General features: G+C 73.4%; 60 protein-coding genes (1 of these 60 running past the window's edge). 22 read left to right on the forward strand and 38 right to left on the reverse strand.

Translation table 11 applies throughout. The features are described 5' to 3' along the window. The first annotated feature begins 323 nt into the window (after positions 1-323). Positions 324-797, forward strand: a complete 474-nt coding sequence (bcp, locus tag ABD126_RS31345) for a thioredoxin-dependent thiol peroxidase (protein WP_343937809.1) — start codon at positions 324-326, stop codon at positions 795-797. Positions 798-1,029: 232 nt separating this feature from the next. Then, positions 1,030-1,356: a DMT family transporter gene (locus tag ABD126_RS31350; RefSeq protein WP_343937811.1), complete on the forward strand. Its 327-nt coding sequence runs from the start codon at positions 1,030-1,032 to the stop codon at positions 1,354-1,356. A gap of 131 nt (positions 1,357-1,487) precedes the next feature. Here the strand turns inward: ABD126_RS31350 and rdgB are convergent, their stop codons facing one another. Then, entirely contained in the window at positions 1,488-2,096 is a 609-nt protein-coding gene (gene rdgB / locus ABD126_RS31355; protein ID WP_343937813.1) for an RdgB/HAM1 family non-canonical purine NTP pyrophosphatase, read from the reverse strand. Further along, positions 2,093-2,857: a ribonuclease PH gene (gene rph / locus ABD126_RS31360; RefSeq protein WP_343937815.1), complete on the reverse strand. Its 765-nt coding sequence runs from the start codon at positions 2,855-2,857 to the stop codon at positions 2,093-2,095. Before rph ends, rdgB begins: the two co-directional genes overlap by 4 nt. Before the next feature lie 54 nt (positions 2,858-2,911). Between rph and ABD126_RS31365 the strand changes: the two genes are divergently transcribed. Next, positions 2,912-3,427 (forward strand): DUF2231 domain-containing protein, encoded by a 516-nt coding sequence (locus tag ABD126_RS31365; RefSeq protein WP_343937817.1) that lies wholly within the window; start codon positions 2,912-2,914, stop codon positions 3,425-3,427. A 1-nt stretch (position 3,428) separates the two neighbouring features. Here the strand turns inward: ABD126_RS31365 and ABD126_RS31370 are convergent, their stop codons facing one another. The 8 genes from ABD126_RS31370 to ABD126_RS31405 are packed head-to-tail and all read right to left on the reverse strand — an operon-like array spanning position 3,429 to position 8,442. After that, a complete protein-coding gene (locus tag ABD126_RS31370) occupies positions 3,429-3,806 on the reverse strand; it encodes an SRPBCC family protein (protein WP_343937819.1) in 378 nt (125 codons plus the stop codon). After that, positions 3,803-4,198 (reverse strand): OsmC family protein, encoded by a 396-nt coding sequence (locus ABD126_RS31375; RefSeq protein ID WP_343937821.1) that lies wholly within the window; start codon positions 4,196-4,198, stop codon positions 3,803-3,805. Before ABD126_RS31375 ends, ABD126_RS31370 begins: the two co-directional genes overlap by 4 nt. Before the next feature lie 10 nt (positions 4,199-4,208). Then, positions 4,209-4,712 (reverse strand): hemerythrin domain-containing protein, encoded by a 504-nt coding sequence (locus ABD126_RS31380; protein ID WP_343937823.1) that lies wholly within the window; start codon positions 4,710-4,712, stop codon positions 4,209-4,211. Then, a complete protein-coding gene (locus ABD126_RS31385) occupies positions 4,702-5,511 on the reverse strand; it encodes an MBL fold metallo-hydrolase (RefSeq protein ID WP_343937825.1) in 810 nt (269 codons plus the stop codon). The genes ABD126_RS31380 and ABD126_RS31385 overlap by 11 nt, the downstream gene beginning before the upstream one ends. A 17-nt stretch (positions 5,512-5,528) precedes the next feature. Continuing rightward, the gene (gene murI / locus ABD126_RS31390) at positions 5,529-6,323 is read right to left on the reverse strand and encodes a glutamate racemase (RefSeq protein ID WP_343937827.1); all 795 of its coding nucleotides are present in this window, start codon (positions 6,321-6,323) and stop codon (positions 5,529-5,531) included. Beyond that, on the reverse strand, positions 6,320-6,931 hold the full coding sequence (locus ABD126_RS31395; RefSeq protein WP_343937829.1) for a rhomboid family intramembrane serine protease: 612 nt from the start codon (positions 6,929-6,931) through the stop codon (positions 6,320-6,322). The genes murI and ABD126_RS31395 overlap by 4 nt, the downstream gene beginning before the upstream one ends. Before the next feature lie 42 nt (positions 6,932-6,973). Continuing rightward, entirely contained in the window at positions 6,974-7,939 is a 966-nt protein-coding gene (locus ABD126_RS31400) for a hypothetical protein (RefSeq protein ID WP_343937831.1), read from the reverse strand. Next, positions 7,936-8,442: a SigE family RNA polymerase sigma factor gene (locus ABD126_RS31405; RefSeq protein WP_343937833.1), complete on the reverse strand. Its 507-nt coding sequence runs from the start codon at positions 8,440-8,442 to the stop codon at positions 7,936-7,938. The genes ABD126_RS31400 and ABD126_RS31405 overlap by 4 nt, the downstream gene beginning before the upstream one ends. Positions 8,443-8,607: 165 nt before the next feature. Between ABD126_RS31405 and ABD126_RS31410 the strand changes: the two genes are divergently transcribed. Beyond that, on the forward strand, positions 8,608-9,453 hold the full coding sequence (locus ABD126_RS31410) for an SMP-30/gluconolactonase/LRE family protein (protein ID WP_343937835.1): 846 nt from the start codon (positions 8,608-8,610) through the stop codon (positions 9,451-9,453). A 97-nt stretch (positions 9,454-9,550) separates the two neighbouring features. Here ABD126_RS31410 and ABD126_RS31415 read toward each other — a convergent pair whose 3' ends face one another. The 8 genes from ABD126_RS31415 to clpS all read right to left on the reverse strand — a co-directional run bounded on the left by ABD126_RS31415 (position 9,551) and on the right by clpS (position 14,284). After that, positions 9,551-10,315: an MBL fold metallo-hydrolase gene (locus tag ABD126_RS31415; protein WP_343937837.1), complete on the reverse strand. Its 765-nt coding sequence runs from the start codon at positions 10,313-10,315 to the stop codon at positions 9,551-9,553. 150 nt (positions 10,316-10,465) lie between these two features. Further along, entirely contained in the window at positions 10,466-11,416 is a 951-nt protein-coding gene (locus tag ABD126_RS31420; RefSeq protein WP_343937839.1) for a PLP-dependent cysteine synthase family protein, read from the reverse strand. A 5-nt stretch (positions 11,417-11,421) separates the two neighbouring features. Further along, on the reverse strand, positions 11,422-11,694 hold the full coding sequence (locus ABD126_RS31425) for a MoaD/ThiS family protein (RefSeq protein WP_343937841.1): 273 nt from the start codon (positions 11,692-11,694) through the stop codon (positions 11,422-11,424). Between the two features lie 57 nt (positions 11,695-11,751). Beyond that, entirely contained in the window at positions 11,752-12,207 is a 456-nt protein-coding gene (locus ABD126_RS31430) for a M67 family metallopeptidase (RefSeq protein ID WP_281276619.1), read from the reverse strand. 51 nt (positions 12,208-12,258) lie between these two features. After that, a complete protein-coding gene (locus ABD126_RS31435) occupies positions 12,259-12,774 on the reverse strand; it encodes a DUF2231 domain-containing protein (protein WP_343937844.1) in 516 nt (171 codons plus the stop codon). Positions 12,775-12,789: 15 nt separating this feature from the next. Beyond that, complete coding sequence (locus ABD126_RS31440) at positions 12,790-13,431, reverse strand: peptidase S58, DmpA (protein ID WP_343937846.1); 642 nt, start codon at positions 13,429-13,431, stop codon at positions 12,790-12,792. Further along, positions 13,431-13,988, reverse strand: a complete 558-nt coding sequence (locus ABD126_RS31445; protein ID WP_343937848.1) for a DUF2017 domain-containing protein — start codon at positions 13,986-13,988, stop codon at positions 13,431-13,433. Before ABD126_RS31445 ends, ABD126_RS31440 begins: the two co-directional genes overlap by 1 nt. Next, entirely contained in the window at positions 13,985-14,284 is a 300-nt protein-coding gene (gene clpS, locus ABD126_RS31450) for an ATP-dependent Clp protease adapter ClpS (RefSeq protein ID WP_121222535.1), read from the reverse strand. The genes ABD126_RS31445 and clpS overlap by 4 nt, the downstream gene beginning before the upstream one ends. A gap of 90 nt (positions 14,285-14,374) precedes the next feature. Here clpS and ABD126_RS31455 point away from each other — a divergent pair, with 90 nt between their 5' ends. Together ABD126_RS31455 and ABD126_RS31460 are read left to right on the forward strand one after the other, a co-directional pair. Next, positions 14,375-15,649 (forward strand): nicotinate phosphoribosyltransferase, encoded by a 1,275-nt coding sequence (locus tag ABD126_RS31455; protein WP_343937850.1) that lies wholly within the window; start codon positions 14,375-14,377, stop codon positions 15,647-15,649. A gap of 10 nt (positions 15,650-15,659) precedes the next feature. Continuing rightward, a complete protein-coding gene (locus ABD126_RS31460) occupies positions 15,660-16,229 on the forward strand; it encodes an isochorismatase family protein (protein ID WP_343937852.1) in 570 nt (189 codons plus the stop codon). Between the two features lie 150 nt (positions 16,230-16,379). On the opposite strand, the gene ABD126_RS31465 is transcribed toward ABD126_RS31460, so the two are convergent. From ABD126_RS31465 to ABD126_RS31480, 4 genes are all read right to left on the reverse strand, one after another. Beyond that, positions 16,380-17,036 (reverse strand): hypothetical protein, encoded by a 657-nt coding sequence (locus ABD126_RS31465; protein WP_343937854.1) that lies wholly within the window; start codon positions 17,034-17,036, stop codon positions 16,380-16,382. 138 nt (positions 17,037-17,174) lie between these two features. Next, complete coding sequence (wecB, locus tag ABD126_RS31470; protein ID WP_343937856.1) at positions 17,175-18,335, reverse strand: non-hydrolyzing UDP-N-acetylglucosamine 2-epimerase; 1,161 nt, start codon at positions 18,333-18,335, stop codon at positions 17,175-17,177. A gap of 432 nt (positions 18,336-18,767) precedes the next feature. After that, complete coding sequence (locus ABD126_RS31475) at positions 18,768-18,941, reverse strand: LPXTG cell wall anchor domain-containing protein (RefSeq protein WP_343937858.1); 174 nt, start codon at positions 18,939-18,941, stop codon at positions 18,768-18,770. 17 nt (positions 18,942-18,958) lie between these two features. Next, positions 18,959-19,717: a choice-of-anchor protein CoaP gene (locus ABD126_RS31480; protein ID WP_343937860.1), complete on the reverse strand. Its 759-nt coding sequence runs from the start codon at positions 19,715-19,717 to the stop codon at positions 18,959-18,961. Positions 19,718-20,055: 338 nt separating this feature from the next. Between ABD126_RS31480 and xrtP the strand changes: the two genes are divergently transcribed. The 8 genes from xrtP to ABD126_RS31520 all read left to right on the forward strand — a co-directional run bounded on the left by xrtP (position 20,056) and on the right by ABD126_RS31520 (position 27,870). Continuing rightward, positions 20,056-20,574, forward strand: a complete 519-nt coding sequence (gene xrtP / locus ABD126_RS31485) for an exosortase P (RefSeq protein WP_343937862.1) — start codon at positions 20,056-20,058, stop codon at positions 20,572-20,574. After that, positions 20,571-21,929: an XrtP-associated glycosyltransferase gene (locus tag ABD126_RS31490; RefSeq protein ID WP_486374854.1), complete on the forward strand. Its 1,359-nt coding sequence runs from the start codon at positions 20,571-20,573 to the stop codon at positions 21,927-21,929. The genes xrtP and ABD126_RS31490 overlap by 4 nt, the downstream gene beginning before the upstream one ends. A gap of 89 nt (positions 21,930-22,018) precedes the next feature. Beyond that, a complete protein-coding gene (locus ABD126_RS31495) occupies positions 22,019-22,591 on the forward strand; it encodes a biotin transporter BioY (RefSeq protein WP_343937865.1) in 573 nt (190 codons plus the stop codon). Beyond that, positions 22,588-23,253, forward strand: a complete 666-nt coding sequence (locus tag ABD126_RS31500; RefSeq protein ID WP_343937867.1) for a nucleotidyltransferase domain-containing protein — start codon at positions 22,588-22,590, stop codon at positions 23,251-23,253. The genes ABD126_RS31495 and ABD126_RS31500 overlap by 4 nt, the downstream gene beginning before the upstream one ends. Before the next feature lie 26 nt (positions 23,254-23,279). Then, complete coding sequence (locus ABD126_RS31505) at positions 23,280-25,307, forward strand: ATP-dependent DNA helicase (RefSeq protein ID WP_486374855.1); 2,028 nt, start codon at positions 23,280-23,282, stop codon at positions 25,305-25,307. An 82-nt stretch (positions 25,308-25,389) separates the two neighbouring features. Then, positions 25,390-26,319 (forward strand): ABC transporter ATP-binding protein, encoded by a 930-nt coding sequence (locus ABD126_RS31510; protein ID WP_343937869.1) that lies wholly within the window; start codon positions 25,390-25,392, stop codon positions 26,317-26,319. Continuing rightward, complete coding sequence (locus tag ABD126_RS31515) at positions 26,319-27,083, forward strand: ABC transporter permease (RefSeq protein WP_343937871.1); 765 nt, start codon at positions 26,319-26,321, stop codon at positions 27,081-27,083. The genes ABD126_RS31510 and ABD126_RS31515 overlap by 1 nt, the downstream gene beginning before the upstream one ends. Next, the gene (locus ABD126_RS31520; RefSeq protein ID WP_343937873.1) at positions 27,076-27,870 is read left to right on the forward strand and encodes an ABC transporter permease; all 795 of its coding nucleotides are present in this window, start codon (positions 27,076-27,078) and stop codon (positions 27,868-27,870) included. Before ABD126_RS31515 ends, ABD126_RS31520 begins: the two co-directional genes overlap by 8 nt. 6 nt (positions 27,871-27,876) lie before the next feature. Here the strand turns inward: ABD126_RS31520 and ABD126_RS31525 are convergent, their stop codons facing one another. The 5 genes from ABD126_RS31525 to ABD126_RS31545 all read right to left on the reverse strand — a co-directional run bounded on the left by ABD126_RS31525 (position 27,877) and on the right by ABD126_RS31545 (position 33,461). Further along, positions 27,877-28,719, reverse strand: a complete 843-nt coding sequence (locus tag ABD126_RS31525; protein WP_343937875.1) for an NmrA family NAD(P)-binding protein — start codon at positions 28,717-28,719, stop codon at positions 27,877-27,879. Positions 28,720-28,750: 31 nt separating this feature from the next. Then, a complete protein-coding gene (locus ABD126_RS31530) occupies positions 28,751-29,461 on the reverse strand; it encodes an aminoacyl-tRNA hydrolase (protein WP_343937877.1) in 711 nt (236 codons plus the stop codon). Continuing rightward, complete coding sequence (gene serB, locus ABD126_RS31535) at positions 29,458-30,684, reverse strand: phosphoserine phosphatase SerB (RefSeq protein ID WP_343937879.1); 1,227 nt, start codon at positions 30,682-30,684, stop codon at positions 29,458-29,460. Before serB ends, ABD126_RS31530 begins: the two co-directional genes overlap by 4 nt. Before the next feature lie 80 nt (positions 30,685-30,764). Continuing rightward, entirely contained in the window at positions 30,765-32,552 is a 1,788-nt protein-coding gene (gene ctaD / locus ABD126_RS31540) for an aa3-type cytochrome oxidase subunit I (RefSeq protein ID WP_343937881.1), read from the reverse strand. Positions 32,553-32,753: 201 nt separating this feature from the next. After that, positions 32,754-33,461 (reverse strand): hypothetical protein, encoded by a 708-nt coding sequence (locus tag ABD126_RS31545; protein WP_343937883.1) that lies wholly within the window; start codon positions 33,459-33,461, stop codon positions 32,754-32,756. 372 nt (positions 33,462-33,833) lie between these two features. On the opposite strand from ABD126_RS31545, the gene ABD126_RS31550 reads away from it, so the two are divergent. The 3 genes from ABD126_RS31550 to ABD126_RS31560 are packed head-to-tail and all read left to right on the forward strand — an operon-like array spanning position 33,834 to position 36,401. Next, on the forward strand, positions 33,834-34,514 hold the full coding sequence (locus ABD126_RS31550) for a response regulator transcription factor (protein WP_343937885.1): 681 nt from the start codon (positions 33,834-33,836) through the stop codon (positions 34,512-34,514). Then, positions 34,511-35,863, forward strand: a complete 1,353-nt coding sequence (locus tag ABD126_RS31555) for a HAMP domain-containing sensor histidine kinase (RefSeq protein ID WP_343937887.1) — start codon at positions 34,511-34,513, stop codon at positions 35,861-35,863. Before ABD126_RS31550 ends, ABD126_RS31555 begins: the two co-directional genes overlap by 4 nt. Beyond that, the gene (locus ABD126_RS31560) at positions 35,799-36,401 is read left to right on the forward strand and encodes an HD domain-containing protein (protein WP_343937889.1); all 603 of its coding nucleotides are present in this window, start codon (positions 35,799-35,801) and stop codon (positions 36,399-36,401) included. Before ABD126_RS31555 ends, ABD126_RS31560 begins: the two co-directional genes overlap by 65 nt. On the opposite strand, the gene ABD126_RS31565 is transcribed toward ABD126_RS31560, so the two are convergent. The 3 genes from ABD126_RS31565 to ABD126_RS31575 are packed head-to-tail and all read right to left on the reverse strand — an operon-like array spanning position 36,398 to position 40,233. Continuing rightward, on the reverse strand, positions 36,398-38,431 hold the full coding sequence (locus ABD126_RS31565) for an iron ABC transporter permease (RefSeq protein ID WP_343937891.1): 2,034 nt from the start codon (positions 38,429-38,431) through the stop codon (positions 36,398-36,400). The genes ABD126_RS31560 and ABD126_RS31565 overlap by 4 nt on opposite strands. 1 nt (position 38,432) lies before the next feature. After that, positions 38,433-39,395, reverse strand: coding sequence for an ABC transporter substrate-binding protein (locus tag ABD126_RS31570; RefSeq protein ID WP_343937893.1), 963 nt, complete (start codon positions 39,393-39,395; stop codon positions 38,433-38,435). A gap of 31 nt (positions 39,396-39,426) precedes the next feature. After that, entirely contained in the window at positions 39,427-40,233 is an 807-nt protein-coding gene (locus ABD126_RS31575; RefSeq protein WP_343937895.1) for an ABC transporter ATP-binding protein, read from the reverse strand. A 323-nt stretch (positions 40,234-40,556) separates the two neighbouring features. Between ABD126_RS31575 and ABD126_RS31580 the strand changes: the two genes are divergently transcribed. Continuing rightward, positions 40,557-43,178, forward strand: a complete 2,622-nt coding sequence (locus tag ABD126_RS31580) for an AfsR/SARP family transcriptional regulator (RefSeq protein ID WP_343937897.1) — start codon at positions 40,557-40,559, stop codon at positions 43,176-43,178. On the opposite strand, the gene ABD126_RS31585 is transcribed toward ABD126_RS31580, so the two are convergent. Then, positions 43,175-43,378: a hypothetical protein gene (locus ABD126_RS31585; protein WP_343937899.1), complete on the reverse strand. Its 204-nt coding sequence runs from the start codon at positions 43,376-43,378 to the stop codon at positions 43,175-43,177. The genes ABD126_RS31580 and ABD126_RS31585 overlap by 4 nt on opposite strands. Positions 43,379-43,470: 92 nt before the next feature. On the opposite strand from ABD126_RS31585, the gene ABD126_RS31590 reads away from it, so the two are divergent. The 4 genes from ABD126_RS31590 to ABD126_RS31605 all read left to right on the forward strand — a co-directional run bounded on the left by ABD126_RS31590 (position 43,471) and on the right by ABD126_RS31605 (position 49,538). Next, entirely contained in the window at positions 43,471-44,040 is a 570-nt protein-coding gene (locus ABD126_RS31590) for an NADPH-dependent FMN reductase (RefSeq protein ID WP_343937901.1), read from the forward strand. 1 nt (position 44,041) lies between these two features. Further along, positions 44,042-45,025, forward strand: coding sequence for a zinc-binding dehydrogenase (locus ABD126_RS31595; RefSeq protein ID WP_343937903.1), 984 nt, complete (start codon positions 44,042-44,044; stop codon positions 45,023-45,025). A gap of 2 nt (positions 45,026-45,027) precedes the next feature. Continuing rightward, complete coding sequence (locus ABD126_RS31600) at positions 45,028-47,682, forward strand: helix-turn-helix transcriptional regulator (protein ID WP_343937905.1); 2,655 nt, start codon at positions 45,028-45,030, stop codon at positions 47,680-47,682. An 86-nt stretch (positions 47,683-47,768) separates the two neighbouring features. Beyond that, a complete protein-coding gene (locus tag ABD126_RS31605) occupies positions 47,769-49,538 on the forward strand; it encodes a family 20 glycosylhydrolase (RefSeq protein ID WP_343937907.1) in 1,770 nt (589 codons plus the stop codon). A 44-nt stretch (positions 49,539-49,582) separates the two neighbouring features. On the opposite strand, the gene ABD126_RS31610 is transcribed toward ABD126_RS31605, so the two are convergent. From ABD126_RS31610 to ABD126_RS31640, 7 genes are all read right to left on the reverse strand, one after another. Next, positions 49,583-50,146 carry a 1,2-dihydroxy-3-keto-5-methylthiopentene dioxygenase gene (locus tag ABD126_RS31610; RefSeq protein WP_343937909.1) on the reverse strand — a complete coding sequence of 188 codons (564 nt, stop codon included), beginning with the start codon at positions 50,144-50,146 and terminating at the stop codon, positions 49,583-49,585. Then, a complete protein-coding gene (gene mtnB / locus ABD126_RS31615) occupies positions 50,143-50,748 on the reverse strand; it encodes a methylthioribulose 1-phosphate dehydratase (protein WP_343937911.1) in 606 nt (201 codons plus the stop codon). Before mtnB ends, ABD126_RS31610 begins: the two co-directional genes overlap by 4 nt. After that, the gene (mtnC, locus tag ABD126_RS31620; RefSeq protein ID WP_343937913.1) at positions 50,745-51,410 is read right to left on the reverse strand and encodes an acireductone synthase; all 666 of its coding nucleotides are present in this window, start codon (positions 51,408-51,410) and stop codon (positions 50,745-50,747) included. Before mtnC ends, mtnB begins: the two co-directional genes overlap by 4 nt. Then, entirely contained in the window at positions 51,403-52,413 is a 1,011-nt protein-coding gene (locus tag ABD126_RS31625; RefSeq protein ID WP_343937915.1) for a s-methyl-5-thioribose-1-phosphate isomerase, read from the reverse strand. Before ABD126_RS31625 ends, mtnC begins: the two co-directional genes overlap by 8 nt. After that, the gene (locus ABD126_RS31630; RefSeq protein ID WP_343937917.1) at positions 52,413-53,537 is read right to left on the reverse strand and encodes an acyl-CoA dehydrogenase family protein; all 1,125 of its coding nucleotides are present in this window, start codon (positions 53,535-53,537) and stop codon (positions 52,413-52,415) included. Before ABD126_RS31630 ends, ABD126_RS31625 begins: the two co-directional genes overlap by 1 nt. A 101-nt stretch (positions 53,538-53,638) precedes the next feature. After that, positions 53,639-54,817, reverse strand: coding sequence for a glycosyltransferase family protein (locus ABD126_RS31635; RefSeq protein ID WP_343937919.1), 1,179 nt, complete (start codon positions 54,815-54,817; stop codon positions 53,639-53,641). Then, on the reverse strand, positions 54,814-55,859 hold the 3' portion of the coding sequence (locus ABD126_RS31640; RefSeq protein ID WP_343937921.1) for an XRE family transcriptional regulator. The gene runs 43 nt beyond the window's last position; the window shows 1,046 of its 1,089 coding nt (coding positions 44-1,089); its start codon lies off the right edge, out of view; its stop codon occupies positions 54,814-54,816. The genes ABD126_RS31635 and ABD126_RS31640 overlap by 4 nt, the downstream gene beginning before the upstream one ends.

Here is a 55,859-nt window from a genome sequence, read left to right on the forward strand (position 1 = left end):
GAAGAGCGAAAAGCGGCGCTCGCCGCGCGGCAGGCCCCCGGGGGTGGAAGGGCGTCGGTTCGTTCCCCGTACGGCCTGCCGGAGGCAACCACCCTTCCGCCTTCTCCGCAACCGGTGAAGCGTGGTTGCGGAGAAGGCGGAAGCGCGGTTGGGCTGCGCCCAGGCCGTACGGGGAACGAACCGAGGCCCTTCCTTTGGGCTTTGGAGCCCATCAAAGAGTGCGCCTGCGGCGCGGAAGGGCCTTGCGCTTCGCGCGGCCGTTCGACGGGGCTGGTGGCGGGTGTCGGGGGAGGCTTGGGTGGGCGCACCTGTAGCGTTGGCGCATGACCGAGCAGAAGCGCCTGTCCGTCGGCGACCAGGCCCCGGCGTTCACCCTGCCCGACAGCGAGGGCAAGCCCGTCTCGCTCTCCGACTACCTCGGCCGGTCCGTGGTCGTCTACTTCTACCCCGCCGCCGGCACGCCCGGGTGCACCAAGCAGGCCTGCGACTTCCGGGACAGCATCGGGGAGCTCGCGTCCGCCGGGTACGACGTCGTCGGCATCTCGCCCGACAAGCCGGAGAAGCTCGCCAAGTTCGCCGCGGCCGAAGGGGTCAACTTCCCCCTGCTCTCCGACCCCGAGCGCAAGGTGCTCGCCGAGTGGGGCGCGTTCGGGGAGAAGCAGAACTACGGCAAGACGGTCATGGGTGTGATCCGCTCGACCTTCCTGATCGACCCCGAGGGCAAGGTCGCCAAGGCCATGTACAACGTGCGCGCCACCGGCCACGTCGCCAAGCTGCTGCGCGAGCTGCCCGCCTGACCAGGCCGTACCCGCCGCCGGAACGCCGCGCGGCGGGTACACTGGGGGTCGAGGACAGGCCACGAGGGCCGCTCAGACCTCTGTAAGGGTGATAACCGTGTGTCGCGCGACGACACCCGACGCCCCCCGTTCCAAGTTCGTCATCCGGGTCCACTTCCCCACTCGCGGCGGTTGACGCGGGCGTTGCACCGACGCCTCCCACAACCGAACACAACCGCTCGGGACACCCGACATGTTGAAGTGGATCCTGCTCACCCTCGCCATCGGCTTCGAGGTCTTCGCCACGCTGTGCCTGAAGGCCTCCGACGGCTTCACCAAGACCCTCCCCACCGTCGGTCTGATCACCGGCTACGCCGCCGCGTTCTACCTGGAGTCCCAGGTGATCCGGCTCGGGCTGCCGGTCGCGATCACCTACGCGGTGTGGGCGGGCGGCGGCATCGCGCTCGTGGCCGTCATGGGGCGCGTGCTGTTCGCCGACCCCATCTCGCCCGCCGTGCTCGTGGGCATGGCGCTGATCGCCGCGGGAGTGGGTGTCGTGTCGGTCGCCGCGACGACGTGAGGCACCGACCCGGGTTACCTTGGACCTGGGGAGGGGCCGTCACCGGGCCGGAAACCGGTGACGCGACAGCGATCCTGGAGCACCCGCGGGAGGGCTGCGGCGTGCCGCGCGAACCGGCCCCGGCGTCAAGATCAGCTGCCGGCGTTGAGCTTGCGCAGCTCGGGCAGCAGCAGGCGCAGCGCCCGGCCCCGGTGGGAGAGCTTGTCCTTCTCCTCCGGGGTCAGCTCGGCCGACGTCACCTCGTGCCCCTCGGGCCGGAAGATCGGGTCGTAGCCGAAGCCGTTGGCGCCGCGCGGTTCCCGGGTGATCTCGCCGCGCCACTCGCCGCGCACCACCACTTCCAGCCCGTCCGGGCCGACCAGGGCCGCCGTGCACACGAACGCCGCGCCGCGCCGCTCGTCGGGCACGTCGCGCAGCTGGCCGAGCACCAGTTCCAGGTTGGCCAGGTCGTCGCCGTGCCGACCCGACCAGCGGGCCGACAGCACGCCGGGCATGCCGTTGAGGGCGTCGATCGCGATGCCCGAGTCGTCGGCGACCGACGGCAGGCCGGTGGCGTTGAAGGCGTCCCGCGCCTTGAGCAGGGCGTTGCCCTCGAACGTCGGCTCGGTCTCCGGCGCCTCCGGGAACTCCGGCACGTCGGACAGGCCCAGCACCTCGATGCCCTCCAGGCCCTCGAAGGCGAGGATGCGGCGCAGTTCGCCCAGCTTCTTGGCATTCCGGGACGCCAGCAGGAGCTTCACTTCTTCTTGCCCTTCGGCTCGGGCAGCACACCGGGGTAGGGCAGGGCCAGCGCCTGCGACTGCAACCGGTTCAGCTCCGCGCAGCCCACCAGCGCCAGGTCCAGCATCTTGTCCAGAGTGGACCGGGCGAAGGTCGCGCCCTCGCCGGTGCCCTGGACCTCGATCAGCGTGCCCGCGTCGGTGGCGACGACGTTCATGTCCACCTCCGCCCGCGAGTCCTCCTCGTAGGGCAGGTCCAGCCGGACCCGGCCGTCCACGACGCCCACCGACACCGCCGACACCGCGCACGACAGCGGCTGCGGGTCGGCCAGGCGGCCGGCGGCGGCCAGCCAGGTGACGGCGTCGGCCAGGGCCACGTACGCGCCGGTGATGGCGGCGGTGCGGGTGCCGCCGTCGGCCTGGATGACGTCGCAGTCGATGACGATGGTGTTCTCGCCCAGCGCCGCCAGGTCGATGCACGCCCGCAGGGACCGGCCGATCAGCCGGGAGATCTCGTGGGTGCGACCGCCGATGCGGCCCTTCACCGACTCGCGGTCGCTGCGGCTGTGGGTCGCGGACGGGAGCATGGCGTACTCGGCCGTCACCCAGCCGAGGCCCGATCCGGACCTCCACCGGGGGACGCCCTCGGTCACGCTCGCCGCGCACAGCACCCGCGTGTTGCCGAACTCGATCAGGACCGAACCCGCGGGCCACTGCTGGTAGCCCCGCGTGATCCGGATGTCGCGCAGCACGTCGTCGTTCCTGCCATCGGTCCTCAGCACGGCACTACCCTAAGGCGCTGAACCCGGGAACGTCCCACTGGCGTAGGGAGAGGCATGGCACTCGCAGACGACCTGGTGACGGTCTTCGGTCTGCCGGCGCACCCGCTGCTGGTCCACGCGGTCGTGGTGCTCCTGCCGCTGGCGGCGGTGGCCGCCGCCGCCCTGGCGGTGGTGCCCCGGTGGCGGCAGCGCTACGCGTGGCCGCTGCTGGGTGTCACGGTGCTCGGCGTGGGCGCGGTCCTGCCCGCGCAGAAGACCGGCGAGCAGTTGGAGGCGCGGCTGGCGGGGCTGGAGAACCCGCTGATCAGGCGGCACGCCGAGCTGGGGAACGACCTGCTGCCGTTCGCGCTCGGGTTCTTCGTGGTGGTCGTGGCGCTGCTGGTGGCCGGGCGGCTGGCGGACCGCGAGCGGACGGCCGCCGCGGACGACACGAACGTGCCCAGGACGTGGCGGCGGATCTCGGTGGTGGTGGCCGTGCTGGTCGTCGCGGCCGGCGCGGCGGCGACGGTGCAGACGGTCCGCATCGGGCACAGCGGTTCGACGGCGGTGTGGACCGGCGTCGGGCAGTAGGTCAGCGCTCGACCCAGGCCTTCAGGTCGCCCAGGTGCGCCCGCCAGCCGTCGCGGTGCGCGGCCACGAGTTCGAGCAGGGGCGTCCACCCGGTGTGGCGCACGCGGACCAGGGTGCCGCCGGGGACCGGGGTCAGCGTCACCTCGACCTCGGTGTGCGTCGGCCAGTCCTCGTCGGCCCACGTGAGCGCGAGCCTGCGCGGCTCGTCGCGGCCGACGACCTGGCCGGAGGTGACCTTGCGGGTGCCGTCGGAGTCGGTCCAGCGCTCCTCGAACGACGTCGCCGACAGCCGCATGTGCGGCCACCAGCCCTCGGGCGACACCAACGCCCGCCACACGTCCGACGGCGGCGCGTCGATGGTGACCGACTCGTCGATCACGGCGTGTGCAACGGGGTCGGCGGGGCCTTCTTCAGCGTCCGGGTGACGGTGCACAGCTGGTCGATCGCCCGGCGCACGGCGGCTTCCAGCGCGGCGCGCTGCTCTTCGTCCAACCGCGACACGTCGTAGTCCAGCGTCACCGGCACGGCGTCCAGCTCGTGCGCGCCCGCCGGCCGCACGTCGTCCGCCCGCGCGGTCAGCTCGCCGTCGACCCGGCGGGTCACCAGGGTCTCGGCGGTCACGATCGCGCAGCCCGCCGCCGCCGCGAGCAGCAGTTCGACGGGCGTGAACGCGCCCTCCGCGCCCGCCCGGCCGACGCGCACGGACGCGCCCCGGTCGTTCGTGGCCACGAAATCGTGCTGTCCGACCCGGCGCACCTCGACGTTCGACACGCCACCGACGTTAGTCGATGCGGTCGGCGGTGGCCCTTGCGATCTTGCGCACGTGCTCGATGTCGCCGCAGTCGTCGTCCAGCCGTTCCTGCCGGGCGGCGTGGAAGGCCTTGGCCAGCTCGGCGCGGCGCTCGGCGGGCACCTGCTCGCGGGCGTCGTTGAGGATGGTCCGCTCCTCCTCGTCGACGTGGTGGTTGAGCGCCTCGACCAGCTCCTCCAGCTTGTCCTCCCACTCCTCCGACGCGGTGTCGGCCACCTCCATCAGCGCCAGCAGCGCCTGGTGGCCCTCGGCGTGCTCCTCCGCGCCGTGGTCGACCTCGTCGCCGTCCACCTCCTTGTACCGCTTCAACGCCGGGTACACCTCGGACTCCTCGGCCTCGGCGTGGGCGACGAGCAGCGCGGCCAGCTCGCCCAGCAGGGCGGGGCGGTCCGAGGAGCGGTCGCGCAACTCGCGGAACAGCTCCTCGAACCTGCGGTGGTCGTTCAGGATCAACTCGACGACATCAAGTGCCATGGCCGCCTATTACCCGCACGACCGGCTCGTCAACCTCGTACTTCCCGCCCTGCCGCACGACTTCGACCGGTCCGGTGAACTCGGTTCTGGCTTCGGCCAAGACCACGTCGGGATCGGTCCACGGTGCGATGTGGGTCAGCAGGAGTCGGCCCACGCCGGCGTCGGCGGCGAGCCGGCCGGCGTCGGTGCCGGACATGTGCACGCCGGGCGGGCGGTCGTCGGCGTGGGTCCAGGTCGCTTCGGACAGCAGCACGTCCGCGCCCTCCGCCAGGGACCGCAGGGCGGCGCACGGGCCGGAGTCGCCGGTGAACGCCAGGACCGCGCCGGCCGTGGCGATGCGGAAGCCGTAGCACTCGCCGGGGTGGTCGACGCGGGCCGCGGTGATGGTGAACGGGCCGACGGTCGTCGGGTTCGGGCCCAGGGCGTGGAAGTCGAAGACGTCGGTGAGGTCGGCGGTGCGGAGTTCTTCGTCGCTCTCGGCGTAGGCGCGGGCGAAGCGGCGCGGCGCGTCGGACGGGGCGTGCACCGGCAGCCTGCGCGCGGACGTGTCGTGCGGCGGGTGGGTGTGGTACCGGCGCATGACGGCGAGCGTGGTGAAGTCCGCGCAGTGGTCCGGGTGCAGGTGCGAGAACAGCAGTGCGTCGAGGGAGAACGGGTCGCAGTGCACCTGGAGCGCCGCCAGCACTCCGTTGCCCAGGTCGAGCGCCAGCCGGTAGCCGTCCGCCTCGACGAGGTAGCCGGATGCGGGGCCCTGCGGCCCCGGCAGGCTGCCCGAGCAGCCGAGGATGGTCAACAGCACCGTTGGAGAGTGCCAGGTCATTCGTGGGGGTGGAAGGTGGCGTTTTCCAGGCCGGGCAGGAATCGGTGGGCCAGCCGCGTGAACTTGTCCACCGGGCCGGTGCTGGCGAAGCGCAGGTCGGGCGGTCCGCTGCGGAACAGGTCGCGCTCGTTGAGCACGCGGACCACGTCCTTCACGGTCTCCTCGGCGCTGGAGACCAGGGTCACGCCGTCGCCCATGACGATCTGGACCACGCCGGTGAGCAGCGGGTAGTGGGTGCAGCCGAGGACCACGGTGTCCACCTCCGCGCGTTGCAGGGGCTCCAGGTAGGCCTGGGCGAGGCCGAGGACCTGGCGGCCGGAGGTGGTGCCCTGTTCCACGAAGTCCACGAACCTCGGGCACGCGACGGCGGTGACCTCGACGTCCCGGGCCGCGGCGAAGGCGTCCTGGTAGGCGCCGGAGGCGATGGTGCCCTGCGTGCCGATCACGCCGACCCGGCCGGTGCGGGTGGTGGCGACGGCCCGCCGCACGGCCGGCAGCACCACCTCCACGACCGGGATGTCGTAGCGCTCGCGGGCGTCGCGCAGGCACGCCGACGACGCGGTGTTGCAGGCGATGACGAGCAGCTTGGCGCCGTCCTCCACGATCCGGTCGGCCACCTCCAGGGCGTGCTTGCGCACCTGGGCGATGGGCAGCGGGCCGTACGGGCCGTTGGCGGTGTCGCCGACGTACCGGATGCTCTCCTGCGGCAGCTGGTCCATGATCGCCCGTGCGACGGTCAGCCCGCCCACGCCGGAGTCGAAGATCCCGATGGGCGCGTCGGCGGCGCTCACGCGACCCCCGCCCGCTTCGCGTCGCGCGCCACGCCCCAGGCCGCGAGGACCCCGCCGAGCGCGCCGAACAGGTGCCCCTCCCAGGAGATGCCCGGCTGGCCCGGCAGCACGCCCCACAGCACCGCGCCGTAGGCGGCGAACACCGCCACCGCCACCACGATCTGCCACGGCGAGCGCACGAACAGCCCGCGCACCAGCAGGAACACCAGGAACCCGAACACCAGCCCGGACGCCCCGATGTGGCTGCCCGCCGCGCCGACGACCCAGGTGCCCAGGCCCGCGGTCAGCCAGATGACGACGGTGACCTGGGCGAACTGCTTGATGCCGCCGGAGGTGGCGAGGAAGCCGAGGATGAGCAGCGGCACGGCGTTGCCGGCCAGGTGCTCCCAGCCGCCGTGCAGCATCGGCGCCCAGATGATGTTGTCCCACTCGGTGAAGTCGCGCGGGATCACGCCGTCGTCGTCCAGCGCGCCGAACAGGACGGTGTCGATCGCCTCGACCACGAACAGCAGCCCGACGAACCCCGCCACGACGACCGCGGACAGCAGCGGTCGGGGCGGGATCACGCGCTGGGCGGGCGACTTCTGCGCCACTGGGGCCGGGTGCACGCTTCCAGGCTACGTGCGTTCGGCGTGGTCCGGGACGCCGGTTCAGCCACCCATGTCGACCATCACCGCCCACTCGCCGCGCTGCCCCTCGGGGACGACGCTGATCTCGACCGGTTGCCCCGGCACGAGGTCCGGCGGGTTGTGGCCGGAGGCGTCGATGCGACCGGTCGCACCGTAGGAGTAGCTCGCGCCGTCGTCGACCAGGACTCCGCCGATCAAGACCTTGATGCGACCGGGTGAGCCCCAGACGACGTGCAGCCGGGTCACGGTCCGCCACGGGACGACGACCTTCTGCGGCAGGTTCGGGTCGGCGGGGTCGGAACGCAGGACCACGTCCGCCGGGTGCACGAGGTGGTCGACCTCGACCGGCTTCTCCGGCGCCGGCGGCATCGGGTACTCGGTGATCGGGACCCGCCGGCCGACCGCCAGCGCCACCGGGATGCCGTCCGCGGCCGGCTCGACGTCGGCGACCTCCGCGGCGGTGTTCGGCGGACCGGTGACGCGCCCGAGCACGGTCAGCCGGACCACCGCCCGCCGGCCGGCCACCAGGCTCTCGCTCAAGGCGAGACTGCCGAAGCCGCCGGGCTCCTTGTCGCAGCCGAACAGCCGCACCTCCTTGCCGTCGACGGCGAGCGACACCTTGAGGACGTCCTTGGCGTCGATGTCGCAGCGGACGAACAGCCGGACGTCCGCCGGGTCGCCGGAGGGGGTGAAGGCGAGCGTCAACGGCTCCGGGGTGCGGCCGGTGGTCTGGGCGACGACCCGACTGCCGACGATGTGCTCGGGGAACGGTTCCGGGGCGGCGGGTTGGGAGTCGGTGCGGTTCGGGGTCGCCGCGAGCGCCCCGCCCACCAGGGCCAGCACGACGCACGCCGCGGCGACGAACGCCCGCCGCCGGCGGACGCCGCGGACCCGCGCGCGCACCGCGGCCATGCGCGCGGCGTGCGGGGTGTCCCCGGGCGGGTCGGCGTGGTCGTGGAAGACCTGGCTCAGGTCGTGCGTCTTCACCCGCGCACCCCTTCCCCGTCGAACTGCCCCCGCACGGACGGGTCCACCCGCAGCCGGGCGAGGGCCTTGCTGGTCTGGGACTTCACCGTGCCGACCGAGACGCCGAGCGCGTGCGCCACCTGCGCCTCGGTCAGGTCCTCGTAGAACCGCAGCACCAGCACGGCCCGCTGGCGGCGCGGCAGGGTGCCGAGCAGGCGCCACAGCCAGTCGTGCTCGTCCACCGCGTTCTGCGGGGCCAGGCCGGTCGGTTCGGGCAGCACGTCGGTGGGTTCCTCGCCGCGCCACCGGCGTCGCCACCACGTGGCGTAGGTGTTGACGATGATCCGGCGCACGTACGGCTCCGGGTCGCCCTGCACGCGCCGCCACGCGAGCCAGGCCTTGGTCAGCGACGCCTGCAACAGGTCCTCGGCGTGCCCGGCGTCGCGGGTCAGCAGGTACGCGGTGCGCAGCAGGCGCGGCGAGGCGCCCGCCACGAACTCCTCGAACCCCTCGGGTGGTTCCACTCAAGTCCCCCTCCGCGCGACCGCCTCGCCGGTACTACCAGTCGGGGCGCGCGGATGGTTGCCGTCGCCGGCGCGCGGCCATCCGGGTGGATTCGGCGGCTCGACGGTGTAGCAAGTCACACCGATCCGGTCGGGCGGGGCCGTCGCGGAGCCTAGGCTGTCCCGGTGTCGATCGACGTTGCGGTGCGGGCGGAAGCCGAACTGGGTGAAGGTCCCACGTGGGACCACGGCAGCGGCACCCTCCTGTGGGTCGACGTCCTGCGCAGCGAGGTGCACCGCTACTCCCCCGCGCGCGACCAGGACGCGGTCCTCGACGTCCCCCAGCACGTGGGCGCGGCCAAGCCCCGGACGCGCGGCGGCCTGGTGCTGAACCTGCGCGACGGCATCGCCCTGGTGGACCCGGACGGCACCAAGACGTGGCTGGTCTACTGGGCGCGCGACGGCTACCGCGGCAACGACGCGGCGGTGGACCCGGCGGGCCGGCTGTGGGCCGGGACCATGCGCTACGACGAGGACCCCGGCGGCTGGCTGGTGCGCGTCGAGCCGTCGGGCGACGCGAAGGTCGTGGTGGACGACGTGCGCGTCAGCAACGGCATCGGCTGGAGCCCGGACGCCACCGCCATGTACTACGTGGACTCGGCGACCCGCCGGATCGACGTCCTGGACTACGACCGGGACTCCGGTTCCGCCACCAACCGCCGGACCGTGGTGGAGGTGGACCGCGGCCTGCCCGACGGCCTGTGCGTGGACGCGTCGGGCGCGATCTGGGTGGCGCTGTGGGGCGGGGCGGCGGTGCGCCGGTACACGCCGGACGGCCGTCTGGACACCGAGATCGAGCTGCCGGTGGGCCAGCCGACGGCGTGCGCGTTCGGCGGCCCGGACCTGACCGACCTGTACGTGACCACGGCCCGGACGGGCCTGTCCGGCGAGGCGCTGACCGAGCTGGCCGGGTCGGTGCTGGTGGTCGGCGGGGCCGGCGAGGGCCAGATGTCACACTCCTTCGCCGGCTAGAACGCCCACCGGCCCCGGTTGGAACGCGCACCGATTGGAACGCGCGCCGGTTGGAACGCGTACCGCTCAAAGCGGTGCCGGTCAGTGCGGGTGCCGGTCAGAATGCGTACACGGCACCGGGTTCGGCCAGCGCCACCGGGCCGGTGAACGACTCGACGGCGTCCTCCAGCACACCGTTGCGGTCCGACCACGGCAACACGTGCGTGATCACCAGCCGCCCGACGCCGGCCTCCTCGGCCACCGCCCCGGCCTCGTGGCCGCTCATGTGCAGGTAGTTCGCCCGCCCGGCCTGTTCCCGCCACGCGGCGTCGGCCAGCAGCAGGTCCGCGCCGCGCGCCAGCTCGACCAGTTCGGGGCACGGCACGGTGTCGCCGGTGAACACGAGCGACTTGCCCCCGACCGCGATCCGGAACGCGTACGCCTCGCAGATGTGCCGCATCGCCGCCACGTCGATCGACACGCCGCCCACGTCGAACCGGCCGGCTTTCAACGGCACGAAGTCGTAGGTGTCGGACAGCCTCAGGGCCGCCAACTCCTCCTCCGACGCGGCGTGCGCGTTGGCCAGCCGCCCGGGTGCGTGCGAGGGGGCGAAGACCGGCAGCCGGCCGAAGGTCTTCGGCGGGGCCGGGTGGTGGCGCAGGTAGGTGGTCAGGGCGCTGAAGTCCGCGCAGTGGTCCAGGTGCAGGTGCGACAGCAGCACGGCGTCCAACCGGAAGGGGTCGCAGTACCGCTGCAACGCCCCGAAGACCCCGCCGCCCAACTCCACGGCGATCCGCACCCCACCGGCCTCGACCAGGTACCCGGACGTGGGCAGATCGGGCCCGGGAGCGCTGCCCGCGCAGCCGAGGACGGTCAACCGCATGATCGGCACGATAGCAGTCCGCAGGGGCGGCAAAATTGCGGAAAACGGGTGGCCCAATAGCGGTTCCCGCATTTCATCCGAGGGCCGGAAAAGCACTCCGGCATCCCGAACGCGTCGCGGTGGGGAGCCCGTGGACCCCCCACCGCGGGGTCAGGCCCAGAGGTGGCCGTCGAGGCGTTCCGCCGCCTCGTCCAGCGTGCCCGCGTAGGCGCCGGTGGACAGGTACTTCCACCCCGCGTCCGCCACGACGAAGGCCACGTCGGCCCGCTCGCCGCGCTGCGCGGCCTTCTCCGCCACGGCCAGCGCCGCGTGCAGGATGGCGCCGGTCGAGATGCCCGCGAAGATGCCCTCGACCTCCAGCAGCTGCCGGGTGCGGCGCAGGGCGTCGTAGGAGCCCACGGAGTAGCGGCCGGTCAGGACCTCGGCGTCGTACAGCTCGGGCACGAAGCCCTCGTCGAGGTTGCGCAGGCCGTACACCAGCTCGCCGTAGCGGGGCTCGGCGGCGACGACCTGCACGTCCGGCTTCTGCTCGCGCAGGTACCGGCCCACGCCGACCAGGGTGCCGGTGGTCCCCAGGCCCGCCACGAAGTGCGTGATCGTGGGCAGGTCCTTGAGGATCTCCGGGCCGGTGGTCTCGTAGTGCGCGCCGGGGTTGGACGGGTTGCCGTACTGGTAGAGCATCACCCACTCGGGGTGTTCGGCGGCGAGTTCCTTCGCCCGCGCGACGGCCTGGTTCGAGCCGCCCGCCGCCGGTGAGAACACGATCCGCGCGCCGTAGGCCTGGAGCAGCTGCTTGCGCTCGGCGGAGGTGTTCTCCGGCATCACGCAGACCAGGCCGTAGCCCTTGAGCTTCGCGACCATCGCCAGCGCGATGCCGGTGTTGCCGGAGGTCGGTTCGAGGATCGTGCAGCCGGGTTGCAGGCGGCCCTCCCGCTCGGCTTCCTCGATCATCATCAGGACCGGGCGGTCCTTGATCGAGCCGGTCGGGTTGCGGTCCTCCAGCTTCGCCCACAGCCGCACGTCCTTGGCCGGCGACAGCCGGGGCAGCCCCACCAGGGGCGTGCCGCCGACCGCGTCGAGCAGCGACTCGTACCGGGCCACCGGGATCAGCCCCCGGCGACGGCCGGGAGGATCGTGACGGTGTCGCCGTCCTTCACCGCCGCCTCGAGGCCGCCGGCGAAGCGGACGTCCTCGTCGTTGACGTACACGTTGACGAACCGGTGCAGCGTGCCTTCCTTGACCAGGCGCGCCTTCAAGCCACCGTGGTTGTTCTCCAGGTCGTCGATGACCTGCGCGAGCGTGGTGCCCGACGCCTCGACGGACTTCTGCCCGCCGGTGTGCGTGCGCAGGATCGTGGGGATGGAGACGGTGACAGCCATGCTGGGACCTCCGGGAGAGGAGCCGGGATTTTTACGGGGTCGAGCGGGGACGCGCGCTCAGGGACAGTCGGGCGTGTCGTCCGCGCCCGTGTGCGCGAACATGTACGACTCGACGACCTCGACCGGTTCTTCGGTGACGACGCCGTCAACGATCCGGTAGGAGCGCAGCTCGTGCGTCTCCGGGTCCCTGGTGGAGATGAGGACGTAGTGCGCCTGCGGCTCGCTCGCGTACGAGACGTCGGTCCGCGACGGGTAGGCCTCGGTCGCGGTGTGCGAGTGGTAGACGACGATCGTCTCTTCGTCGTTGGCGCTCATCTCGCGGTGGACGCGGAGCTGCTCCATCGAGTCGAACCGGTAGAAGGTCGGGGAGCGCTCGGCGTTGTCCATGGGGATGAACCGCTCGGGGCGGTCGGAGCCCTCGGGGCCCGCGATGATCCCGCACGCCTCGTCGGGGTGGTCACGACGGGCGTGCGCCACCATCGCGTCGACGAGGTCACGGCGGATCACCAGCACACCCCCATCCTACGTGGTGGCGGAAGGTGTCCCGCTGTGTGAGAACCGGCACTACACCGGTTCGCGCTCCACGCCCGCCGCCTGCGCGTAGGCCAGGTGGCCGCCGACCAGGCCGCCGGCGGTGAGCACGCCCATCCCGATGCCGGAGACGACCCGCCCGACGACGCCGAACCCGTGCCCGCGCAGCCGGAACGAGGTCAGGTAGAGCAGGTTGGCCGCCGCGTTGGCCGCCAGGTGCACGAACGCCGTGCGCCGCTGCCGCTCGTCGAGCGTGGCGTACTCGGCCAGGCCGGTCGCGATGGCCACCGGCGCGGTCGCCAGCCCGATCCCGATCAGCGCCCGCGCCGCCTTGCCCTCGCCCGGCAGGAGGTCCAGCACGTTCGAGGCCGCGAACATCCCCAGCGGCAGGAGCACGGCCGCCGGGTGCGCGGGGTGCCCCATCGGCTCCCCGCGCAGCAGCCGGGAGCTGCGGACCCCCGAAGGGATGGCCTCGGCCACCGCCCCGGCCACCCGGTCGAGCGCCTTGTTGTCCTCAACCCACCGCAAAACCCGCTTGACCCGGTTCATACCGGACCGGGTACCTCAGGGGACCGCCCGGAACACGTCGTTCGCCGCTCCGGTGCACAGCGCGTCCAGCGGCGCCCCGGTCGCGACCCCGGTGGCCAGCGCGAACACCGTCGCCGGCACCCGCACCCCGGCCCGGACCAGCCCGTCGTGCGCCGACATGGCGACCCGCCGGCACCCGGCCTTGTCCAGTTCGGCGTCCACCACGACGACCGCCGCCGCCGTCTCGCCCACGAACACCACCGCCGGGGGCGCCGCGACCTCGACGGCGGCCTCGCACGCCGCGTGCCCGACGTCCTCGCCGGGACCGCCGACCGCCGCCGCGCACACGATGGGCACGACGCCGCCGTCCACGGGGAACCCGTGCCCGCGCTCGGCCAGCCACCGCACCACGCCGTTCGGGGTGGACGGGGCTTCTGAGAGGACGACCGCGTGCACCCGCTGGACCAGCGCGGACGGGTCGAGCAGGTCCAGTTCGCGGGTGCCCACGGGCGCGCCCCGCGTGTCCACGCCCGCCGCCACCCCGCCGGGGGCCAGCACGACCGCCGCCCCCGCCACCCGACCGACCAACACGCCTGCCGCCCCCGCGACCCGTCCGGCCGGCACGACCGCCGCGCCGGTGGCGCGTTCGGCCGGCCCGGTGGCGCGTTCGGCCGGCATCAGTCCATGACCGCCTCGACCAGCGTCTCCTGCACCCACGTCAACCAGTGGTAGACGCCCAGGTGCGGGGAGCGCGGGTCGTCGGGCGGGAGTTCGTCGGGCATGTCCTCCTGGACGTCCAGGGCCGTGCCCAGCGCCAGGCGGACGTCGTTGAGCGCCGCCAGCCAGGCCTCGGCCTGCGCGGACGCCAGGCGCACCTCGCCGCCGTCGGCCGGGCACGTGTCCAGCACGACCGCCGCCGCCGCCGTCTTGGCGTCCAGCAGGTCGGGCTCGTGCAGGGAGCGCAGGGCGTTCGCGGAGTCCACTTCGGCCGGATCGGGCGCGTCGGGGTCCAGGCGGTGGAAGTCGGGCAGCAGCCGGCCCAGGATCGGGTCGTCCGGCGGTGTCGAGGGTCCGGTCCGGATCCCCGTCAGCGCCGCCAACTCGTCCTGCGGCGCCTCTTCCGCGCGGGCCAGGAGCATGTCCTGGATCTGGCTCACCAGACCGCGCACCACGGCGGCTTCCTGCCGGTCGAACCGGCCGACCACCGCGTCGCCGACCCTCGTCCACTTCCTCACGACGAACGCTGCATCGTCGCCCAGAGGCCGGCCGCGTGCAGTTTCGCCACGTCCGCCTCCACCTTGTCCTTCGAACCGGATGACACGATCGCTTTGCCCTTGTGGTGCACGTCCAGCATCAACTTCGTCGCGTGGTCCCGGCTGTACCCGAACAGCTTCTGGAACACGTACGTCACGTAGGACATCAGGTTCACCGGGTCGTTCCAGACCAGCGTCTGCCAGGGACGGTCCTCCGTGCGGACGTCCACCGGCGACGGGTCAACCTGCGTCCGCTCATGCTCGACGGGCGTGGTCATACCGCCAATGGTGTCATGTTCCGGTCCGTGGCGGAGCCCATAGGGCCACCTGCCGCCCTCACGCGGCGCCCGAGCCTAGGCTTCTGGCTCATGTCGACGTCGCTGTTCACGGACCACTACGAGTTGACGATGCTCGCCGCTGCCCTGCGCGACGGCACCGCCGACCGGCCGTGCGTCTTCGAGGTCTTCGCCCGCCGGTTGCCGGAGGGCAGGCGGTACGGGGTGGTCGCGGGCACCGGGCGCCTGCTGGACGCGATCGAGGCGTTCCGCTTCGGCGAGGCCGAGCTGGAGCTGTTGGAGCGCACGGACGTGGTCGACCGGGCGACGCTGGACTGGCTCGCGGACTACCGGTTCACCGGGGACGTGGACGGGTACCCGGAGGGCGAGCTGTACTTCCCGGGTTCGCCGATCCTGTCCGTGCGGGCCCCGTTCGGCGTGGGCGTGGTGCTGGAGACGCTGGCCCTGTCGATCCTCAACCACGACAGCGCGATCGCCTCCGCCGCCGCCCGCATGGTGGGCGCGGCGAACGGCCGCCGCATGATCGAGATGGGGTCGCGCCGGACGCACGAGGACGCGGCCGTCGCGTCCGCGCGCGCCGCGTACCTGGCGGGGTTCACGGCGACGTCGAACCTGGAGGCGGCGCGGCGGCACGGCATCCCGACCGCCGGGACGTGCGCGCACGCGTTCACCCTGCTGCACGACAGCGAGGAGGCGGCGTTCCGCAGCCAGGTCGAGGCGCTGGGCGCGGGCACGACGCTGCTGGTGGACACCTACGACATCACCAACGGCATCAAGACCGCGGTGGAGATCGCGGGGCCGGCCCTGGGCGCGATCCGGATCGACTCGGGCGACCTGGGCGTGCTGGCCCGGCAGGCGCGCGACCAGCTGGACTCGCTGGGCGCGCGCAACACGCGCATCGTCGTGTCCGGCGACCTGGACGAGTACTCGATCGCCGCGCTGCGCGCCGAGCCCGTGGACGCGTACGGCGTGGGCACGTCCGTGGTCACCGGGTCGGGCGCGCCGACCGCGGGGATGGTCTACAAGCTGGTGGAGGTCGACGGCCGGCCGGTGGCGAAGCGGTCGTCGCACAAGGAGTCCCGCGGCGGCCGCAAGAACGCGCTGCGGCGGCACAAGGAGACCGGGACCGCGTTGGAAGAGGTGGTGTTCCCGGCCGCGGAGGTGCCCGAGCTGGGACCGCACGACCGGGTGCTGCCCGTCCCGCTGGTCCGCGGTGGACAGCGGGTGGCCGGGCTCGACACGCTGGCGGAGAGCCGGGAGCGGTTGCGCGCCGCCCTGGTGAGCGTGCCGTGGGAGGGCCTCAAGCTCTCCCGCGGCGAACCCGCCATCCCGACCACGTTCCTGTAGGGAGTTGCAGATGGCCAAGGCACTGATCGTGGTGGACGTCCAGAACGACTTCTGCGAGGGCGGGTCGCTGCCGGTCGCGGGCGGCGCGGCGGTGGCGGCGGCCATCTCGGCGCACCTGGCGTCGAGCGGGTACGACCACGTGGTGGCGACCCGGGACTACCACGTCGACCCCGGCGCGCACTTCAGCGCGACGCCGGACTTCGTGGAGTCGTGGCCGGTGCACTGCGTGGCCGGGACGCCCGGCGCGTCGTTCCACCCGGAGCTGGACGTGGCCCCGGTGTCGGCGGTGTTCTCGAAGGGCGCGCACGCGGCGGCGTACTCGGGCTTCGAGGGCGCGACCGGCGGCGGCGAGGGGTTGGCCGAGTGGCTGCGGGCGCGCGGGGTGACCGACGTGGACGTGGTGGGCATCGCGACCGACCACTGCGTGCGGGCGACGGCCCTGGACGCGGCGGCGGCCGGTTTCACGACGACGGTCCTGCTGGACCTGACCGCCGGCGTGGCGTCGGCGACCGTGGACACGGCGCTGACCCAGCTCCGCGAAGCCGGCGTGGCGCTGGCGGGAACGCCCCACGTGCCGTAGCCCCGCCTCTGTCGTACCCCGCTGGTTGACCGTGGATCCGGGGGTGCTCCGCTCAAGAGCACCCCCGCACCGCAGTGCCCACAGCCCTGCGCCGCCTCACGGGGCCGGGGCGACCACCGGCCGGCCGGTGGTCTCACCAGGTCGGTCGTCTCACGGGGTTGGGGCGCAGGCCGTTTCGCCGAGCTTGACCGTCCCGCTCACGCCCGACTCCGGGGTGAAGCGGAAGTGCGCCAGGGTCAGGGCGATGCTGCCGTCGTTCGGCTGGGGCGTGACCACCTCGCTGAACGTGACCCGCGCGAGCACCGTGCCGTTGCCGTTCTTCACCTCGTGCACGTGGTTGTTCGGGATCTGCTCGGGCAGCCCCGCGAACCCGCTGAGCCCGCCCATCGACCAGCCGGCCGTGGTGCCGGCGTCGGTCGCGTCGCAGGTGACCTTCCACTTGCCGACCTTGAGCCGCGGGCCGCCCGCGGACACCAGCGCGGACAGTTCGAAGCCGGTGCCGTTGGCCTCGGACTTCGTGGTGGTGGTGTTGTGCTCCGGGTCGACCACGGTGGTGGTGCACGCCGAGTCCGACGCGCCGAACCGGATGCCCGACGCGCTCACCGCCGGCGACGACGCGGTCGTGGGCCCCTCGACCGCGCAGCGCGCGTGGGGCGGCACGACGACGTGTCGGCCGTCCTTGGTGAAGTCGGCCGAGCCGGCGGACGCGATGCCCGCCGGTGCGGCGGCGAGCGCGGGTGTGCCGGTCGCTCCGATCGCGAGCGCCGCGGCCACCGCCCCGACCCGGCGCGCAAGGGTGTGTGTCATGGGTTGCCCTTCTTCGTGACGCTTTTCCCCACTAATCGACCACGGGCACTCGCGTGCCAACCTCTTTCCCGGGCAAATCACCCGCGAGCGGAAACGGGAATACACGATCGAGTGAGACATAACGCAGCGCAATAAACATCAGGACGGAATGCGCATGGGCAATGCCGTGGAAAACGCCGCCGGCAGCCCGACCAGCCTTTCCAACGCCGCCCGCACCCGGCGGGCCGCCGCGCCATCGCCGAACGGGTTGCGCCCCGGCGGCAGCCGCAGCCGCGAGCCGAGCACCCAGCCGGCCTCGGCGAGGATGCGCGTGACGTCGGTGCCGACCAGCCAGGCGCACCCGGCGTCCACGGCCGGCATCCGCTCGGTGCTCGACCGCAGGACCAGCACCGGCACGCCGAACGTCGGCGCTTCCTCCTGCAGGCCACCGGAATCGGTCAGCACGAGGGACGAGCGCCGCAACGCCCGCACCATGTCGGGGTAGTCCAGCGGCCCGCACACGACGATCCGCTCGTGGTCGCCGAGCACCCGGCGCGCCGCCGTCCGGACGGTCGGGTTGGGGTGGACGGGCAGCAGCACCCGCACGTCGGGGTGCCGGTCGGCCAGGGCGCGGACGGCGTGCAGGACCCGTTCCAGGGGTGCGCCCCACGACTCGCGGCGGTGCACCGTGACCAGGACGAGGCGCCCGTCGGAGGTGTCGAGCTGGTGTTCCAGGTCCACCAGCACGGGGTCGCGCGCGGGCAGGTCGGCGGCGGCCACCAGGCGCACGGCGTCCACCACGGTGTTGCCGGTGACGACGATGTCCGAGGCCGGCAATCGCTCCCCCGCCAGCGCCGACGCGGCGTCGTCGGTGGGCGCGAGGTGGAGGGCGGCGATCCGGGCGATCATCTGCCGCGTGCCCTCCTCGGGGAAGGGCCCGCCGAGGTCGCCGGTGCGGAGCCCGGCTTCCAAGTGCGCCACGGCGATGCCCCGGTAGAAGGCGGCCAGCGCGCCGGCCAGCGCGGTGGTCGTGTCGCCCTGCACGACGACGACGGCCGGGTCCCGGACGCGCAGGACTTCGTCGAACGCGGGGACCAGGCGGGACAACAGCTCGGCCTGGCTGCCGGTGACGCGGGGCACTTCGAGCACGACGTCGGCCTTGAGGTCGAACGCGCCAAGGGCCTGCTCCACCATGCCGAAGTGCTGTCCACTGTGGACAATGGTCGGCCGCAGGACGGGGTGGTCGGCCAACGCGAGGGCAACCGGCGCGATCTTCACCGCTTCGGGCCGGGTACCCGCGAGCAGCAGGACTTCCTTCACCAGACTCCTTCGTTCGCAGGGGGCCTCCGCACCGACTCGGGGTACGGTGGGGGGCATCGGTTCGGACCACAGAGGACGGTGGGTTCGGAATCACCCGATCGGGGACATGCAGGATCTGCGACCAAGTCGCCACTCGCGCGTCCCGTAGAGAGGGAGGAACGCGGGCCCACGGCGGGTGTGCGGTGGGGGCGGATGGGGGCGGGGCCGCGGCCGGGCGGCGTGGGGGCGCGGCGGGCATCGAGTCCGGGCCGCGGCGGACGGTTGGCGGGGACTCGGTGGACGGGCGCGGCAGGTTGGGTGCAGCGGGCGGCGCGGAGAACAGGCGGGCTTGGGGGCTCGGCGGGTGGGCGTGGGGCGCGGCAGGTCGGGTGGGGCGTGCGGGAAGGCGCGGCGCCCGGGAGTGTGGGGGTGCACTGCCGGGCGCCGCTCGCATCAGGTGTTCTCGGGTGTGGCTCGGTTGCGGCGGCGGGTGGCGTGGGTCAGGAGCACGCCTGCCAGCAGCAGCACCACGCCCGCGACCACCCACCACGTCACGCTCGCGCCGGTCGCCGCCAGGGACCCCACGCCCGTCCCCACGGCGACCCCGGTACCGGGGACCTTGTACATCGCGACCGACCCGCCCCTCAGGCCTTCGCCCGGCGGCGGAACAGCGCCACCGTCCCGGCCGGAACCGCGACCAAGCCCAGCAACCCCAGGCCCAGCCACAGGCCCGCGCCCGACGCCATCGGGATCGGCAGGCCGGCCGGGCCGCACCGCGCCGACGACAGCACCAGGTCGCCGGACCCCAGCGCGCCCAGCACGCCGCCGATCAGCGTCAGGTGCACGGCGTTGACCGTCAGGCTGCCGTCCTCGTGCCGGACCTGCTCGTTGAACACCAGCTTCGCGATGTCCACGCCGGCCAGGTCCACGTCCACCACCGTGTTGGGCGCGGGCTCGGCGTCGACCGTGCCCAGCTTGCCCAGCTCCAGGCCGACCAGCTTCGTCCCGCCGGCCACGCCCTTCTGGGTCGCGTCGCACCTGGCCTCGACGGCCTTCGCGGTGATCGCGCCCGTCACCGCCGCCAGGAGGTCCAGGCGAACGTCGGCGGTCACCGCTCGGGAGTGGACGCCGCCGGTCTTGTCGTCACGGGTCGCCGACGCGTCGAGCACGCCGGTCTTCAGCACGCCCGGCACGTCTACCGCCGCGAACGTGCCCGTCGTCGGGCCGTTCGCGTCGGCGGCGGCGAACGGTCCCGCCGACACCGCGTTCCCGCCCAGCAGCGACAGTTCCAGCTTCGCCGCGTAGGCGGACGCGTCACCGGGGGCGGCGGACGCGGGCGTGGCGCCGGCCAGCAGGGCGGCCAAGGCGGCCAGACCCGCCAAGCCCGTCATTCGCACACGCATGGAGCTCCTCTCTCGGGACGTTCTCGGGCTCGCGACTCGACGTGCCCGCCGCGGAACCGGACGAGCAGGGGCGAACGGGACGCGTCGGGCACCTCGGGGAGTGCACGGTGCGAGCATTTGCCCCTATCGGCGTTCCACCCGTCGGATTAAGGGTTGCTGACCGTAAAGGGGGACGGCGTCCACTCGAACCGCCCAACTGCGGCCACTCAGAGTCGATCAACCGCCCGAAAGCCCCTCGCGTTCTCACCCGATCCGGGAGTGAGGACCGGAAAAGAAGCCGCCGATGACCTTCGGGTAGCCCGATCGGGCGGTCCCCGGACGGATGAAAGGACTCTCCCGTGGCGTATGCCGTGCCCCGGACCGGACACCTCAACCGGGTGGTGGTCGTCGCACTGGTGGTGGCCGCCGCCGGGCTGGTGCTGCTGCACCGCGCCTACCGGACGGCCGAGATCGCGTTGTCCGGACTGGTGCTCAGCGTCCTGAGCGGCGACGGCGTCGCGGTGGTCGCCGAGCGCCAGACCGTCTACTTCGGACTCGGCTCGGACACGCCGCTGGGCCTGCGCATGACGCCGGAGTGCACGTCCGCGTTCCTCGTCCTGCCGTTGTTGCTGGTCGGCGCCGTGATGATCGCGCTGCGCCCGCGCATCACGCGCAGGGTCCTCACCGCGCTCGCCGTCGCCACCGCCGCCGTGGTCGTCGTCAACCAGCTGCGCGTGCTCACGCTCGTCGGCCTGGTCGACGCGCTGGGCGTGGACACCGGCTACTACTGGGGCCACACCCTGCTCGGCTCGATGGTGAGCGTGTTCGGCGGCGCGGCGGCGCTGGTGGCGTTCGTCTGGCTGGCCACGCGCAAGTGAGCCTCGACGTCGTCCTGGGGTTCACCCAGGCCCTCGCCCTGACGATGAGCGTCGCGTTCCTGACCTACGTGTTCCTCATCGTGGTGCCGTACCTGCGGCACAAGCCCGCGCCCACCGGGCCGCCCGACCGGTTCGAGTGGCACTTCCTGGTGCCGTGCCGGGACGAGGAGGCGGTCGTCGGCGACACCGTCCGCTACCTGCGGCAAATGTTCCCCATCGCGCACGTCTGGGTCATCGACGACGACTCGGACGACGCGACCGTGGGCGTGGTGCGGGGTTTCCGCGGCGACAAGCACATCCACCTGGTGCGCCGGTACCGGCCCAACGCCCGCACCGGCAAGGGCGACGCGCTCAACGACGCCTACCGCACGCTCAAGCTGTGGATGGGCCGGCACGCCGACGCCGACCGCGCGGTGGTGGTCGTGGTCGACGCCGACGGCCGGCCCGCGCCCAACTGCCTGGAGGTGTGCGCGGCGGACCACCTGTTCGGCGACCCGACGATCGGCGCGGTGCAGGTGGACGTGCGGATGGTCAACACCGGGGTGCGGCAGGCCGGTGTGTCGCGGTGGCGGTCGGTGTTCGGGGCGCTGCTGGTGCGCATGCAGGACCTGGAGTTCCGCACGGCGATCGCGGCGATCCAGCTCTCCCGCGGCGTCACCGGCACGATCTCCATGGGCGGCAACGGCCAGTTCACCCGCCTGTCCGCGCTGGACGCCATCGCCGGGCCGGGCGGTCAGCCGTGGCGCGGGTCGCTGCTGGAGGACTTCGAGCTGGGCGTGCACCTGCTCACGGCGGGCTGGCGGACCGGGTTCTCCATGGACACCCACGTGCACCAGGAGGGTCTCTACAGCCTGCGGCGGTTCCTGGCGCAGCGGACGCGGTGGGGCCAGGGGACCATGCAGTGCATGCGGTACGTGCGCCGGATCTGGGCGTCGCCGCACCTGACCACGCTGGGCGCGGCGGAGATGATGTACTACCTGGCCCAGCCGTGGATGCAGCTGCTCGGGACGCTGATCTACCCGGTCCCGCTGGTGCTGCTGGGGCACCGGGCGGTGACGTCGCCGGGCGAGGTGTGGCAGTGGCTCGCGGAGGGGGCGTGGATCCTGTTCGCGGTGTACGGGTCGTTCGGCCTGCTGCCGTTCGTGCTGTGGGGCCCGGTGTACCGGGCTCGGTGCGAGCCGGGGCTGAGCACGGGGCGCGCGGTGCTGTACGGCTTCGGGTACGCGCTCTACATCTACACCTTCTACATCACGTCGTGGCGCGCCGTGAGCCGCCTGGTCCGCGGTCGCAACGGCTGGACCAAGACCCGGCGCAACACCGAGCGCCCGATCGGCAAGGTGGCACTGGACACGTGAGATCGGCGACTTTGTAGAGCTTCGACAAAGACCGAACCTGTGATCGACGGTTAACCTCCGCAGACGACGTCGATCCACGGGAGGTCACTGTGTCCGTCCTCGCTGTTCCCGCCCGCCGCGTGCTGGCCGACCTCGTGCCGGGGTCGGTGGCCCGGGACATCGCCCTGGTCGTGGCCGGGGCCGGGTTGACCGGGTTGGCCGCCCAGCTCGCCGTGCCGGTGCCGGGCAGCCCGGTGCCGATCACCGGGCAGACGTTCGCCGCGCTGCTGGTCGGCGCCGCGCTCGGGTGGCAGCGCGGTGGGGCCGCGATGGTGCTGTACCTGATCGCCGGGGTCGCCGGGGTGCCGTGGTTCCAGGGCGCGTCGTCGGGGATGCCCGCCTCGCTCGGGTACGTCGTGGGCTTCGTGTTCGCCGGCGTGCTGGTCGGCCACCTCGCCGCGCGCGGCGGGGACCGGACGGTCCCGCGCACGGTCGGCACGATGGCGCTGGGCAACCTGGTGATCTACGCGTTCGGCGTGCCGTGGCTGATGGCCGCCGCCAACGTCGGGTTCGGCAAGGCGCTGGCCCTGGGCGTGACGCCGTTCCTCATCGGTGACGCCGTCAAGATCGCCCTCGCCGCGGGCCTGCTGCCGGCCGCGTGGGCGCTGGTGAAGCGCAAGTGAGCGACCACGTCGCCTTACTGGACGAGTCGGCGCCGGGCCTGGTCGCCGCCGTGCACGTGGTGGGGTCCACCGCGCTCGGCGACCGGGCGCCCGGGTCCGACCTGGACCTCGTGGTCGAGCTGTCCCGTCCGCCCTCCGACGACGACCTGCGCAAGCTGGCCGAGGCGCAGAGCCTGGAGCTGGACGTGGTCTACCTGGTCGACGGGCGGCCCGGCCCGTGGGGGCGCGACGGGCGGTTGAACACCACGCCCGCCGAGGTCACGCCCGTGCTGTTGGAGCAGCTCAACAACTACTCGCGGACGCTGCGCGGGCCGCGCCCGGCCTTCGCCGTCACCCGCGCCGAGGTCGAGCGGTGGTGCCGGCGGAACCTGGTCGAGTACTGGGCGCCGTTGATCGAGCTGGGCGCGGCGGCGAGCGGGCCGGTGTTCCGGGAAGGCCTGCTGTGGCTGGCGTTCGGGCCGGCGCGGCTGTGGCACACCATCCGGACCGGGGAGATCGTCGGCAAGTCCCGCGCCGGTGAGCTGGCCGGGCGGCACTGGCCGGACCTGGCCGGTCCGCTCAAGGAGCTGGTCGAGGCGCGGCACGACCCCGGCAGGGACCTGCACGACGGGCACCGCGGGGCCGCGGTGGAACTGGGCAGGCGAGTGCTGGCCGAGTTCTGACGGCGCCGCCGGGTACCGTCTTCGCCGTGCCGTCCACCACCGCGATCCCCGACACCAGAACGCTGCTCGCCGTCGCCGTGGAGGCGGTGGGCGGAGCCGAGCGCGAGGGCCAGCTCGCGATGGCCGAGGCGGTGGAGCGCGCGATCCGCACCGGCGAGCACCTGGCCGTGCAGGCGGGCACCGGCACCGGCAAGTCGCTGGCCTACCTGGTGCCCGCGATCCGGCACGCGGTGGCCGAGGAGTCCACGGTCGTCATCTCCACCGCGACCATCGCGCTGCAACGCCAGCTCGTGGACCGCGACCTGCCGCGCCTGGGCCAGGCGCTGCGCAAGGAGCTGGGCCGCGAGCCCCGGTTCGCGATCCTCAAGGGCCGCCGCAACTACCTGTGCATGCACCGCGTCCACACCGGCGCGCCGGACGAGCCGGAGGACGCGGGCCTGTTCGACCCGTTCGCCGTGTCCCGGCTGGGCCGCGAGGTGAAGCGGCTGCACGAGTGGTCCTCCGACACCGAGACCGGCGACCGCGACGAGCTGGTGCCGGGCGTGAGCGACCAGGCGTGGAAGCAGGTGTCGGTCACCGCCCGCGAGTGCCTGGGCGCGGCGAAGTGCCCCGTCGGCCAGGACTGCTTCGCCGAACGGGCCCGCGCCGAGGCCGGCAAGGCCGACGTGGTGGTCACCAACCACGCGATGCTCGCCATCGACGCCCTGGAGGGCTACCAGGTCCTGCCCGACCACGACGTGGTCGTGATCGACGAGGCCCACGACCTGGTGGACCGGGTCACGTCGGTGGCCACCGAGGAGCTGAGCGCGTCCCTGGTCTCGACGGCGGCGCGGCGCTGCGGCCGGCTGATCGACCAGTCCGTGGCCGACCGGATGGCCGAGGCCGGCGATGGCTTGGGCATGATCCTGGAGGACGCCCCCGTCGGCCGCCTCGACTCGCTCCCCCAGGCCCTGGCCGGCGCGCTGCGCGCCACCAGGGACGCCGCCCGCGCGTGCATCACCTCGCTCGGCCCGGACCGCAAGGAGGACGTCGAGGGCGCCACCGCGCGCAAGCTCGCGCTGTCCCTGCTGGACGAGGTGCACGACAGCGCGGCCCGCATCCTGGAGGCGTTCGACGACGACCACGACGTGGTGTGGGTGTCGGGCGACTCGGGCCTGAACCGCACGCCGTCGCTGCGCGTCGCCCCACTGGGGGTCGGCGGGCTGCTGCGGGAGCGGCTGTTCGGCAAGCGCACGACCATCCTCACGTCGGCGACGCTGACCCTGGGCGGCACGTTCGACACGCTGGCCCGCCAGTGGGGCCTGCCCACGTCGTCCGCCGCCCGCAAGGCCGAGGGCACGGCCACCGACAAGGAGCCGCCGTCGGACCTCGGGCAGCCGCGCTGGCAGGGCCTGGACGTGGGCTCGCCGTTCGAGCACGGCAGCAGCGGCATCCTCTACGTGGCCAGGCACCTGCCCCCGCCCGGCCGCGACGGCCTGCCACCGTCCTATGTGGACGAACTGGAAGGGCTGGTCAACGCCGCCGGCGGGCGCACGCTGGGGCTGTTCTCCTCGATGCGGGCCGCCAAGGCCGCCACGGAGGCGCTGCGCGGCAAGCTGGAGCACCCGGTGCTGTGCCAGGGCGACGACTCGACGGGCCAGCTGGTCAAGCGGTTCGCCGAGGACCCGCGCACGTGCCTGTTCGGGACGCTGTCGCTGTGGCAGGGCGTGGACGTGCCCGGCCCGGCGTTGCAGCTGGTCGTCATGGACCGCATCCCGTTCCCCCGGCCCGACGACCCGCTGGCGTCGGCGCGGCAGAAGGCCGTGGAGTCGCGCGGCGGCAACGGGTTCCTGACGGTCGCGGCCACGCACGCCGCGTTGCTGCTGGCGCAGGGCGCGGGCCGGTTGCTGCGTTCCATGAACGACAAGGGCGTGGTGGCGATCCTGGACCCGAGGCTCGCCACGGCCCGCTACGGCGGCTTCCTGCGGGCGTCGCTGCCGCCGTTCTGGACCACCTACGACCCGGAGGTCGTGCGGGCGGCGCTCAAGCGACTGGACGCGGCCCAGGGCGCGTGACCAGGCCCTGACCAGCGGATTCAACGATATCTCGACGCACGGCCCCTAGCTTCTCCCCCGCCGAACGACGGGGGTGGAGCGGATGGGTGTCCGGGTGGTCGGGCTTTGTCGGACTTACCGCAAGGGCCGGCGCGGGAACGAGGAAGTCACCGCGTTGGACGGGCTGTCGCTCGACGTGCCCGCCGGCGAGGTGCACGGCCTGCTCGGGCCCAACGGCGCGGGCAAGACGACGTTGTGCAAGATCCTGGCCACGGTCCTGCTGCCCACCAGCGGTCGCGCCGAGGCCTTCGGGCACGACGTCGTCACCCGGGCCGACGAGGTCCGCGCGCTGATCGGGATCGTGTTCGGTGGCGAGCGCGGGCTGTACTGGAAGCTGACCGCCCGGCAGACGCTGCGGTACTGGGCCGCCCTGCACAAGATCCCCGACGCCCGCGCCAAGGTGCGCGCCGACGAGCTGCTGGAGCGCCTGGGGCTCGCCGACAAGGCCGACGACCTCGTGGAGACGTATTCGCGGGGCATGAAGCAGCGGCTGCACCTGGCGCGCGGCCTGGTCGGCGACCCCCGGCTGATCCTGCTCGACGAACCCACCACCGGCATGGACCCCGTCGCGGCGCACGACTTCCGCGCGCTGATCGGCGAACTGCGGGCCGAGGGGCGCACGATCCTGATCACCACGCACGACATGGACGAGGCCGAGTCGGTGTGCGACCGGGTCACCCTGATCGACCGGGGTCGGGTGCTCGCCACCGAGTCGCCGCGCGGGTTGGCGGCGATGTCCGGGCTGCACCGGTGGGTCGAGGCGGAGACCGCGCTGGACGTCTCCGGCGTGCCCGGCGTGCTGGGCGCCGAGCGGCGGGACGGGCTGCTGCGGGTGCGGGCCGTGGACGACGCCGCGGCCCGGCGGGTGCTGGACTTCCTGCTGGACCACGGGGTCCGGTCGGTGCGGGCGGTGCCGCCCCGGCTGGAGGACGTGTACCTGGACCTCGTCGGCCGGCGCGGGATGGAGGTCTGATGCGGCTGCTGCTCACCGGGGCGCGCATGCAGTGGTGGCTGGTCCGGCGGCAGCCCGACGACCTGCTCACGCTGTGCACGATCCCGTTCACCGTGCTGGTGCTGATGTCGATCGTGGTGCACTCCGGGCGCGCGGACCTGCTGCCCAACGCGTTCCTCGCGCCCGTCCTGATCGGCCTGTGGGGGTTCGCGACCGGGTTGGCGGCGGAGGTGCTGGTCACCGAGCGGTGGACGCGGTCGCTGGAGCTGGGCATGGCCGCGCCGGTGGACTCGCACCCGGTGTACCTGGGGCGGGTGGCGGCGGTGCTGGTGCTGGGGGTGGTGCCGCTGGCCGAGACCTGGCTGCTGGGCTGGGCGGTGTTCGGCGTGACGCCCACCGTGCACCACCCGGGGGTGTTCTGGGCGGCGGTCGGGGCGTCGCTGTTCGCGATGGCCGGGACCGGGTCGCTGCTGGCCGCGTTCATGCTGGTCAACGACAACGGGCACTACCAGAACTTCCTGAGCTTCCCGGTCTACGTGCTCTCCGGCGTGATGGTGCCGGTGGAGCACCTGCCGGAGTTCCTGCGACCGCTGTCGCACGCGGTGTTCCTGTCGTGGTCGGCGGACCTGATGCGGGACGCCCTCGCGCCCGCCCCCGTCGCGGCGGTCGGGTGGCGGCTGCTCGTGGTGGTGGCGCTGGGCGCGGTCGCGCTGGTCGGCGGGCGGCTGGCGCTGGAGGCGACGCTGCGCCGGGCGCGGGCGGAGGGGTCGGTGGCGTATGCGTGACCAGCTCAGGGTGCTGCGGCACGGGCTGTTCGTGCAGTGGCGGGTGTTCCGGGGCCTGCACACCTGGCGGACGTGGACGTTCGCGTGGCTGTCCCGGCTGTTGGTGCAGGCGTGCTTCTACGCGCTCATCGGGCGGATGCTGGGGTCGCAGGAGCAGGTGGACTACCTGCTGATCGGCAACCTGGTGGCGATCATGGCGATCGACGCGACCGTGGTGGTCCTGCTGGCCGTGGGCGAGCGGCAGTCCGGGACGCTGGCGCTGATGGTCGCCGCGCCGGCCACGCACCTCACCGCGTACCTGGGCAAGGGCCTGGTGCACCTGGGTTCGGGCGTGGCGGCGTCGACGATCGCGTTCCTGGCCCTGCCGCCGCTGTTCGGGGTGGCGCTGCCGTGGCCGTGGGCGGGGTTCGTGCCGTTGATGATCCTCGTGGTCGGGGTGGCGTGCTACTGCTACGGGACGTGCGTGGCGGCGTTCGTGCTGGGGTTCCCGTCGGCGCGGTGGGTCGCGTTGAACCTGAGCTACCTGGTGCTGATGACGTTCACCGGGGTCAACGTGCCGACGTCGTTCTGGCCGGACTGGGTGCGGGCGCTGACGTCCGTGCTGCCGATGACGCACGGGTTGGCGGCGATCCGCTCGTTCGTGGCGGGCGGGCCGCTGCCGGGGGTGTTCGCGGACCTGGCGCTGGAACTGGCCGTCGGGGCGGGGTGGATCGCGGTGGCGGCGCTGGGGTTCGACCGGATGGTCACGCGCGGGCGGCGCGACGGGACCATCGAGTTCGCGAGCTGACCCGGGTCACCGGAAGTCCGCGACGTGGTCGCGCGCCCACCGGGCGTAGGCGCGGGCGGGCCGGCCGGTGGCGATCTCGACGTCCGGCCAGGGCTTGAGCAGCGCCGAGTAGTCGTCGTCGGAGAAGCCCTCGCCGGACGACCCGCCGCCGTCGTAGTTCACGAACCCCAGCAGCAGGTCGGCGTACTCGGCGGCGAACCCGCCCAGCCTTCGCAGCTCGGCCCGCGCCACCTCGCGCGAGACCTCCTCGTACCGCACGTCCTCGCCCAGCGCCGCCGCGATCGCCGCCACCTGCTCGCGGTTGGTGATCGACGCCGGCCCGGTCAGCGTGTAGGCGCGGCCGGCGTGCCCGTCCTCCAGCAAGGCGGCCACGGCCACCGCTGCGACGTCCGCCTCGTGCACCGGCACGGACGCCTCGTCGGCGAACGGGTAGCGCACCACGCGCCGGGCGCGGATCGACGGCGCCCACACCGGGAGCAGGTTCGCCATGAACCCCGCCGGCCGCACGTGGGTCCACTCGACCCCGGTCTCCTCGACGGCCCGCTCCACGGGGTTGTCGTGCAGCCCGATCGTGACCGAGGCGGCCGACAGGTCCACGATCCGCCGCACCCCGCACCGCGCCGCCACCGCGGCGGCCTCGCCGGCGCCGGCCGGGAACAGGTACAGGCGGTCCACGCCCCGGAACCACTCGGCGCGGGGTGCGTCGAGGTCGCCGTGCACCACCTCGACGCCCGCGGGCAGCCCGGTGGACGACCGGGTCAGCGCCCGCACCTCCCGCCCGGCCGCGAGCAGCCGCGCCACCACGTTCCGCCCCACCACACCGGTCGCGCCGGTCACCAGGATCGTCATGGCGGCGACGCTACGGGCGAAGTAGGTCGGATCACGGCCTACATGCGGCCACCGTCGCCGTTCCGGGGTCCACCTCGGTGTACCCGGCGTCCCGCACGACGACCGCGTCCGGCCGGGCCACCAGGGCGTCCCAGTCCGCCGGCGACGGCGTGCGGACCGCGCAGCGGTAGCCGGCCGCCGCCCACTGCTCCAGCTCCGCCTCGGTCAACGTGGGCGCGAGCAGCATCGACGCGTGCCCCACCTGGGCCGCCGCCTTGCCCGCCGTCATCTCCACCCGCGGGTTCAGCCACAGCACCTGCGCGCCCGGCGGGATGTCCCCGGGCTCGTCGGTCGGCAGCTCGCTGCCCGAGATCTGCAACCGCGACAGCTCCTTGGGCAGGTCGCCGACCCGGCCGGGCACGAACGCCCGCACCTGCGCCCCGCCCACGGTGACGGTCACCCCGGGCAGCGCCTGCACGGCCTCCCAGTGCGCCCCGCGCGCCCGCCGCGACACCTTCCGGATGCGGCCCCGCACCCACGCCACGACCTCGTCGTGCCACTCCCCACCCGGCTCGGCGCGCGGGTCCAGGCACACGGCGATCGCGGCGGCGGCAGCGGCCTCCAGCACGTCCGTCCGGCACGGCGGCGCGGTCCGCTCGATGCGCAGCACCATCGGCATGGCTCGAACGGCTCCGGGATCCGCTGTGTCTTCGGAGTCGGTGGTGTAGTGCCGGTCGACCAAAAGCTTCAGGATCTCGTTCACAGGCGCACCGCCTCCAGGCCGTCGGCGGCGTCCGCGGCCTCGACCTCGGCCCTGGTCACGCCCAGCACGAACAGCACCGCGTCCAGGAACGGGTGCGACAGCGCGGTGTCGGCGACCTCCCGCAGCGCGGGCTTGGCGTTGAACGCGATGCCCAGCCCGGCCACGCCCAGCATGTCGATGTCGTTGGCGCCGTCGCCCACCGCCACGGTCTGCGCCAACGGCACGCCCTCCTGCTCGGCGAAGCGCCGCAGCGCCACCGCCTTGCCCGGCCGGTCCACGATGTCGCCCACCACGCGCCCGGTCAGCTTGCCGCCCACGACCTCCAGCTCGTTGGCCGCGCAGAAGTCCAGGCCCAGGTCGTCCACCAGGGACTTGATCACCCGGGTGAACCCGCCGGACACCACACCCGCCCGGAACCCGAGCCGCTTGAGCGTCCGGACCGTGGTGCGCGCGCCCGGCGTCAGCTCCAGCGACGCGGCGACCTCGTCCAGCACGGACTCGTCCAGGCCCTCCAGCAGCGCGACCCGGCGGCGCAGCGACTCGGCGAAGTCCAGCTCCCCGCGCATCGCGGCCTCGGTGATCTCGCGCACCTGCGGCTCGACGCCCACGTGCGCGGCCAGCATCTCGATGACCTCGCCCTGGATCAGCGTGGAGTCCACGTCGAACACCACCAGCCGCTTCGCGCGCCGCTGCAACCCGGCCCGCTCCACGGCCACGTCCAGGTCCACCCGCACGGACACCTCGGCCAGCGCCTCACGCAGCGCGGCGTCCGCGTCCGGCGTGTCGTCCGCGACCGAAACCCGCAGCTCAAGGCCGGTGACTGGGTAGTCGGCCACGCCCCGGATCGCGTCGATGTTCACGCCCAGCGACGCCAGCCGCCGCGCCACCTCGGTGAACCCGCGCGCGGTGACCGGCCGGCCCAGCAGGATCACGACGTGGCTGGACTCCAGCCGCGCGGTCCGCTTCGAGTCGGCCCCGATCTCGACCTCGACGTGCATGGACACCGTCGCCATGGCCTGCTCGACGGCCTCCTGGAGCCCCTCGGGGTCGTGCGTGGCCGACACCAGCACGCCGAGCACCAGCCGGCCCCGGATCACGACCTGCTCGACGTCGAGGACGTCCACGCCGTGCCTGGTCAGCACCGCGAACAGCACGGAGGACACGCCGGGCTTGTCCGGGCCGGTTACGGTGATCAGGACGGGCGTCGCGCCGGGATTGCTCACTGGTGGCTCCTCTGCCAGACAGCGACGAGCCCCGACCGCGCACGGGCGATCGGGGCTCGTCGTTGAACCTGGGCTGAAGGTTACCGGTGGTCGGTGTGCTCGGACTCCGAAGCTGTGCCGGACTGCACAGCCTGGGTGGCCAGTTCGGACGGGGCCTTGGGGGCCTTGTCGTGCGGGATGGCCTTGCCGGTGAACGTGACGTGCGCCTCTTCGTGCAGCCGCTCGATCATGTGCGGGTAGTGCAGCTCGAAGGCGGGGCGGATGGAGCGGATGCGCGGCAGCTCCTTGAAGTTGTGCCGCGGCGGCGGGCAGGAGGTCGCCCACTCCAGGGAGTTGCCGAAGCCCCACGGGTCGTCCACGGTCACCGTCTCGCCGTAGCGGTAGGACTTGAAGACGTTCCAGATGAACGGCAGCGTCGACGCGCCCAGCACGTAGGCGCCGATCGTGGAGATCGTGTTCAGCGTGGTGAAGCCGTCCGAGGGCAGGTAGTCGGCGTACCGGCGCGGCATGCCCTCGTTGCCCAGCCAGTGCTGGACGAGGAAGGTCGCGTGGAAGCCCAGGAACGTGGTCCAGAAGTGCAGCTTGCCCAGCGGCTCGTCGAGCATCCGGCCGGTGATCTTCGGGAACCAGAAGTAGATGCCGGCGAAGGTCGCGAACACGATCGTGCCGTAGAGCACGTAGTGGAAGTGGGCGACCACGAAGTACGTGTCCGACACGTGGAAGTCGATCGCGGGGGCCGCGAGGAGCACACCGGACAGACCGCCGAAGAGGAACGTGACGATGAAGCCGATGCTGAACAGCATGGGCGTCTCGAAGGTCAGCTGCCCCTTCCACATCGTGCCGATCCAGTTGAAGAACTTGATGCCGGTCGGCACGGCGATCAGGAAGGTCATGAAGGCGAAGAACGGCAGCAGCACCGCGCCGGTGGCGTACATGTGGTGCGCCCACACGGCGACGGACAGGGCCGCGATGCCCAGGGTGGCGTAGACCAGGCCGTTGTAGCCGAAGATCGGCTTGCGGCTGAACACCGGGAAGATCTCCGACACGATGCCGAAGAACGGCAGCGCGACGATGTAGACCTCGGGGTGGCCGAAGAACCAGAACAGGTGCTGCCACAGGATCACGCCGCCGTTGGCGGGGTCGAACACGTGGGCGCCCAGGTGCCGGTCGGCCAGCAGGCCCAGCAGCGCGGCGGTCAGGATCGGGAACGCCAGCAGCACCAGGACCGAGGTGACCAGGATGTTCCAGGTGAAGATCGGCATCCGGAACATGGTCATGCCGGGCGCGCGCAGGCAGACCACGGTGGTGATCATGTTGACCGCGCCGAGGATGGTGCCCAGACCACCGATGACCAGGCCGGAGATCCACAGGTCGGCGCCGGCGCCGGGCGAGTGGATGGCGTTGCTCAGCGGGGTGTAGGCGAACCAGCCGAAGTCGGCCGCGCCACCGGGCGTGATGAAGCCCGCCATCACGATCAGGCCGCCGAACAGGTACAGCCAGTAGGAGAACGCGTTCAGGCGCGGGAACGCCACGTCCGGGGAGCCGATCTGCAGCGGCAGGACGAAGTTGGCGAAGCCGAACACGATCGGGGTCGCGTAGAGCAGCAGCATCACCGTGCCGTGCATGGTGAACAGCTGGTTGAACTGCTCCTGGCTGAGGAACTGCATCCCCGGCCGGGCCAGCTCGGTCCGCATGAGCATGGCCATCGCGCCGCCCACCATGAAGAAGGCGAACGAGGTGACCAGGTACATGATCCCGATCTGCTTGTGGTCCGTGGTGCGGAACATCCGCAGCAGGAACGAACCCTTGACCGCCTCGCGAGTCCCGAAGGGCCGCGTTGCGATCGGCTGCGGGGCTACGGCCGTCACGGTGCCTCCTGCACTGTCTGGTTCTGGCGTAGGCCTGGGGGCAGGCCTTGTCGGATCGTAGACGGACCGGTTCAGCGGGGTGCGGCTGGGCCGGTCCCTGGATCAAGGGAGGTAGCGCAGCTCACAGGACGGATGACCCCGTCCGTGGCGCGCGAATGGCCCGCCCCGGCGTCGCGGGACGGGCCATCGGGCTCCTCCCGCCTACCGCTTGACGAGGCCGCGCAACTTCGGCGAGGCGACGAACGCGGCACCCGCGCCCACCAGGGCCAGGCCGACGACGAGCAGCCAGCCGGAGCCGAAGCCGGTGGCGGCGAGCTGGTCGTTGTCGTTCGCCCCGGCCGCCGCGGCGGCGGGGGTGGTCGTGGTCACGCTGGTGGCCGGCGCCTCGGTCGGCACGGAGGTCGGCGTCTCGCCACCCGGGTTCTCACCGCCGGGGTTGGTCGGCGTGCTGGTCTCGCTCGTGGGCTCCTCGCCCTCGTCCTCGACGGCGCAGAGGAACCAGTGGCTGATGTCCGGGACGTTGCCGCCCGGGTTCAGCGGGGAGATCAGGCCGGTCAGCGGGTCGACCTTCGACGCGTCGTAGATGTTGGCGACGTTGCTGCCCTTCACCACGACACCGGTGATGGTGTAGCCCTCGAAGCCCAAGATGTTGATCTTGGTCGAGCCGTCGAGCTCGTACTTGACGCCGTCCTCTTCGTCGAACGGCGTGCCGGCCAGGCCGGCCACCTCGCAGACGTTCTCCTTGTCGTTGATCTCCAGGTTGCCCACGTAGACGGTGGCGCGCGGGTCGCTGATCCGCGTGTCCGGGTCGATGTCGCCGGGGGAGGCGAGGGCGGTCCCGGCGGTGGCGGACGTCACGGCGACGAGCAGGGCGGCTGCTCCGAGCAGGCGGCGGGCCGTCTGGCGCATGGTTGTACTCCGGCAGGGTGTCGAGGGGTGACGGTGGGCATCAAACTCCACCGCTCGCCCACCTATCGGGTTAGGACGATCGGGCGATACGGGTTGCCATCAATTCGTTATGCGTCCGTGGCCGGCGTTGCGACGATCGGCCTATGCGGACGTCCGATGTGGTGCGAAAAGTGTTCACTTCGGCCGGTCGGCACAGGTTCCCAACGGGCGACCCGATCCTGCTCGAAGACGGCGGCAACCTCCTCGACCACCTCTCCCCCGCGCCGGTCGTCGCCCGGGTCGGCCGCTCCTGGCGGCACGCGCGGGACATTTACCGAACCCGAACGCGCGCGGCGACCTGAACGCGACCGCCGCCGTGCCACGATTCCCGCCGTGCAACCCGAGGGCCGTGGGCTGGTGCTGGTCGTGGAGGACGAGCGGGCGATCGCCGAGCTGGTCACGCTCTACCTGCGCCGCGACGGGTTCGGCGTGCACGTCGAGACCGACGGGCGGGCGGCGCTCGCGGCCGTGCGGCGGCTCAAGCCGGTCGCCGTGCTGCTGGACGTGGGCCTGCCGGGCCTGGACGGCGTCGAGGTGTGCCGGGCGCTGCGCGCGGCGGGCGACTGGACGCCGGTGCTGTTCGTGACCGCCCGCGACGACGAGGTGGACCGCGTGCTGGGCCTGGAGCTGGGCGCGGACGACTACGTGACCAAGCCGTTCAGCCCGCGCGAGCTGGTGGCCCGGGTGCGGACCGTGCTGCGCCGCGGCACGCCCCAGGTCACCTCGGTGCACGTGCTGGGCCGGGTCCGGCTGGACACCGACCGGCGGCGCGCGTGGGTGGACGAGACCGAGGTCGCGCTGACGTCCACCGAGTTCGACCTGCTCGCCCACCTCATGCGCCACCCGGGCCGCGTGTTCGCCCGGGAGCAGCTGCTCAGCGCGGTGTGGGGCTACGCGGCGGCGGCCGGGACGCGGACCGTGGACGTGCACGTGGCGCAGCTGCGCGCCAAGCTCGGCGACCCCAACCCGATCCGCACCGTGCGCGGCGTCGGCTACTCGGCGGAGGGGCCGTGACCAGCACTCGGCGGACCAGCCTGGCGTTCCGGATCACCGCGCTGTGCCTGGCCGTCGCCGGCGTGGCGGTGATCGTGGCGGGCCTGGTGTCCGCCCGGCTGGTGCTGGGCGCCTCCCGCGAGGTGGCCCGCGCGTCGCTGTCCGACCAGGCCGACGTGGTCACCGAGCAGCTCGGCGAGATGGGCCGCAACGCCCGCCTCCGCGTGGTCGAGGTGCTGCGCGGGCAGGACATCGACGTGGTCGCCATCGGTCCGAACGGGCGGATGGTGGGCGACCCGCAGGCGGTGCGCGCGGTCCGGCAGGTCACCGGCGCGTCCGGCACGGTCGGGGACCTGCTGGTCGAGGTGCGGGAGAACGTCGCCCTGGTCCAGCGCGCCGACAACGCCGGGCTGGGCCGCCAACTCGTCCGCAACATCCTGTTCGCGCTGGGTGTGGGCCTGCTGGTCGCCGCGGTGGCCGGGTTCCTGCTGGGCAAGCTGGTCGCCCGGCCGCTGCGCCAGACCGCGAACGTCGCCCAGACCATGAGCACCGGCCGCCGCGACCTGCGCGCCCCCGAGCACGGCCCGGCCGAGGTGGCGGAGGTGGGCGGCGCGGTGAACGCCCTCGCTGACGCCCTGGCCCGCAGCGAGGCCCGGCAGCGGGAGTTCCTGCTGTCGGTGTCCCACGAGCTGCGCACCCCGCTGACCGCGGTCACCGGGTTCGCCGAGTCGCTGGCCGACGGCGTGGTCTCCGGCGACGACGTGCCCCGGGTCGGCCGGACCATCGGCGAGGAGGCCCACCGGCTGGACCGCCTGGTCACCGACCTGCTCGACCTGGCCCGCCTGGGCGCGGACGACTTCACGGTGGACCTGGCCGACGTGGACCTGCGGGACCTGGTGTCCTCCGCCGCGCGGGTGTGGCACGCGCGGTGCGCGGCGAAGGGCGTCGAGTTCCGCCTGGACCTGCCCGCGGACGCCCGGCCCGCCCGCACCGACCCCCGCCGCCTGCGCCAGGTCCTCGACGGCCTGCTGGAGAACGCGCTGCGCCTGACCCCGCCCGGCCGCCCGGTCGTGCTGGCCCTGGGCGACGCGCTGGAGGTGCGGGACGGTGGTCCGGGCCTGTCCGAAGAGGACTACCGGGTCGCGTTCGAACGCGGCGCCCTGCACGCCAAGTACGAGCGGTCGAGGCCGGTGGGCACCGGCGTGGGCCTGGCCCTGGTGCACGGCCTGGTGACCAGGCTGGGCGGCACGATCACCGCCGGTCCGGCGCCCGAGGGCGGCGCGGCCTTCACCGTACGCTTGCCCCATGCTGGAAGCGTTGTGGGACAAGGCGGTCCAGGCCCTGGGCGGACGTCCGGGCACGGCGGGTGACCTGGCGGCGCGGTACGCCGAGCCGCACCGCGGCTACCACAACGCGGCCCACGCGCTGGCCGTGACCAGGGACGTCACCGCCCTGGCCGCGCACCGGAGCCCCGAGGAGCAGGCGGTCCTGGCGCTGGCCGCCCTCGCCCACGACGTCGTCTACGCCGGCCGGCCGGGCGAGGACGAACGCGACAGCGCCGCCTGGGTCCGCACCCGGCTGGCCGAAGCCGGCGTGGACCCCGCACCGGTCGCCGACCTCGTCCTGGCGACCATCGACCACACCGCGGACGACGACCTGACCGCCCTGCTCATGGACGCCGACCTGGCCGTCCTGGGCGCGGACCCGGACGCTTACGAGCGCTACCGCCAGGCCGTGCGCCGGGAGTACGCCCACGTGCCGGAGGACGCCTGGCGGGTCGGCCGGGCGCAGGTGCTGCGAGCCCTGTACGACCGGGACCCGCTCTACCGGTCCCCTCAGGCCCGCGACCGGTGGGAAGCCCAGGCCAAGCGGAACCTCGCCGCCGAACTGGAGTCCCTCCGCTCCTAGCGCGCTTCCCTGGTGCGCCACAGGACGACGACGAAGTAGGGCGTGCCGAGCAGGGCGATGACCAGGCCCGCCGGGATCTGCGCCGGCGAGATGACCGTGCGGCCCAGCGTGTCGGCCGCGCTGACCAGCACCGCGCCCACCGCCGCCGCCACCGGCAGCACCCGGCCGTGCCGGCCGCCCACCAACGACCTGGCCAGGTGCGGCGCGACCAGGCCGACGAAGGCCACCACGCCGATCGCCGCCACGGCCGTCGCCGCCAGCGCCCCCGACCCGGCCAGCACCGCGAGCCGCGACCGCTCGACCCGCAGGCCGAGCACCCGGGGCGTGTCCTCGTCGAGGCTGTGCAGGTCCAGTTCGCGGTGCCGCCACCACAGCAGCGGGGTCACCACCAGCAGGGCCAGGGCGACCGGGAGCACCTGGTCCAGCGTCCGGCCGTAGGTCGAGCCGGACAGCCAGGTCAGGGCCTTCGCCGAGTTCCACGGGTCCGACACCACGATCAGCAGCGTGATCAGGGCCATGCCCGCCGACCACAGCGCGATGCCGATGACCACCAGCCGGTCCGGGTCCAGGCCCTTGCGCCAGGCCAGGCCGTAGACCAGCGCGAACGCGAGCAGCGCGCCCGCACCGGCCGCGCCGGCGATGTGCCACGCCCCGGCCAGGGGGACGAGCGTGATCATGGCGATCGCGCCCAGGCCCGCGCCGGCGGTGATGCCGAGCAGACCGGGTTCGGCCAACGGGTTCCGGCTCACCGACTGGATGCCGCAGCCCGACAACGCCAGCGCCGCGCCCGCGAACAACGCCGCCAGCACGCGCGGGAGCCGTTGGTCCAGCACGAAGGTCAGGGCGGTGCCGGTGCGGCCGGACACCCAGTTGACCAGGTCTCCCAGCAGCACCAACCGGTCCCCGAGCAGCAGCCCGACCACGGGCGCGACGGCCAGCAGCACCGCCAGCGCCACGCCGACCGCGGCCAACCTGCGCCGCGACCCGGCGACCCCGACCCGGCCGGCCGGGGCCTGGCGCGCGCCACCGCCGGAGGACCGGCCGCGGCGCGCCAGCCACACCAGCAGCGCCGCGCCGACGATCGTCGTGGTGACGCCGGTGGGCACGCGCAGCGCCTCCGCCGACCCGAGCACCGCGCGCAGCAGCACGTCCGCGCCCAGCACCAGCAGCACGCCGACCAGGCCGGACACCGGCAGCAGCACCCGGTGCACGGCGAGCTTGGGCGCGATCGGCGTGAGCAGCTTGGTGATCACGGGCGCGGCCAGGCCGACGAACCCGACCGGGCCGGCCACCGTGACGGCGGCGGCGGTCAGCGCGACGGTCAGCAGCACCGCCGACACCCGCGTCCGCCGCACCTTGAGGCCGAGCAGGGCGGCGTTGTCGTCGCCCAGGGCGAGGATGTCCAGCGACCGTCCCATGAGGACCAACACCGCGACCGCGACGACCACGACGGGCGTCATCCGCGCGGTCGCGTCGAGGTCGCTCACGGTCAGGGAACCGCTGCCCCACGCGAAGAGCCCGGTCGTCTCCTGCTCGAACATCAGCAGGAACAGGATGGTCAGCGACTGCAACGCCAGCGCCACCGCCGACCCCACCAGCACCAGGCGCGGGCTCGTCGACCCGCCGCCGGACAGGCCCAGCACCACCGACGCCGCCGCCAGACCGCCCGCGAAGGCCAGCACACCGGCGGGCAGCGTCGGCAGGGCCAACCCGAAGGCGGCGACCACGACGACGGCCAGGTGCGCGCCCGCGTTGACGGCCAGGGTGTCCGGCGACGCCAACGGGTTGCGCGCCACGGACTGCATGCCCGCGCCCGCCACGCCGATCGCGACGCCGAGCAGCAACGCCGTCAGCAGCCGCGGGACGCGGGAACCCTCCAGCACCGCGAGGGTCTGCGCGTCCCCCTGTCCCAGCAGTGCCTGGAGGATGTCGAGCACGCCGGTGTCGGACGTGCCCTGGGTGAGGTGGACGGCGGAGAGCGCGGCGATGGCCACCACGATCCCCGCCGTCACGGCGGCGGTGCGCAGCACGTCAGGCGGTGACGGCGCGGACGAGCTGGTCGGCGATCGAGCCCACGGACTTCGGGCCGCCGAACGTCCACGTGCCCGTGTCGAGCTTCGTGACCTTCTTGGACGCCACGAACGGGAGCCGCTGCCACACCGGGTTCCGCGCCAGGCCGGTGGTGAACACGTCGTCCTCGGAGGCGCTGTAGAACAGGACGGTCTTCGGGTCGGTCAGGCCGGACAGGCCCTCGACGTCGGTCTGGCCCAGGCCCCACTGCGGGTCCACCTGGCCGGTCCACGCGTTCTTCAGGCCGACCTGCTCGGCGACGTCGGAGACCAGCGAGCCCTTGCCGAACGGGCGGATGCTGACCGTGCTGCCCTCCAGCCAGCCGTCGGCCATGAGGAACGGCGTGCCCGAGGCGCCCCCGGCCTCCACCGCCTTGCGGCCCTCGGCGAGCTTGGCGTCCATGTCGGACAGCAGCTTGTCGCCCTCGGCGGACTTGCCGACCGCCTTGGCGATCATCCGCACGTCCTCGCGCAGGCGGTCGAGGTTGCGGGCGGCGTCGCTGGACTTGGTGACCACGACCGGGACGTACTTCTCCAGCTGCGGCACCAGGGTCGAGTCGCGCTCCTGGGCCATGACCACGACGTCCGGGTCGAGCGCGACGATCGCGTCCACGCTCGGCTCGGACCGCTTGCCGATGTCCTTGACCGACGCGTCCAGCGGGGCGGCGGCGTTCCACGTCTTGTAGCCGGCGGTGTCGGCGACGCCGACGGGCATGACGCCCAGCGAGGCGACGATCTCGGCCTCGCCCCACTCCAGCGCGACGACCTTCCGCGCCGGCGCCTTCAGCTCGACGTTCTTGCCGCGGGCGTCGGTGACGGTGACGGGACCGCCGGCCGCCGTCGTGGGCGCGGCGGAGGTGTTCTCCGTGGTGCCGCAGGCGGTGAGCACGATCGCGGCGGCCGCGATCAGGGCGGGGATGCGCATGGTTGTTCCTTCGAGCTTCTCGGGGGGTTGGTCAGACCGGGCGGGGCGTGTGCCGGCCGACGGGACGGCAGTGCACGGTGCCGGTGACCGGGTCGTGCGCGACGTGGACGGTGATGCCGTAGGCGTGCGTCAGGTGCTCGGCGGTCAGGACGTCGCCGACCGGGCCGTCCGCGACCACCCGCCCCTCGCACAGCAGCACGACCCGGTCCGCGACGGTCGCCGCGTGGTCGAGGTCGTGCAGCACCACGCCGACCGCGACACCGTGGTCGGTGGCGAGGTCGCGCACCACGTCCAGGACCTCGACCTGGTAGCGCAGGTCGAGGTGGTTGGTGGGCTCGTCCAGCAGCAGCACGGAGGTCTCCTGCGCCAGGCACGACGCGAGCCAGACGCGCTGCAACTCGCCGCCGGACAGCTCGTCCACGCCGCGGTCGGCCATGTCCTTGACGCCGGTCAACGCCATGGCCCGCTCGATCGCCGCGGTCCCGTCCCGGTCCACGCCGCGCCAGCCGGCGCGGTAGGGGTGGCGGCCGTAGGCGACGACGTCGCGCACGGACACGCCGGAGGGCGTGGGGCGGTGCTGGGTGAGCAGCGTGACGTTGCGGGCGAACTCCTTGCCGGACAACGTGGTGACGGCGAGGTCGCCGAGCCGGACGGTGCCGTCCTTCGGCTTGTGCAGGCGGGCGAGCGAACGCAGGACGGTCGACTTGCCGGACCCGTTGGGCCCGACGAGGGCGGTGACGGTGCCGGGGCGCAGGTCCAGCGAGACACCGTGCACGACCGTGCGGTCGTGGTGCGCGAGCACCAGTTCCCGACCGCTGAGCGACACGTCCGTAGGCATGAAGGTGAGGCTAACCTAAGCGAGCGGTTAACCCGAACGGGTGTGACCCCGGCCATCATCACGCCTCGGTAACACGAGCACAGCTCGCTTCCCCCGACAACCGCACCCCCATGCGGTAGTCGGGGGAAGCGAGTCCGCGCCGGAGGTCCCGGCCGGCGGGGGGCGCTCGGCCGGGACCTCCGGTCCCCTCCTGCGATGGCGGGGTCGTGGGGGGACCCCGCCGCCGACGCTCCACGGTCCACGTCGCGGCGACCAGCGTGCCGCCATGATCGGGGGCGAACCTAGGATGAACCTTGAACCGGCAGGTCAAGGGGGCTGCAAGCGTGGACTTCGGACTGCTCGGACCGGTCGAGGCGCGCGCCGGCGGCCGGCTGGTCGACCTCGGCCACACCCGGCAGCGGGCGGTGTTGGCGGCGTTGCTGCTCGACGACGGGCGGGCGGTGACCGTCGACCGGCTGGTGGACCGGGTGTGGGGCGAACGGCCGCCCCTGCGCGCCCGCGAGACGCTCTACGGGTACGTCTCCAAGCTGCGCGGACTCCTGCCGATCGAACGCCACCCCGCCGGGTACCGCCTGGAGGCCGCCACCGACCTCCACCGCTTCCGCGAACTGGTCCGGCAGGCCCGCACCAGCCCGCCCGAGGAGGCCGCGCCGCTCTACGACCAGGCCCTGCGCCTGTGGCGGGGCGACGCGCTGGCCGGCCTCGACTCGCCCTGGTTCGACGCCACCCGCGAAGCCCTGCACGCCGAGCGGCGGACCGTCGAGCTGGACCGCAACGACGTCGCCCTCGCCCTCGGCCACCACAGCGCCCTGCTGCCCGAGCTCCAGGCCCAGGCCCAGGAACACCCGCTGGACGAACGGCTCGCCGGCCAGCTCATCACCGCCCTGCACCGCGCCGGCCGCACGTCCGAAGCCCTGCGCCACTACGACGCGCTGCGCCGCGAACTGGCCGACCAGCTCGGCGCCGACCCCGGCGCGGCGCTCAAGGACCTGCACCTCAAGCTCCTCGGCCCGGAACCGGCCGTCCCCCGCCAGCTCCCGGCCCCGCAACGCTTCTTCACCGGCCGCACCGAGGAGCTGCACGACCTCGCCGAACCCGGCGGCACGGTCGTCATCACGGCCATCGGCGGCGCGGGCGGCATCGGCAAGACCGCGCTCGCCCTGCACTGGGCCCACCTGCACGCCGACGACTTCCCCGACGGCCAGCTCTACGTCAACCTGCGCGGCTTCGACCCGACCAGCGACCCCGTCCCGCCCGGCAACGCCCTGCGCGCCTTCCTGGAGGCCCTGGGCGTGGGCGACCCGCCCGCCGACCTCGACGCCCAGGCCGCCCTCTACCGCAGCCTGGTCGCCGACAAGCGGATGCTCGTCGTCCTGGACAACGCCCGCGACACGGCCCAGGTCACGCCCCTGCTGCCCGGCGGTCCCCGCTGCGCGGTCCTGGTCACCAGCCGCCAGCAGCTCGTCGGCCTGGTCAGCGCGAACGGCGCGAAGTCGGTCTCGCTCAACGTCCTGGACCCGCGCGAGGCCCGCGCGTTGCTCACCGCCCGCCTGGGCTGGCGCCGGATCACCGCCGAACCCGAGGTCGTGGACGCGCTCCTGGAGCTGTGCGGCGGCCTGCCGCTGGCGCTGAGCATCGTCGCCGCCCGCGCGCTGACCCAGCCCGACCTGCCGCTGGCCGCGCTCGCCGAGGAACTGGCCGAGCAACGCCTGGACGCCCTGGACGACCTGAGTTCCAGCCTGCGCACGGTCTTCGCCTGCTCGTTGCGGGTCCTGTCCCCGGACAGCCGCGCCCTGTTCGGCCTGCTCGGCCTGACCACCGCCGCCGACCTGAGCCTGCGCTCGATCGCCGCGCTGGCGGGCCTCACCCCGCCGCGCACGCGCACCCTGTTGCGCGAACTGGAGTTCGCCCACCTCGTCCAGCAACACGTGGTGGGCCGCTACCGCATGCACGACCTGGTGCGCCTCTACGCCGCCGAGGTGGCCCCGGACGACCCCGCCGCCCTGCGCCGCTTCGTCGGCTACTTCGCCGCCACGGCCCACGCCGGCGACCGCCTGATCGAGCCGCACCGCCCGCCCGTCGACCCGCCCGGGGGCGAAGCGGTCCCCCTGCCCGACGTCACGGCGGCGATGGACTGGTTCGACCGCGAGTACGAGTCCCTGCTGGCCGCCCACCGCCAAGCCACCGCCCGCGAGTGGCACGAACTGGTCTGGCACATGGCGTGGGCGCTCACGAACTACCACCTGCGCCGCGGCCACGCCGCCGAGGACCTGGCCGTCTGGCGGGCCGCCCTGACCGCGGCGGAAGCCCTGGGCGACAAGGACAAGCAGGTGGCGGCGCACAAGTTCGTCGGCATGGCCCTGGTGGACGTGGGCGGCTACGACCAGGGCAACCACCACCTGCGCCAAGCCCTCGACCTGGTCACCGACGACTACGGCAAAGCAGCCGCCCACCGGGCCGTGGCGTGGGCCCTGGAGCACCAGGGCGACCTGGAAGGCGCGCTGGAACACGCCAACGCCCAACTGGTCCTGTTCCGGGCCCTGGACATCCCCGTCCGCATCGCCGAAGCCCTCAACGACGTCGGCTACCGGGCCGCCCGCCTGGGCGACTACGAGCAAGCCGAACGGCACTGCCGCGAAGCCCTGGCGCTGAACCGGGAACTGGGCCACCGGGACGGCGAAGCGGCGACCTCGGACAGCCTCGGCTACATCGCCCACCGGCACGGCCGGGCCGCCGACGCCCTGGAGCACTACCACCACGCCCTGGCCGTCTACCGGGAGCTGGACAACTCCTACGAGCAGGCCAGCGTCCTGCGGCACCTGGGCGACGTGCAGGCGGAACTGGGCGACACCGACGCGGCCCGGTCCTCCTGGCGCCAGGCCCTGACGCTGTTCGAGGCGCAGGGCCGGGTGAAGGACGCCGAGGAGGTGCGCGGGCTCCTCTAGCCCCGCCGGGCCGGGAGCGGCGCCACCCCGCCCAGCGCCACCCCGCCCAGCGCCACCACCGCGGTCAGCACGGCGACACCGGTCCGCAACCCCGACGCGCTGTCCCCCGCCCCCGACACGACCAGGGCCGCCACCGCCGACACCAGCACGCGCCCGCCCGCGGCGGATCCGTCACGCGACCGGTCGCCCTCCCCGGTCACCGCAAGCCGACCGACCAGTCACGTGACAGATGCCCGCCCGGTCGACCGGCTCCTAACTTCGGTGCCCAGGCAACGAGGAGGGAACGAGAACAATGATCAAGCTCGCGGTCATCGTCGGCAGCACCCGCAAGGGCCGGTTCGCGCCGGTCGTGGCGGACTGGTTCACCGCGCAGGCCCGGCAGCGCCCCGACCTCGACGTGGACGTGCTGGACCTGGCCGACGCGGGCCTGCCCGACGTGCTGCACGGGTTCGGCGAGGAGCCCGCCGACGAGGTCAAGGCCGTGTCGCCGCGCCTGGCCGGGGCCGACGCGTTCGTGGTGGTCACCCCGGAGTACAACCACAGCTTCCCCGCGCCGCTGAAGAGCGCGATCGACTGGCACTACACCGAGTGGCAGGCCAAGCCCGTCGGGTTCGTCTCCTACGGCGGGCACGGCGGCGGGCTGCGGGCCGTCGAGCAGCTGCGGCTGGTCTTCGCCGAGCTGCACGCCGTCACCATCCGGGACACGGTCAGCTTCCACGACGCGTGGACGCGGTTCGACGACGACGGGAACCCGGTGGACGCCGAGGCCGTCAACGGCGCCGCCAAGACCATGCTGGACCAGCTCGTCTGGTGGGGCGCCGCGCTCAAGGACGCCCGCGCGAAGCGGCCGTACGAGGTCTGACGTGCGTGCCATCCGCCTGCGCGGGTTCGGTCCCGCCGACGCGCTCGAACCGGCCGAGGTCGAGGACCCGCGCCCCGGCCCCGGCCAGGTCCGGATCGCCGTGCGGGCCGCCGGGGTGCGGTTCGTGGACACGCTGGTCCGGCGCGGGGACGGGCCGTGGCGGCCGGAGCCGCCGCTGGTGCCGGGCAGCGAGGTCGCGGGGGTCGTGGACGCGGTCGGCGCGGGCGTGCCGGCCGACTGGGTCGGGCGGCGGGTCGTCGCGCAGCTCGGCTTCGCCTTCGGCGGGTACGCCGAGTGGGCCGTGCGGGAGGTCGACGCGGTGCACGTCGTGCCGGACGGGCTGTCGCTCGAAGCGGCCGTGGCGATGGTCTGCACCGGGGCGACCGCGGTGGGCGTGCTGGACGCGGCGGCGTTGCGGCCCGACGACGTGGTGCTGGTGACGGCGGCGGCGGGCGCGGTCGGGCACCTGCTGGTGCAGGGCGCGGCCCGGTCGGGCGCGTTCGTCGTGGGGGCCGCGGGGTGCGGGGAGAAGCGGCGCACGGTGCTGCGGTCGGGGGCCGCGGTCGCCGTGGACTACCGGGAACCGGGTTGGGAGGACCGGGTGCGGATCGCGCTGGGCGGTCGGGAGGTGGGGGTCGTGCTGGACGGGGTCGGCGGCGCGGTCGGGCGCTCGGCGCTGGAGCTGGTCGCGCCGGGCGGTCGGGTGGTGATGTTCGGCACGTCCTCGGGCGAGCCGACCGAGGTGTCCACAGTGGACTTGTTCGAGCGGGCGCTGAGCGTCACGGTCGCCGTCGGGCCGCACGTGGCGCGCAGGTCCGGCGGGGTGCGGGCGGTGGAGGCGCGGGCGCTGGCCGAGGCCGCCGCCGGCCGGTTCGCGCCGGTGGTGCAGGCGTTCCCGCTCGCCGAGGCCGCCGCCGCGCACGCGGCGCTGGAGCGGCGGCGGACGACGGGCAAGGTCGTGCTCGTGCCGGCGTTAGGGTCGTGACCATGCTGTACGGACGCTCGGCGGACCTCGCGCGCCTGGACGACCTGCTCGCCGAGGCGCGGGCGGGGCGCAGCGGCGCGCTGGTCGTGCGCGGCGAGGCCGGGATCGGCAAGTCCGCGCTGCTGGACCTGCTCGCGCAGCGCGCCGGGGACTTCCGGGTGCTGCGCGCGACCGCCGTCGAGGCGGAGTCGGTGGTGCCCTTCGCCGGGCTGAACCTGCTGCTGCGCCGGGTGGTCGGCGCGCTGGACGGGTTGCCGCCCAAGCAGGCGGGCGCGCTGCGCTCCGCGCTGGGCCTGGCCGCGCCGGACGGCGGCGACTGCTTCCTGGTGGGCCTGGCCGTGCTGACCCTGCTCGCCGACCTGGCCGAGCGGGGCCCGGTGCTGTGCCTGGTGGACGACGCGCACTGGCTCGACCCGGGGTCTGCCGACGCCCTGCTGTTCGCCGCGCGGCGGCTGGACGCCGACGGCGTCGCCCTGGTGTTCGCGGCCCGGGACCTGCACGCGCCGCCGTTCCCCGCGCCCGGCCTGCCCGAGCTGCGGCTGACCGCGCTGTCGGCGGCGGACTCGGCCGTGCTGCTCGACGAGCACGCCGCCGACCTGCCCCGGTACGTGCGGGAGCGGATCGCGCAGGAGGCCCGCGGCAACCCGTTGGCGCTGCTGGAACTGCCCGCCGCGCAGCGCGAGGGGCACATCCCGGCCGCGCACGGCCTGCGGGTGGCCGCGCTGCCCACGCACAGCCGCATCCAGCAGACCTTCGCCGACCGCATCGGGACGCTGCCGCCGGCCACGCGCGACCTGCTGCTGGTGGCCGCCGCCGACGACACCGGCGACCCGGGCGTGGTGTTCAAGGCGTCGGAACTGTTGGGCGCGGGGTTGGGCGACCTGGAGGCGGCCGAGCAGCGGCAGTTGCTGCGCTCGGACGAGGGGCGGCTGGCGTTCCGGCACCCGCTGATCCGCGCGGCGGCCTACCAGAGCGCGCCGCTGGTGCGGCGGATGGCCGTGCACCGGGCGCTGGCCGAGGTGTCCGAGGACGCCTTCCGCGCCGCCTGGCACCTGGCCGCCGCCGTGACCGGACCGGACGAGGAGGTCGCGCGGGCGTTGGCGCGGTCGGCCGAGGACGCCCGCAACCGGGGCGGGTACGCGGCCGTGGCCGCCGCCTACCAGCGGGCCGCCGAGCTGAGCCCGTCCGTGGTGGACCGGGGCAAGCGCCTGGTGAACGCCGCCCGAGCGGCCCTGGACGCGGGCCAGTACGACCGCGCCGCCGCGCTCGCCGACCAGGCGGGCGACCTGCTGGACCAGCCGCTGGAGCACGCCCGCATCGCGCGCGTGCGGGCGGTGGTGGCGGCCGAGCGGGGTCGTGGGGCGGAAGCCGCCGCCGTGCTGGCGAAGGCCGCGTACTGCGCGGTGAAGGGCGACCCGGTGCTGGCGGGAGACCTGCTGTTCGCCGCGGCGAGCAGCGCGTGGACGGTCCGCGACCTGGACGCCGTGCGGGCGGTGGCCGACCAGGCGGAGGGGCTGCCCGGCGCGGCGGACGTGCGGGCGGTGGCGCGGGCCGCGACCGGGCTGGACGGCGGTGACGTGGCGGACGGGATGGCCGCGTTGCGGTCGCTGGTGGCCGGCCCCCGCGTCGACCACGCGCAGGCCGCCTGGTGGCTGCTGGTCCTGGGTGACGACGAGGCCGCCTACGAGCGGGCGGCGGCCGTGGAGCGGGAGAGCCGGGCCACCGGTCGGCTGGGCATGTTGCCGCGCGCCCTGGCCTACCTGGCGCGGGGACGGCTGCACCTGGGCCGGCTGCGCGACGCCCGCGCGACCGCCGAGGAGGGGCTGCGGATCGCCGCCGACATCGGGCAGGTGTTCAGCGTCGGCTACCTGCACAGCGTGCTGTCCGAGCTGGCCGCGATCGAGGGCGACGAACAGCGGTGCCGGGACGCGGTCGCGGTGCTGGAGGGCGACGCGTCGCGGTCGGTCCGCGCCGCGTGCGCGCTGGCGCTGCTGGACCTGGGGCTGGGCCGCTACGACGCGGTGCTGGACCGGTTGGCCGACGTGGCGTCGGGCGCGCACCGGCTGTACGCGATCGCCAGCCTGCCGGACCTGGTCGAGGCGGCCGTGCGCGTGGGGAACCCGTCCGTGGCGCGGGGTTCCTTCGAGTGGTACGAGCAGTGGGCGCAGGAGTCGGGCCGGCCGTGGGCGCGGGCGGTGGCGGCGCGCTGCCGGGCGTTGATGACCGACGACGAGCGCTGGTACGCGGAGGCCGTCGAGCTGCACCGCGCCGACAGCCGGCCGTTCGAACGGGCCCGCACCGAGCTGCTGTACGGCGAGTGGCTCCGGCGCGCCCGCCGCCGCAACGACGCCCGCACCCACCTGCGCGCCGCCCTGGACGCCTTCGACCGCCTGGGCGCCGTGCCGTGGTCCGCCCGCGCCCGCACGGAGCTGCGCGCCACCGGCGAGAGCCGCGCCGTGCCGGGGCCGGACCCGTTGAGCGCGTTGACGCCGCAGGAGTTGCAGGTGGTGCGGCTGGCGGCGGAAGGCCTGAGCAACCGGGACATCGGGGCGCAGCTCTTCCTGAGCCCGCGGACCGTCGGCTACCACCTCTACAAGGCCTACCCGAAGCTCGGCGTGGCCTCGCGGGTGGAGCTGGGCAAGCTCGACCTGGGCTGAAGTGGTCTAGACCCATTGACACGGGTCGCCGGGATGCCGACGCTGGAGCGCACGTGTGGCCGCCGCCCGCTTCCCGAGGAGGACCCGTGACACTCCGAGCGAGGGTGGCCCGCGCGCTCGCCGTCCTGGCGCTGCTGCTCGGCGCGACCGTCGCGTGGAACGCCGCTTCCACGCCCGTGACCGCGTCGGCGGCCGAGCCGTTGCAGAGCATCGTGCCGGTGCCGGCGTCCGTGCAGGCCAACGCCGGTCAGGCGCACACCCTCACCGCGTCCACGACGATCCGCACGACCCCGGCCGCGCACGCCGTCGGCGACTTCCTGGCGGGCGTCCTGCGCCCGTCCACCGGCTTCCCGCTGCCGGTCGAGGACACCACCGGCACGCCGGCCGACGGCATCGCCCTGCTCATCGGCGGCGCGCCCGCGACCGTCGGCGACCAGGGCTACCAGCTCACCGTCACCACGGCGGCGGTGACGCTGCGCGCCAACACCCCCGCCGGCCTGTTCGCGGGCGTGCAGACGCTGCGCCAACTGCTGCCCGGCAAGGTCGAGTCCACGAGCCCGCAGACCGGCCCGTGGACCGTCCCCGGCGCCACCATCACCGACCACCCGCGCTTCGGCCACCGCGGCGCGATGCTCGACGTGGCCCGCCACTTCCACCCCGTGGCGACGGTCAAGCGGTACATCGACCAGCTCGCCCTCTACAAGGTCAACTACTTCCACCTGCACCTGACCGACGACCAGGGCTGGCGCATCGTCATCGACAGCTGGCCCCGCCTGGCCACCCACGGCGGCAGCACGCAGGTCGGCGGCGGCCCCGGCGGCTACTACACCAAGGCGCAGTACCAGGAGATCGTCGCCTACGCGGCGGCGCGGCACATCACCGTGATCCCCGAGGTGGACCTGCCCGGCCACACCAACGCCGCGCTGGCCAGCTACGCGGAGCTGAACTGCAACGGCGTCGCGCCGGCGCTGCGCACGGACATCGCCGTCGGCTACAGCTCGCTGTGCGTGGGCAAGGAGATCACCTACCAGTTCGTGGAGGACGTGATCCGCGAGATCGCCGCCCTCACCCCCGGGCCGTACTTCCACATCGGCGGCGACGAGGCCAACGCCACGACCGACCAGGAGTACCAGACCTTCATGAACCGCGTGCTCCCGCTGGTCGGCAAGTACGGGAAGAAGGCCATGGGCTGGCACGAGTTCGTCAAGACCACCACGGACACGACGGCCGTCCCGCAGTACTGGGGCACGACGACGTCCAACGCGGTCGTCCAGGCCGCCGCCGCGCGCGGCAACAAGGTGCTGATGTCCCCGGCCAACAAGGCCTACCTGGACATGAAGTACAACTCCAGCACGCAGCTCGGCCTGAGCTGGGCCGGGTACATCGAGGTGCAGGACGCGTACAACTGGAACCCGGGCACCCACCTGTCCGGTGTCCCGGAGTCCGCGGTGCGGGGCGTCGAGGCTCCACTGTGGACGGAGACGATCGTGACCCCGGCCCACATCGACCACATGGCCTTCCCGCGCTTGGCGGTCATCGCCGAACTCGGCTGGTCCCCGTGGTCCACGCACAACTGGGACGCCTTCAAGGTGCGCCTCGGCGCGCAGGCCCCCCGCTGGACGGCGATGGGCATCGACTTCTACCGCTCGCCCCAGGTCCCCTGGGACAACGGCGGCACCACCACGACCACGACGACCACGTCCAACCCGCCCTCCGGCACGTGGGCCCCGTGGGTCAGCTACGCGACCGGCGCACAGGTGACCTACAACGGCTCGACTTACCGCTGCCGCCAGCCGCACACCTCCCAGCCGGGCTGGGAACCGCCGAACGTCCCGGCGCTCTGGGAACGCATCTAGCCGGTGACCCGCTCCACTCGTCTTCGCGGACGGGTGGAGCGGGTTCAGCGGGCGGCGGTGATCTCGTCGAACGTCGGGAACCTCGTGGCGATGTCGCTGCCGGTGAAGTTGCCGATCCACCCGTCGTCGTCGTGGAAGAACCGGATCGACACGTAGTCCGGCCGCGTCCCCATGTCGAACCAGTGCGTGGTGTTCGCCGGCACGCTCAGCAGGTCCCCCGCCTCGCACAGGACCGCGTACACGCGCTCGTCCACGTGCAGGTAGAAGATCCCCGAGCCGCGGGCGAAGAACCGGTCCTCGTCGTCGTCGTGCGTGTGCTCGGCCAGGAACTTCAGCCGGGCCTGACCCGCCGCCGCGAGCCACTCCGGGTCGTCGGACGGGGTCATCTCCATCGCGTCGACCAGGACGTAGCCCTCGGTCTCGGTGACCCGGGCGACCCGGTCGCGGTAGGCCTCCAGGGCGTTGTCCCTGGTGACGCCGGGCAGCACCGGCCACTGCTCGTACCGCACGCCGAGCCGCTTGAGCTCGGCGGCGATCTCGGCCGGGTCGGAGGTGCGCACCACCACGGTCCCGGGGTCGGTGTCCGGCCAGACGGTCAGCAGCGTCATCGCGGGTCCCTCCTCGTCTCCAGCCTCGAAGTCTCCACCTTGAAGCGCAGCAGCCACTCCAGGCATTCCAACCGGTGGCGGGCCTGCACGAGGTCGTCGCCCCACACGTACACGCCGTGCCGCGCCACGAGCAGCGCCGGCACGTCCTTGCGGAAGCCCGCCTCGAACGCGTCGCCCAGGACGCGCATGTCCTGGCTGTTCGGCACGACGGGCACGGTCACCACGTCGTCCGCCTGCCGGCCGAAGCCCTTGAGCATCTCCAGGTCGCGCAGCTCGACGCCGTCGGGCCAGAACTCGGCGGCCACGACCGTCGCCAGCGCGTGCACGTGGATCACCGCGCCGGCACCGGCCACCGCCGCGATCCGACCGTGCAGGCCGGCCTCGGCGGACGGGACGCGCACCGGGTCGTCGGTCTCGCCGTGCTCGTCGACGAGGACCACGTCGTCGGCCGTCAGCTCGCCCTTGTCCTTGCCGCTGACCGTGACCGCGAGCCGCAGCGGGTCGCGGTCCACGACCACCGACAGGTTGCCGGACGTGCCGCGCATCCAGCCCATCGCGGTGAACCGGGCGCACTCGGCGGCCAGCGCCTCGCCGGGGGTCACAGCGCGCTCACCGTCCGGTGCGGGCTGAAGTCCGCGTCGCCGTACGGCTCGCCCGGCCGCGCCACGCCGACGGTCTGCCAGCCGGCCTCGGCGGCGGCGTGCAGCTCGGCGGGGACGTCCGAGTAGAACGTGATGTCGTCGGACCCCAACGCTTCGGCGATCCTGTGGTACGACGCCGCCTCGCGCTTGGGGCCGGCGTTCACGGTGTCGAAGTGGTGCTCGAACAGCCCGCGCAGGTCGCCGTCGGTGGTGTGGCCGAAGAACGCGACCTGGCCCGCGACCGACCCGGACGAGAACACGGCCAGCTGCACGCCGTCCTCGTGCCACTTGCGCAGCGCCGGCACGACGTCCGGGAAGAACTCGGCGACCAGGTCGCCGACCGCGTACCCGCGCTGCCAGATCAAGCCCTGCAACGTCTTCAGCGGTGTGACCTTCTGGTCGGCGTCCATCCACCCGTGCAGCACCCGCACCAGCTCGTCCGTGCCACCGTCCACACCGGACAGTTCGCGGATCTGGGCGACCGCCTCCACCACGGCCGGGTCGTCGGCGTGGTCGTCGATCCACGGTCCCAGCCGGGGCCGGGCGTAGTCGTAGAGGGTGACCAGCACCTGGTCCGTGGCGGACAGGGTGCCTTCGATGTCGAGCACGACCCACTCAGTCATGAACGTCCTTGCTGTCGTAGTACTCCGCGAGCCGGTCCGGAGCGTACGCGCCGCGGTCGGTGACCACGGTGGTGACGAACCGCGGCGGCGTCACGTCGAACGCCGGGTACCAGCCCCGGGCCTTGTCGGTGGCGGTGCGCCGGCCCAGGGTGTGCAGCACCTCGTCGCCGGGCCGGTGCTCGATCGGCACGTCGGCGGCGGTGGGCGCGAGCCGGTCCGGGGCCTGCACCATGGCCAGGAACGGCACGTCGAACGCGTGCGCGGCGACGGCCAGGCCCAGCGTGCCGACCTTGTTGACCACGTGCCCGTCCATGGTGACCCGGTCGGCGGCGGTGAGCAGCACGTCCACCTGCTTCTCGGCGAACGCCGCCGCGCCCATGCCGTCGGTGACCAGCGTGGTGTCCACGCCCATCTCGGCGAGCGTCTCGGCGGTCAGTCGCGCGCCCTGGAGGTACGGGCGGGTCTCCGTGCAGAAGAACCGCAGGCGCTTGCCCGCCCGTTGAGCGGCCTTCACCGTCTCGGTCAGGTACAGGTCGGCCCAGCAGTGCGTCAGTACCGTGCCCTCGTCGGGCAGGAGGGCGGCGGTGTGCTCGCCCAACGCCCGGCTGCGCCCGCGGTAGCGCTCGTCGCCCTGCCGCGCGCCCGCCAGCGCGCCCGTCTCGACGTCGTCGGCCTGGTCGACGCCGGCCAGCACCGCCGCGACCGCCTTGCGCAGGGCGTTGTTGGTGCGGCGGGTCTCGACCAGCAGCGTCCCGGCGCGTTCCAGGTGCTCGCGGGCTTGGTCGCGGGGCAGGTCGCGGGCTTCGCGGGCGGCCAGGACCATGCCGTAGAGCGTGGCGAAGTACGGGCCGGAGGACTGGGTGACCATGTCCTCGATGGCCTTGGCGACCTCGGCGACGGTCGTGCAGCGCACCCAGGTCCGCTCGAACGGGAAGTTCCGGCGGTCGAGGATGAGCACGCCGTCGTCGTCGAGGCGGACGCTGTTCGCGAGGACGGGTTCCATCAGCTGTACCCGGTGAACGGCGCGCGCTCGCCGGTGAGGTGGTACGCGCCGAGTTCGCGTGCCTTGTAGGACACGGGGTCGTGCAGGGTCAGGGTGCGGGCGTTGCGCCAGAACCGGTCGAACGCGTAGCCGGCGGCCGTGGCCCGCGCGCCGCACAGCTCGAACACCTTGCTCGTGGTGTGGTTGGCGACCCTGGTGGAGACGACCTTGGCGGAGGTGATGCGGGCGGCGGCGGTGGCGCGCTGCTCGACGGTGAGGTCCGCGCCCAGGTCACTGGCCTCGCGCAAGGCTTCGGAGGCGGCGTCGGCGAGCAGGCCCGCGGCCTCGACGTCGGCGACGAGTTCGCCGTAGGTGGCGAGGATGTACGGGTCGGCGGTGGCCGCGTCCACGCCCGAGAGGAACCAGGGGCGGGTGGTGGTGCGGGTGTACTGGGCGGCCTCGGCCAGCGCGCCCTCCGCGAGGGCCACGTAGAGCTGGGCGAGGACGAGCTGGAAGCCGATCGCGGCCAGGGACTGGCGGGGGCTGTGCTCGTCGTGCGCGCCCAGGACGCGGTCCGCGGGGACCTCGACGCGGTCGAACGTGACGCCGCCGCTGGCGGTGAGGCGCTGGCCGATGTTGTCCCAGTCGCCGTGGTAGGTGATGCCCGGGGCCTTGGCGTCGAGGGTGAAGGTGACCTTGCCGCCGGTGTCCGTGCGGGTGGCGCTGACGACCAGCCGATCCGCCACCGACGCCCCGGTGGCGAACGTCTTGCGCCCGCTCACCAGGAACCCGCCGTCAACCGGCTCCAACCGCAACGCGGCATCCAGCGGATTGCTCACGCCCGCCCAGAACAGATCGTCGGACTCCTCAACAACAGGATTGTTGAACAATCCCCTCCGCCACACCTGGAGGTAGTGGTACCCGAGCAGGTGCCCGACGTTCCCGTCCGCCGCGCCGACGACCCGGGTGACGGCCTGCTGGGTCGCCCAGTCCCGAACCGCCAACAACCCGGCCCGCCGCAACACCTCGACCTCGGCGACGGGTTCGCGCCCGGCCCGGTCCCGCTGCGCGGCGTCCAACCGCAACCCGGTGGCCACCTCGTCGGCGACAGTCAGCCACTTCTGCCGACCATCGATGCTCGTCATCCAACAGCCTCCACGCTCTCGTGCTCCCAGCCAACCGAGCCTAATCGCCGCCGACCGACCGTCACTGAGCGTTCCGCCACATGGGAGCCGACCGCAACTGGTCAGGAGCGGGTGCCCGGCACGTACTCCGCGCAGTCCGACAGGCGCAGCACGTCCAGCACGTGCTGCGCGTCCGACACCCGCCACGCGTGCCGCTTCCCCAGCCGGCTCACGAACTCCCGCCACCGCGCCCGGTCGGTCCGCAGCGCCTCCAGGTACCGCACGCACAGGTCCGGCGTGATCGCCCCGCACAGCTTGCGCGCCGCCAGCAGCGCGACCTCCATGCGCAGCACGGCAGCCTCCGACAGCGGCTCGCCGTCGTCACCGCGCACCCCGCCCCGCACGCGGTCCAGGACGTCGTCGATCAGCCCCAGCCGGGCGCGCAGGAAGCCCTCCCAGTAACCGGCGTCCGTCGCCGCCGCGTACCGGCCCTCGTCCAGCAGCGCGAACACGCCCTCGGCCAGGGTGTCGCCGAACTCCTCCACCCGCGCCCGCAGGTCGTTCGCGAACGGGTCGTAGGGCTTCTGCTCCACCGACCCGACCAGCGCCGACCCGCGCAGGCCCACGTCGTCGAGCAGGAAGAACCAGTCCTCGTTGTAGATGGTCGGGAAGAACGACTCCGTCGCCTCCGGCCCGACCACCAGCGCGCCGCCGCCGATGAACGTGCCCTGCTTGCCGCCGGTCTCGCGGTTGGCGTGGCAGACCACCGAGTTGTCCGGGAACCCGCCGACGCGCAGGCCCACCGCCGACACCGACCCCGTCACCGCGCCCGCCGCCAGCTCCAGGTCCTCCGGGATCGGCACGGTGATGTCGTCGTCCAGGAACGCGATCCGCTCCCACGCCATCAGCCGCGCGATCACCAGGCCCAGGTTGCGCTTGAGGCTGGTGTCGGTGCGCCGGTCGAACTCGGTCTCCTCGACCAGCCTGGTGGTCTCGAAGTCGGGCAGCACCCGCGCGGGCAGCGCGGTCACGTCCACCACGACCAGGTCGAGGCCGGCCGCCAACTCCTTGGTCGCCGCCGGCGAGGCGTTGCCGCTGCACAGCACGACCAGCGTGGCCTCCAGCCGCCGGGCCAGGGACACCGCCTCGGCCAGGTACCCCGGCTCGCGGTTGGTCGGCACGATGACCGCGTCCACCCGGGCCCGGGCGGCGGGCTCGACGGCCGTGAGCAGCTTGTCGTGCGATTCGTGGTGCTCGGCGGCCTGGTGGTGCTCGTCGGCCACCGATGCGGTGGGGTTCAACGCCGGCCCTCCGGCCATTCGTGGAGACGGAATTCCGGCAGGTTCCAGTCCGGTGTGACCACCCGCCCGTTCACCACGGTGACCCGCGTCAGGACGCTGTAGGCGTCCAGCCCGCCGAAGGTCTTCCGCAGGTACTCCGCGTTGCGGTCGCGGAACCGCTCGTCGGTGAGGGCACGGACCGCGCCGAGCGTTCCCCGGCCGTACATGCCGTTGCAGATCGTGACCGTCCGCTTCCGGTTGAACGGGTTCGGTCCGCGGTAGAAGTGCGCGATGTCCTCCTGGAGCACCTCGTGCTCGCCCAGCTTGGGCGCGAACACGCGCTGGTCGCTCCCCTCCCCGACGACGAACCCGCCCGACTCGGACTCGTCGTGCCGCGTCACCTGGCGGACCGGGAGGTCCACCCGGTCCAACAGCTCGCGGGTGACGACGTTCCAGTCGACGCCGCCGAGCAGGACCAGGTGGGAGGTGTAGTCGTCGGGCGCGAGGCCGGAGGCGGTGCGGAAGTGCACCCGGCTGCGCGGGTTGAGCGCCCGGATGTGGCCGTGCAGCTCGATCAGCGCGTCGAGGTCGGCGTAGGTGTAGAGCTCGACGTAGTCGGGCTTCGTCGGGTCCGCGTACGGCATCTGGTCGCGCATCGCCTTGGGCAACTGGGCGACGACGATGGTGATGTTGTTGCGGTCCGGGAAGTACCAGAAGTCGTCGCGGCCGGGCCGGTCCACCTCGGACACCGCGCCGTTGTCCTGCCGCACGGCGGCGGCGCGCAGCTCGGTCAGCTCGGCCAGCAGCTCTTCGCGCCGCTGCGCCTCCTCCGGCGTCAGCTCGTCCAACGGCAGCAGGCGGTACGGGTAGCGGACCACGGACCGGCGCGTCGCGAAGAACGTGGCGTACGCGGCGAGCCGGCTCAGCGGCGGCGCCTTGGGGTGGGTCCGGCTCTCCCACGACGACAGCAGCGGCACGCTCGCCCGCTTGTCGGCACTGAACGCATCCGCAAGATCACTTTGCGTGATCACCTTGTCCGGCCACTGCTCCTCGCGCAACGCCC

Origin of the sequence: Saccharothrix mutabilis subsp. mutabilis (assembly GCF_039521145.1) — a bacterium.
In the GTDB taxonomy this organism is placed as follows: Bacteria; Actinomycetota; Actinomycetes; order Mycobacteriales; family Pseudonocardiaceae; genus Actinosynnema; species Actinosynnema mutabilis.

Excerpts from the sequence above, each read along its gene's own strand:
- bcp (WP_343937809.1), top strand. The coding sequence starts at position 324 with ATGACCGAGCAGAAGCGCCTGTCCGTCGGCGACCAGGCCCCGGCGTTC.
- ABD126_RS31350 (WP_343937811.1), top strand. The coding sequence starts at position 1,030 with ATGTTGAAGTGGATCCTGCTCACCCTCGCCATCGGCTTCGAGGTCTTC.
- ABD126_RS31365 (WP_343937817.1), top strand. The coding sequence starts at position 2,912 with ATGGCACTCGCAGACGACCTGGTGACGGTCTTCGGTCTGCCGGCGCAC.
- ABD126_RS31380 (WP_343937823.1), bottom strand. The coding sequence starts at position 4,712 with ATGGCACTTGATGTCGTCGAGTTGATCCTGAACGACCACCGCAGGTTC.
- ABD126_RS31415 (WP_343937837.1), bottom strand. The coding sequence starts at position 10,315 with ATGCGGTTGACCGTCCTCGGCTGCGCGGGCAGCGCTCCCGGGCCCGAT.
- ABD126_RS31425 (WP_343937841.1), bottom strand. The coding sequence starts at position 11,694 with ATGGCTGTCACCGTCTCCATCCCCACGATCCTGCGCACGCACACCGGC.
- ABD126_RS31435 (WP_343937844.1), bottom strand. The coding sequence starts at position 12,774 with ATGAACCGGGTCAAGCGGGTTTTGCGGTGGGTTGAGGACAACAAGGCG.
- ABD126_RS31440 (WP_343937846.1), bottom strand. The coding sequence starts at position 13,431 with ATGCCGGCCGAACGCGCCACCGGGCCGGCCGAACGCGCCACCGGCGCG.
- clpS (WP_121222535.1), bottom strand. The coding sequence starts at position 14,284 with ATGACCACGCCCGTCGAGCATGAGCGGACGCAGGTTGACCCGTCGCCG.
- ABD126_RS31455 (WP_343937850.1), top strand. The coding sequence starts at position 14,375 with ATGTCGACGTCGCTGTTCACGGACCACTACGAGTTGACGATGCTCGCC.
- ABD126_RS31460 (WP_343937852.1), top strand. The coding sequence starts at position 15,660 with ATGGCCAAGGCACTGATCGTGGTGGACGTCCAGAACGACTTCTGCGAG.
- ABD126_RS31465 (WP_343937854.1), bottom strand. The coding sequence starts at position 17,036 with ATGACACACACCCTTGCGCGCCGGGTCGGGGCGGTGGCCGCGGCGCTC.
- ABD126_RS31475 (WP_343937858.1), bottom strand. The coding sequence starts at position 18,941 with ATGTACAAGGTCCCCGGTACCGGGGTCGCCGTGGGGACGGGCGTGGGG.
- ABD126_RS31480 (WP_343937860.1), bottom strand. The coding sequence starts at position 19,717 with ATGCGTGTGCGAATGACGGGCTTGGCGGGTCTGGCCGCCTTGGCCGCC.
- ABD126_RS31510 (WP_343937869.1), top strand. The coding sequence starts at position 25,390 with ATGGGTGTCCGGGTGGTCGGGCTTTGTCGGACTTACCGCAAGGGCCGG.
- ABD126_RS31515 (WP_343937871.1), top strand. The coding sequence starts at position 26,319 with ATGCGGCTGCTGCTCACCGGGGCGCGCATGCAGTGGTGGCTGGTCCGG.
- ABD126_RS31520 (WP_343937873.1), top strand. The coding sequence starts at position 27,076 with ATGCGTGACCAGCTCAGGGTGCTGCGGCACGGGCTGTTCGTGCAGTGG.
- ABD126_RS31525 (WP_343937875.1), bottom strand. The coding sequence starts at position 28,719 with ATGACGATCCTGGTGACCGGCGCGACCGGTGTGGTGGGGCGGAACGTG.
- ABD126_RS31545 (WP_343937883.1), bottom strand. The coding sequence starts at position 33,461 with ATGCGCCAGACGGCCCGCCGCCTGCTCGGAGCAGCCGCCCTGCTCGTC.
- ABD126_RS31560 (WP_343937889.1), top strand. The coding sequence starts at position 35,799 with ATGCTGGAAGCGTTGTGGGACAAGGCGGTCCAGGCCCTGGGCGGACGT.
- ABD126_RS31570 (WP_343937893.1), bottom strand. The coding sequence starts at position 39,395 with ATGCGCATCCCCGCCCTGATCGCGGCCGCCGCGATCGTGCTCACCGCC.
- ABD126_RS31575 (WP_343937895.1), bottom strand. The coding sequence starts at position 40,233 with ATGCCTACGGACGTGTCGCTCAGCGGTCGGGAACTGGTGCTCGCGCAC.
- ABD126_RS31590 (WP_343937901.1), top strand. The coding sequence starts at position 43,471 with ATGATCAAGCTCGCGGTCATCGTCGGCAGCACCCGCAAGGGCCGGTTC.
- ABD126_RS31600 (WP_343937905.1), top strand. The coding sequence starts at position 45,028 with ATGCTGTACGGACGCTCGGCGGACCTCGCGCGCCTGGACGACCTGCTC.
- ABD126_RS31610 (WP_343937909.1), bottom strand. The coding sequence starts at position 50,146 with ATGACGCTGCTGACCGTCTGGCCGGACACCGACCCCGGGACCGTGGTG.
- mtnC (WP_343937913.1), bottom strand. The coding sequence starts at position 51,410 with ATGACTGAGTGGGTCGTGCTCGACATCGAAGGCACCCTGTCCGCCACG.
- ABD126_RS31625 (WP_343937915.1), bottom strand. The coding sequence starts at position 52,413 with ATGGAACCCGTCCTCGCGAACAGCGTCCGCCTCGACGACGACGGCGTG.
- ABD126_RS31630 (WP_343937917.1), bottom strand. The coding sequence starts at position 53,537 with ATGACGAGCATCGATGGTCGGCAGAAGTGGCTGACTGTCGCCGACGAG.